The sequence below is a fragment of the Polyangium sp. y55x31 genome (assembly GCF_029946505.1).
Lineage (GTDB): Bacteria > Myxococcota_A > Polyangia > Polyangiales > Polyangiaceae > Polyangium.
In genome coordinates, this window is record NZ_JARZHG010000002.1 from 346,030 (window position 1) to 403,700 (window position 57,671).

General features: G+C 67.9%; 33 protein-coding genes and 1 tRNA gene (2 of these 34 only partly in view). 9 read left to right on the plus strand and 25 right to left on the minus strand.

Translation table 11 applies throughout. The features are described 5' to 3' along the window. From recJ to yajC, 4 genes are all read right to left on the minus strand, one after another. Positions 1-1,379 carry the 5' portion of a single-stranded-DNA-specific exonuclease RecJ gene (recJ, locus tag QHF84_RS04635; protein ID WP_281311939.1) on the minus strand. 436 nt of this gene lie to the left of the window's left edge, so only the first 1,379 of its 1,815 coding nucleotides appear in the window; its start codon is at positions 1,377-1,379; its stop codon lies off the left edge, out of view. Positions 1,380-1,486: 107 nt separating this feature from the next. Further along, positions 1,487-2,743: a protein translocase subunit SecF gene (secF, locus tag QHF84_RS04640; protein ID WP_281311940.1), complete on the minus strand. Its 1,257-nt coding sequence runs from the start codon at positions 2,741-2,743 to the stop codon at positions 1,487-1,489. Positions 2,744-2,753: 10 nt separating this feature from the next. Beyond that, complete coding sequence (gene secD, locus QHF84_RS04645; protein WP_281311941.1) at positions 2,754-4,901, minus strand: protein translocase subunit SecD; 2,148 nt, start codon at positions 4,899-4,901, stop codon at positions 2,754-2,756. A 54-nt stretch (positions 4,902-4,955) separates the two neighbouring features. After that, positions 4,956-5,375: a preprotein translocase subunit YajC gene (yajC, locus tag QHF84_RS04650; protein ID WP_281311942.1), complete on the minus strand. Its 420-nt coding sequence runs from the start codon at positions 5,373-5,375 to the stop codon at positions 4,956-4,958. Positions 5,376-5,656: 281 nt separating this feature from the next. Here yajC and QHF84_RS04655 point away from each other — a divergent pair. From QHF84_RS04655 to QHF84_RS04665, 3 genes are all read left to right on the plus strand, one after another. Then, positions 5,657-5,728, plus strand: a tRNA-Val gene (locus QHF84_RS04655). Between the two features lie 475 nt (positions 5,729-6,203). After that, positions 6,204-6,920, plus strand: coding sequence for a translation initiation factor IF-3 (infC, locus tag QHF84_RS04660; RefSeq protein WP_281312307.1), 717 nt, complete (start codon positions 6,204-6,206; stop codon positions 6,918-6,920). Then, complete coding sequence (locus tag QHF84_RS04665) at positions 6,898-7,662, plus strand: hypothetical protein (protein WP_281311943.1); 765 nt, start codon at positions 6,898-6,900, stop codon at positions 7,660-7,662. Before infC ends, QHF84_RS04665 begins: the two co-directional genes overlap by 23 nt. Here QHF84_RS04665 and QHF84_RS04670 read toward each other — a convergent pair. Beyond that, complete coding sequence (locus tag QHF84_RS04670; protein WP_281311944.1) at positions 7,638-9,497, minus strand: protein kinase; 1,860 nt, start codon at positions 9,495-9,497, stop codon at positions 7,638-7,640. The genes QHF84_RS04665 and QHF84_RS04670 overlap by 25 nt on opposite strands. Positions 9,498-9,654: 157 nt before the next feature. Here QHF84_RS04670 and QHF84_RS04675 point away from each other — a divergent pair, with 157 nt between their 5' ends. Next, positions 9,655-10,290: a hypothetical protein gene (locus QHF84_RS04675; protein WP_281311945.1), complete on the plus strand. Its 636-nt coding sequence runs from the start codon at positions 9,655-9,657 to the stop codon at positions 10,288-10,290. 33 nt (positions 10,291-10,323) lie between these two features. On the opposite strand, the gene QHF84_RS04680 is transcribed toward QHF84_RS04675, so the two are convergent. Then, positions 10,324-11,397, minus strand: coding sequence for a hypothetical protein (locus tag QHF84_RS04680; RefSeq protein ID WP_281311946.1), 1,074 nt, complete (start codon positions 11,395-11,397; stop codon positions 10,324-10,326). Between the two features lie 124 nt (positions 11,398-11,521). On the opposite strand from QHF84_RS04680, the gene QHF84_RS04685 reads away from it, so the two are divergent. After that, a complete protein-coding gene (locus QHF84_RS04685; RefSeq protein WP_281311947.1) occupies positions 11,522-13,936 on the plus strand; it encodes a hypothetical protein in 2,415 nt (804 codons plus the stop codon). A 57-nt stretch (positions 13,937-13,993) separates the two neighbouring features. Here QHF84_RS04685 and QHF84_RS04690 read toward each other — a convergent pair whose 3' ends face one another. The 4 genes from QHF84_RS04690 to QHF84_RS04705 all read right to left on the minus strand — a co-directional run bounded on the left by QHF84_RS04690 (position 13,994) and on the right by QHF84_RS04705 (position 17,042). Then, a complete protein-coding gene (locus QHF84_RS04690; protein WP_281311948.1) occupies positions 13,994-14,308 on the minus strand; it encodes a BPTI/Kunitz domain-containing protein in 315 nt (104 codons plus the stop codon). A gap of 128 nt (positions 14,309-14,436) precedes the next feature. Continuing rightward, entirely contained in the window at positions 14,437-15,534 is a 1,098-nt protein-coding gene (gene ychF / locus QHF84_RS04695; RefSeq protein WP_281311949.1) for a redox-regulated ATPase YchF, read from the minus strand. Between the two features lie 90 nt (positions 15,535-15,624). Beyond that, complete coding sequence (locus QHF84_RS04700) at positions 15,625-16,149, minus strand: hypothetical protein (protein ID WP_281311950.1); 525 nt, start codon at positions 16,147-16,149, stop codon at positions 15,625-15,627. 71 nt (positions 16,150-16,220) lie between these two features. Beyond that, positions 16,221-17,042: a hypothetical protein gene (locus QHF84_RS04705; protein ID WP_281311951.1), complete on the minus strand. Its 822-nt coding sequence runs from the start codon at positions 17,040-17,042 to the stop codon at positions 16,221-16,223. Between the two features lie 136 nt (positions 17,043-17,178). On the opposite strand from QHF84_RS04705, the gene QHF84_RS04710 reads away from it, so the two are divergent. From QHF84_RS04710 to QHF84_RS04720, 3 genes are read left to right on the plus strand one after another with little or no spacing between them, the layout of a single operon-like run. Then, positions 17,179-17,877 carry a hypothetical protein gene (locus tag QHF84_RS04710; protein WP_281311952.1) on the plus strand — a complete coding sequence of 233 codons (699 nt, stop codon included), beginning with the start codon at positions 17,179-17,181 and terminating at the stop codon, positions 17,875-17,877. Continuing rightward, positions 17,874-18,419: a hypothetical protein gene (locus QHF84_RS04715; protein ID WP_281311953.1), complete on the plus strand. Its 546-nt coding sequence runs from the start codon at positions 17,874-17,876 to the stop codon at positions 18,417-18,419. The genes QHF84_RS04710 and QHF84_RS04715 overlap by 4 nt, the downstream gene beginning before the upstream one ends. Then, positions 18,416-19,273: a hypothetical protein gene (locus QHF84_RS04720; protein ID WP_281311954.1), complete on the plus strand. Its 858-nt coding sequence runs from the start codon at positions 18,416-18,418 to the stop codon at positions 19,271-19,273. The genes QHF84_RS04715 and QHF84_RS04720 overlap by 4 nt, the downstream gene beginning before the upstream one ends. A gap of 6 nt (positions 19,274-19,279) precedes the next feature. Here QHF84_RS04720 and QHF84_RS04725 read toward each other — a convergent pair whose 3' ends face one another. The 12 genes from QHF84_RS04725 to QHF84_RS04780 all read right to left on the minus strand — a co-directional run bounded on the left by QHF84_RS04725 (position 19,280) and on the right by QHF84_RS04780 (position 48,505). Beyond that, a complete protein-coding gene (locus tag QHF84_RS04725; RefSeq protein ID WP_281311955.1) occupies positions 19,280-20,257 on the minus strand; it encodes an SUMF1/EgtB/PvdO family nonheme iron enzyme in 978 nt (325 codons plus the stop codon). 31 nt (positions 20,258-20,288) lie between these two features. Continuing rightward, positions 20,289-20,804, minus strand: a complete 516-nt coding sequence (locus tag QHF84_RS04730) for a hypothetical protein (protein ID WP_281311956.1) — start codon at positions 20,802-20,804, stop codon at positions 20,289-20,291. After that, entirely contained in the window at positions 20,801-22,921 is a 2,121-nt protein-coding gene (locus QHF84_RS04735) for a c-type cytochrome (protein WP_281311957.1), read from the minus strand. The genes QHF84_RS04730 and QHF84_RS04735 overlap by 4 nt, the downstream gene beginning before the upstream one ends. 86 nt (positions 22,922-23,007) lie before the next feature. After that, a complete protein-coding gene (locus QHF84_RS04740; protein WP_281311958.1) occupies positions 23,008-24,087 on the minus strand; it encodes a prohibitin family protein in 1,080 nt (359 codons plus the stop codon). A 23-nt stretch (positions 24,088-24,110) separates the two neighbouring features. Continuing rightward, positions 24,111-24,779, minus strand: coding sequence for a DUF697 domain-containing protein (locus QHF84_RS04745; protein ID WP_281311959.1), 669 nt, complete (start codon positions 24,777-24,779; stop codon positions 24,111-24,113). Between the two features lie 37 nt (positions 24,780-24,816). Next, positions 24,817-26,358, minus strand: coding sequence for a substrate-binding domain-containing protein (locus tag QHF84_RS04750; RefSeq protein WP_281311960.1), 1,542 nt, complete (start codon positions 26,356-26,358; stop codon positions 24,817-24,819). Further along, complete coding sequence (locus QHF84_RS04755) at positions 26,355-27,095, minus strand: DUF6875 domain-containing protein (RefSeq protein WP_281311961.1); 741 nt, start codon at positions 27,093-27,095, stop codon at positions 26,355-26,357. The genes QHF84_RS04750 and QHF84_RS04755 overlap by 4 nt, the downstream gene beginning before the upstream one ends. Then, positions 27,092-28,717 (minus strand): cyclic peptide export ABC transporter, encoded by a 1,626-nt coding sequence (locus QHF84_RS04760; protein WP_281311962.1) that lies wholly within the window; start codon positions 28,715-28,717, stop codon positions 27,092-27,094. The genes QHF84_RS04755 and QHF84_RS04760 overlap by 4 nt, the downstream gene beginning before the upstream one ends. After that, a complete protein-coding gene (locus tag QHF84_RS04765; protein ID WP_281311963.1) occupies positions 28,714-30,345 on the minus strand; it encodes a cyclic peptide export ABC transporter in 1,632 nt (543 codons plus the stop codon). Before QHF84_RS04765 ends, QHF84_RS04760 begins: the two co-directional genes overlap by 4 nt. Next, positions 30,333-47,606, minus strand: coding sequence for a non-ribosomal peptide synthase/polyketide synthase (locus tag QHF84_RS04770; protein WP_281311964.1), 17,274 nt, complete (start codon positions 47,604-47,606; stop codon positions 30,333-30,335). Before QHF84_RS04770 ends, QHF84_RS04765 begins: the two co-directional genes overlap by 13 nt. Before the next feature lie 64 nt (positions 47,607-47,670). Further along, positions 47,671-48,162 carry a DUF697 domain-containing protein gene (locus QHF84_RS04775; protein ID WP_281311965.1) on the minus strand — a complete coding sequence of 164 codons (492 nt, stop codon included), beginning with the start codon at positions 48,160-48,162 and terminating at the stop codon, positions 47,671-47,673. A gap of 115 nt (positions 48,163-48,277) precedes the next feature. Beyond that, positions 48,278-48,505: an MbtH family protein gene (locus QHF84_RS04780; RefSeq protein ID WP_281311966.1), complete on the minus strand. Its 228-nt coding sequence runs from the start codon at positions 48,503-48,505 to the stop codon at positions 48,278-48,280. Between the two features lie 582 nt (positions 48,506-49,087). On the opposite strand from QHF84_RS04780, the gene QHF84_RS04785 reads away from it, so the two are divergent. After that, complete coding sequence (locus QHF84_RS04785) at positions 49,088-50,950, plus strand: multicopper oxidase domain-containing protein (protein ID WP_281311967.1); 1,863 nt, start codon at positions 49,088-49,090, stop codon at positions 50,948-50,950. A gap of 11 nt (positions 50,951-50,961) precedes the next feature. On the opposite strand, the gene QHF84_RS04790 is transcribed toward QHF84_RS04785, so the two are convergent. The 3 genes from QHF84_RS04790 to QHF84_RS04800 form a co-directional block, all read right to left on the minus strand. Then, positions 50,962-52,395: a sigma 54-interacting transcriptional regulator gene (locus QHF84_RS04790; RefSeq protein WP_281311968.1), complete on the minus strand. Its 1,434-nt coding sequence runs from the start codon at positions 52,393-52,395 to the stop codon at positions 50,962-50,964. Continuing rightward, a complete protein-coding gene (locus QHF84_RS04795) occupies positions 52,392-57,146 on the minus strand; it encodes a protein kinase (protein WP_281311969.1) in 4,755 nt (1,584 codons plus the stop codon). Before QHF84_RS04795 ends, QHF84_RS04790 begins: the two co-directional genes overlap by 4 nt. A 399-nt stretch (positions 57,147-57,545) precedes the next feature. After that, positions 57,546-57,671: the 3' end of a carboxypeptidase regulatory-like domain-containing protein gene (locus QHF84_RS04800; RefSeq protein WP_281311970.1), read on the minus strand. Its footprint extends 2,670 nt past the window's final position; 126 of the gene's 2,796 nt are visible here — the last part of the coding sequence; its start codon lies off the right edge, out of view; the stop codon is at positions 57,546-57,548.

The following is a 57,671-nucleotide window of genomic DNA, read 5'->3' on the forward strand; positions in this document are numbered from 1 at the left end:
GCCTGATGCCCGCCGAACCCGACGAGCCCGGCGCGCGAGAGCACGAGCGCGTCGTGCAGCGGGAACCCTGCCGGCCCGCGCACCGATCCACGGCCCGATCCGCCGTCGAGCGCCACGACGATCGTGGGCTTGCCGTACTTCGAGGCCACGCGGCCCGCCACGATGCCCACGATCCCCGGATGCCACCCCTCGCGCGCGAGCACGATGGCGGGCTCCTTCGCCCACCCGTTCGACTCGATCTCGCGCAGGGCCTGCCCGATCATCTCCTCCTGGATCGCGCGCCGCTGCGCCGTGAGCTGCTCGATCGTCGCCGCGATCCCGGCCGCGCGCGTGCTGTCCCGTTCGAGCAGGAGCGCGAGCGAGAGATCCGGATCTTCGAGCCTACCCGGCGCGTTGAGGCGCGGCGCGATGCGGAACGCGATGTCGTCCGCGCTCACGCCATGCCCGAGATCCAGCCGCGCGAGCTCGGCCAGCGCTCGCAGGCCCGGCCGCGTGCCCTGGCCGAGCACCGCGAGCCCGGCCCGCACGAGCGCGCGGTTGTCGCCGACGAGCGGCGCCACGTCGGCCACGGTCCCGATCGCCACGAGATCGAGCCATTGCCGCATGTCGAGGTTCGCGCCGAGCGCCCGACGCACCGCCGCGCCGAGCGAGAGCGCGAGCCCACACGAAGCGAGCCCCTTGAACGGGAAGCCGCACTCGGGCCGATGCGGATTCAAGAACGCGATCGCGGGCAAGGGCTCCGCGGGCACGAGGTGATGATCGATCACGAGCGTCTCGATGCCGTGGCCCCGCGCCGTCGCGAGCCGCTCGTGATCACTCGATCCGCAGTCGCACGTGACGAGCAGCGTCGCGCCCGTCTTTCGCACGCGCTCGAGCGCCTTCGCGTTGAAGCCGTAACTGCCGTCCTTGCGCGTCGCGAGCAGCGGCACGACGTCGCCGCCGAGCGCGCGCAGCACCTCGGTCACGATCGCGCACGACGTGATCCCATCGCAGTCGTAATCGCCGAAGACCGCGACCTTTTCACGCGCGCGGATCGCCCGCGCGAGGCGATCTGCGCTGAGCTCGCGATCGGCCATCGCGTCGGGCGGCGTGAGGTGCGCGAGTCGCGGATCGAGGAAAAGGCGCGTCTCGGCGTCGGCTCGGCGACCCGCACGGAACAAGGCGTCGGCGACGGTGATCGAGAGCCCGAGCGCCCGCGAGAGCTCCAGCGCCTCGACAGACGCCTCGCCCGGATCACGGATCGCGCCGTCGCGCTCCGGGGTCGCCGCGGTGGACGGAAGGAGAAGGCTCCGCGCCTCGGGATCCGTCGCCTGTGCCCACGCGGCCTCGCTCAACATCCGTGGGGCCCACGCGTAGCGCAGCCCTCGTCCGGAGTCCATGCCGGTCGGAAAACCGTCCTTCCTGGCGCGTTGGTTCCTGGAAAAACGAAACGCCCCGCGGTGGTGCACACCGCGGGGCGTCGTGGTTTGCGGGGAGGGAGCGAGGTCTAGACCACCGCGTCGGCGCGCTTGACGGCCTTCGTGCGGGCGATCTTCTTCTGGGCCGTCGCCTGGCCGCCGAAGAACCTGCGGTCGATCCACTCGGTGAACGGCGCGGCGACGTAGATCGACGAGTACGTGCCGACCACGATGCCGACGAGCAGGGCGAAGGCGAAATCCTTGATGACGCCCGTGCCCCACACGAGGAAGCACACCATCGAGAGCGCCGTCACGCCGGACGTGATGATCGTGCGTCCGAGCATCTCGGAGATCGACAGGTTGATGATCGACGAGAACGACATGCCCCGGTGTTTCGTCAGGTTCTCGCGGATACGGTCGTACACGACGACCGTGTCCGTGATCGAGTAGCCGACGATCGTGAGCATCGCGGCGACCGTGGAGAGCGTGATCTCGCGGTGCGTGATGATCATGGCCCCGAGCGCGATGCCGACGTCGTGGACGAGGGCGAGGATGCCGCCGGGCGCGAACCGGAGATCGAACCGGAACGCGATGTAGGCCATGATGAACACGATCGCGATCGCGATGCTGCGGATGGCCGCGTCGCGGAGCTGCGCGCCCGCCTTCGGGCCGATCCACTCGACGCGCAGCGCGCGCTCGGGCACGCGGTCGGCGCCGAGCTTGCTGCGCAGGCCGTCGAGGAGCTGATCGCCGCGCGACTTGAGCTGCGCCTCGACCTTGTGGTCACGCGCGCTCACGACGACGGGGTTGTTCTCGCCCGTGCGGAGCTCGACGCCCTGGATGCCCGTGAGCTGCGTCCGAATGGTCGCGAGATCGGGCTCGACCTCGTACCGCATCGTGACCTTGTCGCCGCCGGGGCTGAACTTGATCTCGCTGGCGCGCGCGTTCGCCGGGCAGCGCGCGTCGTACTCCGCGCTCGGCGCCGTGCCCTCGGGCAGGATGCAGAGCTTCTGGCGAATCGCCTCTTTCTGCTCCTCGCCGAGGGCGCTGACCTCTTGCACGCGGATGAGGAAGCGGTGCGTGTCCTCCGCGCCGCTGTCCTTCACGCGGATGACGTCCGGCGCGTTGAAGCCGAGTGACTCGACGGCCGCGCGGATGTCGCCGGCCTCCGTCGGCTTGAGGAAGGCGACCTCGAGCTCCGTGCCGCCCTTGAAGTCGGTGCCGAGGTGGGGCCCCGGCTTGAAGAAGGTGACGATCGACGCGAGCAGGAGCAGCGCGCTGAGGCCCATGAAGAGCCAGCGCTTGCTCATGAAGTCGAACTGTTGCCCAGGCTTGATGAATTCCATGTGCCGCGCCTCAGCCGAGGTAGAGCTTCTTGACCTTGCGGCCCCGCACGGCCCAATCGAACATGAGCCGCGTGCAGACGACGCCGGTGAAAAGGCTGACCGCGATGCCCACGATGAGCGTCACGGCGAAGCCCTTGATGGGACCCGAACCGTACTGCGCGAGGATGAGGCCCGAGATCAGCGTGGTCACGTGCCCGTCGAGGATGGCGCTGAAGGCCTTGTCGTAGCCCACGTCCACCGCCGCCCGCGGACTCTTGCCCTGCCGCAGCTCCTCGCGGATGCGTTCGTTGATGAGCACGTTCGCGTCGACCGCGATGCCGACCGTGAGCACGAGGCCCGCGATCCCGGGCAGCGTCATCGACGCGCCGAACATCGCGAGGATCGCCACCTGCAGCACCATGTTGAAGAGCACGGCGATGTTCGCGATCGCGCCCGCGCGGCTGTAGTAGACCTGCATGAACAGGAGCACGAGGATGACGCCGGCGAGGCCGCCCTTCGCGCCCTGCACGATCGCGTCCTGACCGAGCGACGGACCGATGCGCTGCTCGTTCGAGGGCGAGATCGGCGCGGGCAGCGCGCCCGAGCGCAGCACGAGCTCGAGCTTGCGCGCGTCCGTGACCTGCTGATCCACGTTCGCCGAGCCCATCGTGATCGTCGCGATGCCGCCCGGGATCTTCGTCTGGATGACGGGCGCGCTCTCCACCTTCTGGTCGAGGATGATCGCGAAGCGACGCTTCACGTTCTTCTCGGTGATGTCCTCGAACCGGTCGGCGCCGACGCCCGTGAGCTCCATGCGCACGAGCCAGCCGCCGAGGCCGCGATCGCTCGGATCGGGCATCGCCTGCGCGTCGCGCACCATGTCGCCGGTGATCTCGGCCTTGCTGAAGAGGTAGTAGGTCCTCCAGCCGACGTCCTCGACCGTGCCCTTCTCCTCGTCGTAGGCCTGGTACTTGCCGAACCCGATCTCGTGATCGTCCGGCACCGACAGCGTCGAGGTCCACTCGCGCAGCCGCGCGAGCGCCTGGCGCATGTCCTCGCCCTCCATGTGCTCGAGGACCGCATAGGTGTTGACCTTCTGCTTGCCGGGGCCGATCGAGACCTGCTCCTGCTGGAAGCGCAGGCCCTTCACTTCCTTGTTCTTGGGGTTGCGGAGCTCGGTCTCGAAGAAGTTCACCTCGTCGTCGAGCAGCTTGAACTCGAGGCGCGCCGTCTGGCTGACGATGTCGCGGATCTCGGCGAACGTCTGGTCGTTGTCGCCGGGGATCTCGATGATGATGTCCTCGTCGCGCGTGGTGACGCCGGCCTCCTTGAGGCCGAGGCTGTCGACGCGGCGAAGCACCGTCTCCTTCGCCTGCGCCACGGCCTTCGAGCGGATGTCGGTCTCGACGTCCGTCTTGATGCGCAACGTGACGCGCTTGCGATCCGAGGAGAACTGCCGCTGCATCTCCTGGAACGGACGCATGAACTCGTCGTTCACCTTGTCCGCGTCCGCCGCGTCCTCGAAGTTGATGAAGAGCGTGCCCGCGTGCTCGCGCGACTTCTCGACGCGCGCCTTGCCCACGAGCTTCTTCAGATCGTCGACCGTCGCCTGCTGCTCCGCCCCCACGAACCCGTAGGAGCGCGCGAGCGCCTGGCGAACCTCGTCGTAGTAGCGGTCGCGCTTGTCCTTGATCGCCTCGTCGACGTCGACCGTGTAGACGAGCCGGAGGCCGCCCTTCAGATCGAGGCCGCGCACGAGGCGGAACTCGATGTTCGAGAGCAGCCACTCGCGCACGCCGCGGTTGCCCACGCGCGCGTCCTCTTCGACCTTCGCGCGCTCCTCCGGCCCGAGACCCGATCGATCGATGCGGCCGTACCGCTCGTCCGAGTACGTCGGGTAGATGCAGAGCCACGCTCCGAGCGCGAGGAACAGGACGAACCCCGACTTGACGCGCCACGAAAGATCGAGCGTGGGGAGCGCGCAGAGCAGGGCCCACGGGACGCAAAGGCCGAAGGTCGCCGTCGCCCAGAACACGTGGTAGTGCGCGGCGATCGCGGCACAGAACGAGGCGATCGCCGACATGAGGAAGACGCCGCGCCGAGGCCTCTGCCACGCGCCGAGCCCGAGGGACAGCGCGCCGAGGCCAGCGAATGCGTACTGGAGGATGTTGTAGATCATGGGAGGGTCGACTCGGGGGGCGGTCGCGAGCCCTTCTTAGCCGAAGCGCGCGCGCTACGCTTTCTTTTCCTGCGCCTTGTCCTTCGCCTCGGCGGGCTTCGGCTCGCCGTCCACGCCCTGGATGGCGGCCTTCAGGACCTGCACGTTCACGCCGGGCGCGATCTCCAGCTTGACCGTCCTATCCCCCACCTCGATGAGCTTGCCGATGAGCCCCGCCTGGGTGACGACCTTGTCGCCCGGCTTCAGGGCAGCTTCGAGGTCCTTCTGCTTCTTCGACTGGCTCCGCGTCATCAGGAACACGAAGAGAAGCGGGAGCAGGAAGAAGAGGATCGTCATCCCGCCGAAGGGCTGCCCGCCGCCGCCTCCGCCGTCGGGCGTCTGCGTGGGAGCGCCCTGGGAAGGCTGGGCAGGGGCGGGCGCGGGCGGAGCGCCTTGGCCCGGGGAGACGGTGGTCGGCTGAGACAAAAACAGCATGGTCACGAGGCGGTAACCTCCACGGGGACGAAGCTCGGCTCCCCGAATGCGAGCCCCCGATCACTCGGAAAGCGGCCGTCCATACCCACGATCGAGGTTCCACGCAAGGAACGGCCGGAGACACTGGAACAAATGGTCGGTCCCACCCCGGCCCCCACCTCCCGGCCCCCCGTCCCGAACCCTGCCTTTCGTTTTTTTTCTTGACCAGACCGAAAAGGCTTGGTACCGATGCGCCTCCCTCGACGCACCGCACATCGGCGGGGCGGCGGAGGAAGCGGTACAGGCGCGTAGCTCAGTGGTAGAGCACTACCTTGACACGGTAGGGGTCGCCGGTTCGAACCCGGCCGCGCCTACAAAGTTTCGTCACGAGGACCTTTCTGCAGGTTCCCGCCTCCGTGCGGATGCCGCCTGCCCGTCCTCGTGAGGACCTTTGGGGTCACCCAGAACGGAACCGCGGCGCACGCCGGGCGAGCGGCTCACGTCGTGCACTCGACGTCGAGCGTGCAAAGGCCGCCCGCGCACGCAGGACGCGTCGCCCCCCCGAACCAAGCAGAGAGCGCCGAGCGCGGCACGAACTCCCGTGCCGCCGCGCCTCTGCGCCCCCTGCACATCCCGGCCGACCCGTTCGCCCTCCCCGTGGACCTTCCCCGGTGGAGAACGAGCGCCGGGCGTGACTTCGGGCCCGGAGACAGCTTGCGCCCGTTGATAACGCGGACCATCCGGGCGAGATTGTGGAGGCCCTGCTCCCGTCATCCCGACGGGCGAACGGGGCCGACCGCGGATTGTCAGTAGATCACAAGCAAGGAGACAGCGAGACCACACATGAGCATGCGACGCTTCGACCCTCGACAGGCCCAGCGAGGACCGCAGATCCGAATCAATCAGCGAATCCGGGTTCCGGAAATCCGGGTCATCGGGGAAGAGGGCGAGATGCTCGGCATCATGCCGACCCACGAGGCCCTGCGGCGCGCCCAGGAGCGAGGCCTCGATCTGGTGGAGGTCAATCCCAAGGCCGATCCGCCCGTCTGCAAGATCCTCGACTTCGGCAAGTACAAGTACGACGAGAAGAAGAAGGCTCGCGAGGCGAAGCGCAAGCAGAGCGTGGTCGAGATCAAGGAAATCAAGCTCCGCCCGAAGACGGACGACCACGATCTCCAGTTCAAGACGCGCGCCGCGCTGCGCTTCATCGAGGCCGGCCACAAGGTCAAGTTCACCGTGCGCTTCCGCGGTCGCGAGATCACGCACCCCGAGAAGGCGCAGGAGCAGCTCGACTGGATCGTGCAGCAGTGCGACGAGGTGGCGAACGTCGAGGTGCGTCCCGTCATGGAGCAACGCACGATGACGCTGCTCATGGCGCCGAAGCCGGCCGTCATGCAGAAGGTCGCGCAGGCCCGCGCCGCCGCCGAAAAGGCGCGGCAGAAGGCCCTCCAGGAAGGCCGCGCCGCGCCGGCCGTCAACGAGCAGGACGAGGCGCTTCGCAAGCTCGAGGAGCAGCTCGACGAAGAAGAGGATGATGACGAGGATGACGACGAGGAAGGGAGCTGACGCGCTTCCTTCGTCGAACGTCCGCGGTGAGCGGCGAACGGGCCTCGTTCGCTTGCTCGCCGCGCTCCTGATCCTCGTTCCGCTCGTCACCCTTCCCATCGCGATACGCGCGCTCGTCGACCACGGCGCCTCTTCTCTCGGCGCGCGGCTCGCCGACGTGCTCGCGCGCGCGTTCGCCTGGCGAAACGCCGAGGAGACGGAGGCACCCGCGCGTGGCCCCGCCTCCCTCGATCTCGACCTCGACCTTCCCCACGTGCCCGGGCTCGACGTGCTTCCGGCGCCTACCGAACCGCCGAGCGATACGCTGGGCCCGTCGAGGAAAGGTTCGTCCGTACGAACCCCCGCGCCGCGCGGCGGGGTTCATGTCCGCGCCGACGTCGTGGCGCGTGCGGTGCAGAGCGGCGTCATGCCGTCGGGCGTGCCCGTGCCCGCGCGTGGACCGAGGCCCGCGGGCATCGTGCTCCAGGGCGTGGGCGGCTTCGGCGCGGGCCTGCGCGACGGCGACGTGCTCACGCGTATCGGCGGCGCGCCGGCGACCTCGGTGGGCGTGGTCATCGGCGCGGTCGCGGGTGCGCTCAAGCAAAACGCCAAGGTGATCACGGGTGAGGTTTGGCGCGGCGATCAGCGGCTCAGCGTGGCCGTCGAGGTCCCGCCGATCGGCAGGCAGGGCGCGCCTCCCCGCGCGAGGCCGAAGACGCGCGCCCCGGCCAAGCGCGCTCAGGGACCGAACAACCCGCCGTAGTACGCGCTCGCAGCGAGCAGGAGAACCGCGGCGGCGACGTAGAGCCACATCACGTTGCTGTTCGCCGCGGCGGGGGCCGGCTTGGCGATGGGCGCCTTCTTCGCGACTGCGGCCGTGCTCTCTTTGCTGAGCTTCGCATCGGCGCCCTTCTTCCCCTTCGCGCCCGCCTTCCCCGACTTACCGGTTTTCCCTGCGGCGTCCTTGTCCTTCTTGGGTGACGGCGTCCTCGTCGCGACGGGCGCGCTCTCGATGGCGTTCTCCTCGGCCTTGGCTTGTGGCGTCTCCTTGACCGTCTCGGCCGGCTCGCTGATGACCGCGCCTTCTTCCGCCTTGGCTTGCGGCGTCGCCTTGACCGTCTCGGCTGGCAGGCTCTCCGTGGGCAGGCTCTCGGCCTTCAGGCTCTCGGCCTTCAGGCTCTCGACGGGCGCGCTCTCCTCGGCCTTGGCTTGCGGCGTCGCCTTGATCGTCTCGGCCGGCAGGCTCTCGGCCTTCAGGCTCTCGACCGGCGCGCTCTCCGTAGCCTTGCTCTCAGCCGCCGTGCTCTCGGCTGCCGTGCTCTCGGCCGCCGTGCTCTCGGTTGCCGTGCTCTCGGCGGGCTTGTTCGGCACGGACTTGCTCTCCGGCCCGCGCTCGCTCCTCGCCGAGGCTGGACCGAACCGCGCCGAGCGCGCCTCGCTGCTGAGCGGCGCGAGATCCATTTCCTCGGCCCATTTGCCGATGTCCTCGAAGTGCGACACGCGCCCGCGCGGCCGCTCCTCGGCGGGCGGCGGCGCCGCTGCGGAGATCTCCGGCTTCGACTTCTCCCGCGGCGCGCCGGGCCGCGGCTCGTCTTGCAGCGAGTTGAACTCGAGCAGCGCCGCTTCGATCAGCCTGTGCAGCGTCGTGTCTTCTTTTTCCTGGGCCGTGGTTTTACGCAGCGCCACGGTCCCGCTCACGAGCTCGGCGACGTCGTGCGCGCCGACGGGCTTTCCGAACTTGAACAAAAAGCCGTTCAGGGCGCGGCCGAGCTCGCGCGCGCCCTGGTAGCGCTTCTCCGGATCACGGGCGAGCGCGCGGTTGATGATCTTCTCGAGCTCCGGCGGCACGTCCTTGTTGAGCTGCGCGAGCGGCGGCACCACGGCTTCGCGCACCCGCATCACCGTCTGCAGATCGTTGTCGCCGTGGAAGAGCCGCTTTTGCGCGAGCATCTCCCACAGGATGATCCCCACGGCGAACACGTCCGTGCGCACGTCCACCTCGAGCCCTTGTGTCGCCTCGGGCGAGAGGTAGCCGAACTTTCCTTTCACGATGCCGGGCTCGCTCTTCTCGAGCTGGCTCGTCGCTTTTGCGAGCCCGAAATCGACGATCTTGATCTCGCCGTATTTCGTGATGAGCACGTTCGCGGGCGAGACGTCGCGGTGCACGATGCGCAGCGGCTGGCCCTCGGGGTTTTTCGCCTCGTGCGCGTAGGCGAGGCCGTCGCAGATCTTCTCGGCGATGTAGACGGCGACCTCCACCGGGAAGGGCCGCTTCATCTTGCGGAGGTATTCGATGACGGCTTTCAGGTCCGAGCCATCGACGTACTCCATCACGATGAAGTACGCGTTATCGCCGACGCCGATGTCGAATACCTGGGCGACATTCGAATGCGTGAGGTTCGCCGAGAGGCGCGCCTCGTCGAGGAACATCGCGATGAAGCGCTTCTTCTCCGAGAGGTGGGGCAAGACCTTCTTGATCGCCACCCGCTTCTTGAATCCCTCGATCCCCGCGCTCTCCGCGAGAAACACCTCGGCCATGCCGCCGGACGCGAGGCGATCGAGGACGCGGTACCGCTGCTGCTGATGCCCCTGCTTCATGCCAGACGAGGACTACCCTCTCCTCGGCCGCCGGTCGAGCCCGCGCGCCGGGATCCGGCATCCTACCACGACGGGGCACCGAGACGGATCCAGGAAGGACATCCCTCGCGCACTTCTCCCTTGCCTCGGGCGAGCGCTGGTTCGTACGCTGGCCTTCATGCTTCGACCTCGATCGAATTGGGGAATCCTTCTGGTTTCGGCCTTCCTCGTGACCACGCTCCCCGCGGCCTGCGGGAGCGAGGTCGACGGCGGAAACGGCGGCAGCGCCGGCAACGGTGGCAGCGGCGGCAGCGGTGGCGCGGGCGGCGCTCCGAATTTCGGGGCCTGCACCGGGCCGGGTCAGTGTACCCTCGTCAAGAATACCTGCTGCGGCACGTGCAGCGAGCCCACGCTCGCCGACGTCGAACCCGTGCACGTCGATCGAGTCGACGAATACACCACCTTCGTTTGTCCCGAGCCCTCGGCCTGCCCCGCCTGCGCGGGCGCGCCGAATCCGGGCCTCTTCGCGTATTGCGAGGCCGGAAGCTGCACGGAGGCCGACGTCGCGGAGCACGCATTCAGCGAATGCACGACCGCCGCTGATTGCACGCTCCGGTTCGGCCTGAACTGCTGCGAGCCTTGCGCGGGAGGCGTGCCCGACCTCGTCGCGATCGCGTCGAGCTCGCTCCAGGCCATTTCCGATCTCGTCTGCCCGCCCGCGTTCGGTTGCCCGGAGTGCGCCCCCATTCATCCGCCGGAATGGAAGGCCGATTGCGTGGCGGGCCATTGCGCGGTCGTCCCGGCGATGCCCTGAAACCCTGGCCGAGGCGCACCTCGTCGAATTCGCTCAGCGACGCGCGCGCTCGCCGGGCGTGAGGCCGACGAATTCCTCGCCCGACGCCTTTTCCGCGGGCGCCGCGTCCGCCCTGGCGGCCTTCACCATCGTCACGGGGAAGCTCTTCTTCATTCCCCCGGCCTCCACGACGATCTTCGCATTTCCGGCCGCGAGCGCCTTGACCGACCCGCACGACTCCACCGAGTATTTCACCTCGATCGAGCCCTCGCCCGACATCACCCACCCGGACACGCCCGCCACCACGCGCCCGCCGGAGAGGCTCCGGAAGCATAAACTGCGCTCCGAGCCCACGACGAGCGGCGCGGTGATGTCCACACTGACAGCGCCCTTCACGGCGATGATATCGTCGAGTTTGTCCACGATGGGCATCGTCACTTCGAACGATTTTCCGTCGCCCGTCGCCACGCTCGCGTTCACGGCCCCGCTCGCGCCCACCGTCACGAAGCGCCGATCCCACGCCGACTGCTCCCCATCCTCCTTCGCGTCCCCCGTGATGGTGATGCTCGTGCTCTCGTCGACGAGCCGCAGGCCGTCGGCATCGCGCAGCGCGAGGCCGAGGAACACGCCCGCGTCCTTGAACAGCGCAAGATCGAGGTTTTCCGCCTCCGGATCGAGGAACGACATCCCATCTCCGACGAAGCGCGCCGACGCGATCGGCGCGACCGCGAGCGCGATCCGATCGTGCAGCGCGCCCGTGTCGACGTCGAGAATCCGCAAAAAGCCCGATCCCGCGGCGGCGCCGCGCAGCGTGACGCGCGGCGCGGCGATCTCCTTGATCTCGAGCGGCGTCGTCGCTTCGGCGTCGAAGGGCGCGAACGCCTGGCTGCCGTCCGAATCGCGGTGCACGATGAACGCTTGCGTCCCGCCTTCCGCGGTCGCGTGCACGCCGCCCACGACCACGTCGTCAAACAGCGAGGGGCCCCGGAAGAACAGGCCATTCGGTGTATCGGACGAGCACGTCTCGCCCGCCGGACAGACCGTCTCGCAAGGCGGAGTGAAACACTGATCATTAGAGAGGGCGCGCTCTCCCGGCGCCGAGAACTGGCACCCTGACACGAGGATCATGGTCGAGAAGGCAAGAATGACAGATTGATGGCTCATACGGTCGCGGTTTGGCAAACGCCGTGCCGCACAAACGGACGCGCCTTCGCCCTTGCGACCGTGTTCCCCTCCCTTGTAGCATTGCCTTATGTTGCAACGGTCTCGCCTTGGATTTGTACTCGTATCGGCCCTCGGCACGGCGGTCCTCGCGGCTGCGTGCGGGGGCGGCGGCTCCACGGGGCTACCCGGGGGCACGGCGTCGAGCGGCACGGGCGGCTCGGGTGGCTCGAACAGCGGGGGGAACGGCGGCATCGGCGGGGACGGCGGCGATATCTTCGTCGGCTCCTCGTCGGGCGTGGGGGGAAACGGCGGCAGCCAGACGCAGGGCTTCGATGTCCTGCCGAGCGCGCCGCAGGAGATCACGGTCGTTGCGGGTCAAAATACCCCGACGATCACGTACACCTCGTACCTCGACGGAAACCCCATCAGCGCGGGCTGGAGTGTCGATCGCGGCGAGATCGGAAGCATCACGGCGGGCCCGACCAGCACGGCGACATTCACGCCGAAGGGCACGGCCGGCGGCGTCGTCCGCGTCCGGGCCGGCCTCAACGGGGAGGTCGTCGAGCGTAATGTCCTGGTCAAGCTCACATCGCAGCAGAATGGGGCGGACCCGAACAACCCCGCGCAGCAGGGTCAGATCGCCACGACGATCCCCGAGCTCACGGAGGGCGGCGGCGTCGGCGGCGTCGGCGGCGAGGGCCTCGGCGTCGGCGTCGACAATCCCGTCGTGATCGCCGCGCTCGACGCGCCGACCGGCAATGGGCAGGCCGAGGGGCTGAAATTCCTCTATCCGTACGACCGCACGGTATGGCCGCGCGGCATGACGGCGCCGCTGCTCCAGTGGGATTCGACGCTCGGCGGCGTCGACGCCATCAAGATCGAGCTCTCGACCACGAGCGGCTCGTTCTCGTGGAAGGGCACCTTCGGAAAACCGCAGATCCTCACGCAGACGGGGGCCCCCTTCATTCGCCACCCGATCCCGCAGGACGTCTGGGCCATGGCCACGAATACGGCCGGCGGAAAGACGCTCGACGGATCGCCCGATCAGCTCGTCGTGCGGCTCACGGTGGCGAAGGGCGAGCTCGCGTACGGGCCGATCGAAGAGACGTGGACCGTGGCGCCGGGGCGGCTCTCGGGCGCCATTTATTACATCTCGTATGGCACGAAGCTCGCGAAAAACCTGAGCGGCGCCGTGGGCGGCGACGGCATGTTCGGCGGCGCGGTGCTCTCGATCAAGGTCGGCGACACGGCGCCCAAGCTCACGGCGGGCAAGAGCGGATCGGAGGCGGAGTGCCGCGTCTGCCATTCCGTCGCGGCGGACGGCTCGCGCCTCGTCGCGACGTCGAACGGCGGCGCCATTCCGTGGGCCTACGACATCGCGCCGAACATGGTGACCGAGAAGGCGCTCCCGAATGGCAGCTCGTTCCCAGGCATCACGCCGGACGGCGCGCTCGCGCTCACGACGGCGGGGCAACTCGTCTCGCTCGCCAATGGCACCATCCAGCCGGTTTCGGGGCTGAACGGGGTTTCGACCAACGTCGGCACGCCCTCGTTCTCGCCGGACGGCAAGCGCGTCGTCTTCAATCCGATGGTGAGCGCGTCCATCACGAACCCGAAGCAGAAGCTCGTCTTGATGGATTTCGATCCGGCGACGAACGCCTTCGCGAATTCGGTCGTCGTCGTCGACAACACGGGTCAGCCGGCGGAGACGCGGCCGGGCTGGCCTGCGTTTTTCCCGGACGGCAAGGCCGTCGTGTATCACCAGCAGACCGCGGCGGGCGTCGACGGCAACAACCTCGGTGATCTGCGCACGCGCAAGGGCGCCAAGGCCTACATCGCGATGGCCCGCACGGACGGCGGCGCGCCCGTCCCGCTCGACCAGCTCAATGGCAAGGACGCTGCGGGCAACGTGTACCTGCCGAAGCTCGGCCAGCCCGTGGCGATGACCTGCACGGGCGACGGCGCGCAGGTCGGCGGCATGAATGCGGATCACGGCGACGACGTGAACCTGAACTACGAGCCGACGGTGAACCCGATCGCGTCGGGCGGTTATGCCTGGGTCGTCTTCACGAGCCGCCGCATGTACGGCAACGTCGCGACGATCCCGCCCTTCTGCAGCGATCCGCGCGGCGTCAACCTGTTCACGAACATCACGCCGAAGAAGCTCTGGGTCGCGGCCGTCGATCTCAACTCGCCGGCGGGCGTGGACGGGAGCCACCCGGCGTTTTACCTGCCCGCGCAGGAGCTGCTCGCGGGCAATGCGCGAGGCTTCTGGGTGCAGGAGCCCTGCCGCGCCGACGGCGCCGGCTGCGAGTCGGGCGATCAATGCTGCAATGGCTACTGCTCGCCCGATCCGATGGGCAGCGGCGCCCTCGTCTGCGGCGACACGCCCCCGAACGGCATGTGCTCGAACGAGGGCGACAAGTGCACGACGGCGGCCGATTGCTGCAACCCGGAGCTCATCTGCCTGAACGGGTTCTGCACGCTGGACGGGCCGAAGTAAGCACCACGCGAAGGCGCGGGGGAAAAACAGAACCCCCCGCGCCTTGCTCTGCTCGTCTCACCACCGGAACGGGCGACGGAAGCAGACGCGCTGACAGTCGCGCAGGGACTCGAAGTTGTTCATGTTCCCCCGGCAGCCGCCGTAAATGAACGGCACGCAGCGGCCGACGGCGCTGTTGAAGGCATACCGGCGGAAGGCCGCGCGACACGGGCCGCTCACGATCGGCTGAAAGCAGACCCGCCGCGCCGGTTGCGCATCGATCGGCAGATCCTCCACGGCGTCCGCATTTTCGGCCACGTCCTCCGTCGCCGACGCGGGCAGCACGAACAAAAGCGAAATCGCCGCGAATACACACGCGAGACCCTTCTTCATGGCGCACCTCCCCCTTCGAGCGGGCGCCGTCCCGACGAGCCCGCTCGGTCAAAACATAAAGCGCACGTCCCCGACGTCGCCTGACCGGGACGCGGGGCGTGCGCTTCGGGGAGGTGGGGGCGGGTCTCTCAGACGTTGAAGTGGAAATGCATCACGTCGCCGTCCTTGACGACGTACGCCTTCCCTTCCTTGCGCATCTTGCCGGCCTGCGCCGCGCCGCTCTCGCCGCCGAATTTGACGAAATCGTCGTAGGCGATGGTCTCGGCGCAGATGAAGCCCTTCTCGAAATCCGTGTGGATCTCGCCCGCGGACTGCGGCGCGGTCGCGCCGATCGGGATCGTCCAGGCGCGCGCCTCCTTCGGGCCGACCGTGAAGTACGTCTGGAGCCCGAGAAGCGCGTACGCCTCGCGAATGAGCCGGTTCAGGCCGGGCTCCGCGAGCCCCAAGGTCTCGAGGAACTCCGCGCGCTCGGCGGCGCCGAGCTGGGCGACCTCCGCCTCGATCTGCGCCGAGATCACCACGGATTTCGCGCCGTCCCGTGCCGCGCGATCCGCCACCGACCGGGAGAGCGCATTGCCCGTCGCCGCCGCGGCCTCGTCGACGTTGCACACGTAAAGCGCGGGCTTCGCGGTCAAGAGCTGCAGCATGCGCCAGGCCTTCTGATCGTCGGGCTCGATCTTCGCCGTGTACGCCGGCCGGCCCTCGTGGAGCTGCGCGAGCGCGAGCTTGAGGAGGCGCAGGGTATTCGCGCCCTCCTTGTCGCCGCCCCGGATCCGCTTCTCCAGGTTCGGGATGCGTTTCTCCAGGCTGTCGATGTCCGCCAGCATCAGCTCGGTCTCGATGATGTCCAGATCGGCGAGCGGGTCGACACGTCCCTCGACGTGCGTGACGTCGTCGTTCTGGAAGCACCGGGCCACGAAGGCGATGGCGTCGCAGTCGCGGATGTTGGCCAGGAACTGGTTGCCCAGCCCCTCGCCCTTGGACGCGCCGCGCACGAGGCCCGCCACGTCGACGAAGTTGATCCGGGCCGGGATGATCTCCTTCGAGCTCGCCAGCGCCGCGAGCTTGTCGAGCCGCGGCTCGGGCACGGCCACGTCGCCGACGTTCGGCTCGATGGTGCAGAACGGGTAGTTCGCGGCCTGCGCGGCCGCCGTCTGGGTCAGGGCGTTGAACAGGGTGGACTTGCCGACGTTCGGCAGACCGACGATCGCGACTTTCAGGGCCATGGCGCAGTTCGGGGGGTAAAGAGGGCCGCGCGACCTAGCACGTCCGGGGCAGATGCACCACCCCCCGAGCAACCGATCGGAGCGGTCCTTTCAGGCGGCGTCGCGCCGGTGGAGCCGATGGCTCCAGAAGCCGAAGACGGGCTTGCGCGCGATGCGCCCGTGGTGGGCGAGGCAGATTTGCTCGACCTCGTTGGCCTGGTCCATGTTCTCGACCTCGACCGTGAGGAGCACCTTGCCGGCCTTGACCTCGCGCTCGACGTCCTCGATCACGGGATCGGGCTTGCCGGCGCCGGTGAGCCCGCCGCCGAGCGCGCCGGCCGCGCCGCCGCCGAGCATGCCGAAGAGCGCGGCCGTGAGCGGCCCGGCCGCGATGAAACCGAGCGGCCCGAGCACGAGCCCGCTCAAGAGGCCGCCGGCTGCGGAGCCGACGAGCGCGCCGGTCGTGATGCCCTCGCGTGCGCTCGTCTCGGCGAGCGGCACGTCGTGCCGGTTCACCTTGTCGTGATGCAGGAGCACGGTGCACGCCTCGGAGAGCCCGGGCAACACGCGAACGGCGTGCAGGCACGTCTCGGCGTCCGAATCGTCGTCGAACAAGGCAAAAAGCGCGTGTCGCATGGCATCCTCCTCGGCCGGAGCATCGGTCCGTCGTGCGGAGGAGGCAAGTCGACGGCGGGCGATTGCGTGGTTCAGCCGGGCCGCCCGGACGCGTTCGCGGTCGTCTCGACGATGTCCATCGCGCGGCGGAAGATGCCCCGCGCGAGGGCGGCGCTCTCGTTCGAGAGGCCGACGCGCGGAAATGGATTCAGCTCGATGAAATGGGGGCCGGTCCGATCGATCACGTAATCGATGCCGGCGATCTCGAGCCCGAAGAGCCGGGCCGCTCGGCGCGCGTGTGTCACGATGGCCTCGTCCGGCTCCCAGGCCTCGAACGAAGCGCCGGGCGCGTTCTTGATCCAGGTCCCCTCGTTCCGGATCCGCACGCCGAACGCGCGCTCGCCGAGGATCAACACGCGCACGGATTCTCCCTCGAAAAACGGCTCTGCGGTCGCGATCCCGTCCCACCGCGGGATGTCCCGCGCCGACTGGACGAGAAACTTCCCCTCCCCTCGATGCTCCTCGCCGATCTTGAGCACGTAAGGAAACGGGAGGAGCGGATCGCGCGTGAAGGGGGATTGCACGACGGGGTGATCGACGAGCCCTGCATCGACGCATCGGCCGAGCGCCGCGTGACGCTGGGAAGCGGCACGCAAGGCCGCGGGATCGGGCCAGCAAGGAATGTTGTTTTCCGCGAGGACACGCAGGTTGTGCTGCTCGACGTCCTTGTCGCGGACGTCGGCGAAATACACGACGCCGCGGAAATCATCGGTGGCGCTCCTCCGGCGGTGCAGGCGGCCGGCGCTCACGTCGAAGGTGACCGCGGAGAGCACGGGGGCCCAGATCGGCCGATCTTTCAGGAGCGGGAGCGTGGCGGCGGGCTCGCCGGTGAGGAAGAGGAAACGTGGTTGCATGGTCGGCATTCGAAGCGCGCGTCGCGACCCCACATTTCGTATGCCACGCCCGTGCCCCGCCGCCCAGGGGCTTGACGCCGGCGCCGGCCTGGTCGAATCAACGCGTCCGAGCAACACGCATGAGGAGGCGACTGCCATGAGAGACGACCCGTTGTGGACCGGCGCGCTGCTGCTCTTTCCCCGGCGCATCGCCGAAAACCTCGCGCGCGTCGAGCAATCCGGCCTCGTCCCGCGCGCGCCGAACCTCGTGCAGATCTCGCTCGGCGTGATTCGCATGTGGGTGCGCCTCGCGAAGCGGCCCGAGACCATCGGCACCTGCACGGCGCACCAAGTGCGCCCCACGCTCCGCGCGCGCCTCCTCGCATACCGCCCGCTCCGCTTCCCCTTCCTCCTGCGAGAGCGCGCGGTCGCCCCGCTCGATTTCTCCGGCCTCGCGAGCTCGCGCGAGCGCGTCCTCCGCCACCTGCTCGGCGCGCACCACGACGCGAACCAATTCGCCTACGACCTCGAGATGCTCGCCATCCACCCGGGCGGGCTCGAAGAGCTCGAAGAGCGCGCGCGACGTGTCGTGGAGGGCGAGGATCCGCGCACCGAATGGCTGCGGGATCTCGTGGTGTTCGAGGGATACCACGAGGACCTGCTCGCCGCGGTGGAACATGCGCTCGCGCACGGCGTGCGTCTCGCGCCGCACGAGGCCGACGATCCCGACATCTCGTTCACCGGATACCTGCGCTGGTGCGCGCGTATGCCCGCGACCTGGCGCGAGGCGATCGGAGCGCTCCTGCGCGGAGAAATCGATCTCGGCGCGTACCAATACGAAACGGCGATGGTATGAACACCAAAGACTTCCTCACGCTCTCGCACGCCGAGCTCCGTTCCTTGCTGGAGCAGGGCCACCCGATCGATCCGAGCGCGCTCGACGACAGCGAATACCGCGGCGTCTCGCTTGGGCTCCCCGCGCCGATCGTCGCGATCACGTGGCTCACCTTTCGAAAAACCTTCCATCGTGATCCGAACACGGGCGCGCTGCGCGGATGGAACGTCCGCATGCAGCAGGCGGGGCTCGACGGTCCACGCGAGCCCATGCGCGATGCCAAGGGCAAACCTCGATGTTTCGGGTTTTACGAGGTCGTCGATGGACGCGCGTACGACATGCCCGTGGCCGCGCGGCATGGCCTGGTGATCGATTACAACCGCAGCAGCGAAAATCCTCGGCTCGATCCGATTCGCCTCGGCCGGGATCCGCTGGTCTCGCTCGACGAGGGGCGCGTGGATCGGCTGCTCGGCTGGACGTACCTCGATCTCGGCCTCGCTCGCGTGGGCACGCCGAGTTATTTTCTGCTCGAACGAGAGGGGCCGCTGTCGTACGTGCCATGATGCGCAGGCTCGGCAAACCGTTGCTCGGGCTCGTGATCCTGCTCGGCCTCTCCGCGGCCGCGTTTTTCCTTCTCCGCCGGCCCCCTGCCCCCGCGCCCATCACGTCCGCGCCGACGCCATCCGCGCTGCCGTCTGCAACGCCGCCTCCATCCATTGTATACCCCACGCCCTTTTCCGTACCGACCGCCGCTCTCCCGCCCCGCGAGGCGCTGCCGCCGGGCACGCTCCGCCTGCTCGTCGTCGGCGATTCGGTGGCGAGCTTCCTCGGCATGGCCTTGCGGTATCGGCAGGACGAGGCCGGCGCGTTCGTCGCCGTTCGCGGCGTCGGCAGTTGCTCCATCTTCGAGGCAAAAGTACGCATCGAAAACGGAAAACCCGTGCGGGGCACGAGCTGCTCGGAGCACTGGATCGAGGACGCCGCCGAGCTCCACCCCGACATGACGCTCATCGTCATGGGCGGCGCCTTCTTCAATGAAAAAGCCTGCGAGCCGGCCTGGCAAGACACGTACGAGAAGCGCATCTTCACGCTGGCCGACGGAATGGGCACGAACGCGGGCCGCATCGTGCTGACGCGTGTCCCTTATCCGATCAAGGACTGGCGGTACGGGAACGTCCCGGCCCGCGTCGATTGCCTCAACGAGATGCTCGCGCGCGCCGCCCGAAAGCGTGGATGGCCGGTCCTCGATTTGATGGGGCACGTCTGCCCGACGCCCGCTTGCCGGATCGAGAGCGAAGGCAAGCCCATCCGGCCCGATGGCCTGCATTTCGACGGCGCGGGCGCCGAGGAAACCGCGCGGTGGGTCCTCGGCGAGCTCAAACGTTTTGCGCGTGAAGAGAGAGACGGGGGGTTTTGACGGTCGTCAGGGCGCGGGGGGCGCAGGCATCGCGCAGCGGACGCCGAGGTAGCCGCAGCGGTACGTCGTCTTGAAGACGGCCGTCTTTCCGGCTTTGACCTCGTCCCCGCTGTCGCGCCAGCTCCCGCCGCGTCCGAAGCGGGCCGAGCTCACGACGTCGTTGCCCGTCGTGGTCCACTGGAAGATGTTGCCCGCGAGATCGAGCACCCCTTGCGGGTTCGCGCCGGCCGGGAAGCTCCCGATCGGGCAGGGGCCGTCACGCTTCGTTTTTCCGGACCAACAGAGCTGCTCGGCGGGCGGCTCGTTCCCCCACGGATAGGTCCGACCTTCCGGGCCGCCGCGCGCCGCCCACTCCCATTCCTCGCCGCTCGGCAGGCGCTTGCCCTGCGCTTTGCAGTAGTCGGTCGCCTGCGTGAAATCGATGCAGATCATCGGCAGGTTCCCTTTCCCTTCGGCGCCGTACGTCGAGGGATCGCAGACCTTGACTGCGCCGTCGTTGCACTTCTTCGATTGCACGCACGACGCATATTGATCCGTCGTGGCCAGGTTCACGTCGAGGCAATAGTCCTTCACGGTCACCTGGGTCTTGACCGCGGCGAGCTTGAAGCTGCCGCCCTTGATGCGGACCATCCCGGCCGGGCAGCCGCCCGTATCCGGCACGCTCGCCGGCGCGGGCGTCGTCGCCGCCGGCGCCGCGGTCGTCGCCGGCGCGGCGCTCGCAATGGGGCCCGCCGTGTTCTCCGGCGCAGCGCTCGCAATGGCGGACGCGCTCGGCGCCGGCTCGGCTTGGGCCGAGGGCGTCGAGGCCGGCGCCGCGGATTTGCTTGCGTCCGCCGCGAGGTTCGAGGGCCCCGCGGGCGGCGGATCACTCGTGCCGCCGCAGGCGCTCACGGAGGCCAAGAGGCACGCGGTCACCCACGCGAACGGGGCCATGGCGACCGCGCCCGCGTGCGCCCCGTGGAATGCGTTCGTCCAACGTTTCACCGACATCATTTCGCCTCCCGCTCTCCGTCGTTCACATCGCCGTCACGGTGGGTGCCGCGCGATCTTCCAGCCAATGCTCTTGAATGATGAGCGAGGGTTTCGGCTTGAAAACACCGGCCGCGTCGGCCCCGCCCGTCCAGATTTGCACCACGCGGCGATCACCCCGCCGCATCGGGAATTGCACCTCGCCGCCCTGCCGATCGTCACGATCGATCCAGAACGACACCTCGGCCGCGTCCCCGCCGAGCACCACCATTGCATGTGGCTTCGTCCCGAGGCATCGCACCTTGAGCCATTCGCGCACCCGATACGCCGTGCAAGGCGCCGCGGCCGGGCCCGTGCGCGTCAGCCGGACCTTCGTGGCTTTCGCCCATTCATCGAACGTGGGCGCCTTCGACTTCTCCGTGCCCGGCGGATCCACGTCGAGCGCGACCCCATCGCCGGGCGCCGTCGAAGCGGACGCGGCGGGCGGGGCCTGTGCCGGGGCCGGCGAGGACGCGGTCGCCGCCGCCACGAGCGCGAGGAGGGGGACAGGGATGGCTCTCATAACGTGCGCAAGAACGCGGCGAGCGCGTCTCGCTCTTCCCTCGAGAGTTGATTCGTCTTGCCCATGCGATCGTTGTTCTTCGCGAGAAGCTCGTCCAGCGTCGCCGCGCTCCCGTCGTGCAGGTACGGCGCCCGACCTTCGAGATACAGGAGCGAGGGGACACGCAGCTCGCCCGTCTTCAATTCATCGAAATCGGGCCGCCGCGGAAGCCTCGGCAGCGGATAGACCTGCCGATCCGTGTACTCCGTCTCGGGGACGTGGCAACGCGCGCATTGCACGGCATCCTTCATGAAAACCTCTTTTCCGCGCTGCTCGACCGCATCGAGCGCGCGCTGCTCGCGCGGCGGCGGCCTGAGGCCCGCGCGTACGAACGTGGCGATGCGCAACGCGCGCGCGTCGAGGTTCTGCGGCTCGTGTTTCGGCACGCCTCCCCACCGGTGCAGGCCAAAGCCACCGCGCAGCCGCGCTGCGAGATCGGGGCTCTCGCCAACCCAGCCGTACGGACCGGGCGATTTCACGCGGCCCGCGAGCATCGGCGTCCGGCGCGGCACACCGCGGGTGCGATCGGTCTCGGGCACGTTCTCGGCCGAGCCCACGAAATTCACGTTCGTCCCGTCCTCGGTATTGAATTTCGCCTCGTGCCAAACGTGCCCGTCGTCGCGCCCCTCCGGATGGCAACCGGCGCAGCCGAGGCCCCCGCTCATCAAACGATCCGTCGCATTGTAGAAAAGCCGCCGGCCGATGGCCGCGTCGCCGCCGAGCGGATCGTCCGCGAGACGAACGAGCGTCGGCGCGGGCGCCTTTTCATTGTTCAGAGCGCCGCGCGACGGGTGCGGCGCGAGCGGAATCGCCGCGAGATCGTACGTGGCGCCGCAAAAGACGAACGCCGTCGCCTCGTCCTCCGAAAGCACGATCCCTGCGGGCGCGCCGCCGCGATTCGCGATTCCCAGCGCGGGATCACGCTCGGTGCCCACCTCGTACGCAGCGACGATCGAAAGCGTCGGATCGACCGCGAGCGCATCGACCTCCACGAGCCGATCATCCCCTTCACCCGCGACGAGCAGCGTATCCGTGCTGCGCCGATACACGAGGGCGCGCGGCTGCGTGAAAGGAGCGAGGCTCGTGCCTGGGATTTGCAGCTCGGGCGCGGGCCCCTCCCCCACCGCCCGGATCAGCGTGGTGTGCTCGCGATGGAGCGGCGCGAGGGGTTTGTCCGAGCCTGTCGTCAGCACGTCGACCGTGGCCGCCCCGAACCACGCAATTTCCCCCAATGCGCCGAGCGCGTGCCGCGACGCGAAAAGAAGGCTGTCGTCGGGGGACAACACGAGCGCATACCCGAGCGAAGCATTGAGCGTCTTGCCCACGGGCGTGCGCAGCGGCGAAGGAGGCAGCTCGACGCGCCGGACCGTGGGCGTGCTGCCCCCGAGCTCGTCGATCCGGGTGAGCGGCGCGCCGGTCAGATGCGAAATGTACGCGGATTGCCCGTCCTTCCGGAGCGCGATGCCCCGCGGCTCCCGCCCGACGTCGACCGTCCAGCGGACCTCGTGACTGCGCAGATCGACGGCGCTGACCTTGTGGGTCCACGCGCTCGTCACGATCGCGAGGGATTGATCCGCCGTCACGGCGAGCCCCCAGGCGTCGGCCGGGAGTTTTACGCGAGACGTCTCGGCGAGCGACCCGCCGGGCTCGGCGCGCAGCTCGACGAGCAGCCCCGGATCGCGGATGGTCACGAGCACACGCCCGGGCAAGGTCACGACTTGCGCGGGCGGCCCCGGCATCTCCACGGCCGTCCCGGTCCCCGCCGGCGACAAGGGCAAGGCCACGCGCCGGAGCACGCCGTGATCCTCGTCCGCGACGTAGAGCGCATCCTCGCCCACGCCGCGCGCGAGCGCGCTGCCTTGGCGCGGGCCGATCGACGCGACGTTCGTGGCGGGCGGCGCCGTCGCGGAAGGCGTCGCGGCGACCGAGGCCGACGGCGACGCCGCGCCCGCATCGACGGCGGCCTGGTCCGAGCCCGAACAGGTGCAGCCGCCGCCGAGACCGAGGACGGCGCCGAGCGTCGTACAGGCGAGGGCGAAGCGTGAGCCGAGAGATCCGACGCGGAGCAGGGTAGGCACGGAGATGAGAGCAACATACCCCTGCCCACGTGCTGGGTTCTATGTTTTTCGTACGGTGAGGAAGGCGCGTCAGGATCCAACGTCGGTTACGGCGTGCTCGCCTGTGTCCCCTGCTGGCTCGAAGCCGAAGCAGATGCCACATCGGCAGCGGATGTACTGGCTTCCTGCGTCTTCTTGTCCCCCGTGGTATTTCCGGGCGCTGCCACCGTCGGGGGAGCAGCCGAGGCCCCATCGACGTTCATGAGCATCTGCGTGCCCGGCCCCCCGCCGAGCACGACCACCTTCGTGTTCTCCGATTTCGCGAGCTCCATCTGCGATTTCGCCAGCTCCAGCGCCGCCTCGATGCTGCGCCATTTGAGTAGCTCGGGCGAAACTTTGCTCGCGATGAGGTTGTAATCGCGGACCCCGGCAGCCTCGGTCCGCCTCCGCTCGGCTTCTTTCTCCTCCCTCTCCAGCCTGAAGCGATACTCGAGCATGAGCTGCTCTTGCTTGTACTTGTCCGCGATCGCGCTCTGGACGATCTCGGGCAGCTCGATATCGACGAGCTTGAGCTCGTAGAGCTGCACGTAGGAACGCGCATTCCCGCTCTCATCGATGCGCCCGAGCGCCGATACCTTCCCGACCTCCTGGAGCAGGTCACGCACGCTCGTGTAGATCTCGTGCGCCGTCCGGTTGCCGAAGGTGCGCCGGACGTGGGACTCGACCTCGGGCCGGATCAACCGCTCGAAATAATCGACGCCGATGTCTCGGTGCAGATAACCGAGCATATCCAGGTGCGGCTGGTATCGTACGGAGACCTCTACCGGGAGGTTGAGCCCCTCCTCGCTGAGCACGTCGAATTTCAGCTTTTGCTGCTGCATCCGCGTCTCGTAGACGGTGAGCTCGTCCCAGGGTGGGATCACGTTGAGTCCCTCGCCCCAGATATGATCCGTCACCGTTCCACCGAGGAAAAAACGATACATGACGGCGCTGCTCCCCGCCGGCACGCGGATGAAGATTCGCGGCCAGAGGAAGCCGACCACGAACAGGAGGACGACCAGCGTCGTATAGAGGGTGAATCGGGCCTTCCGGAGCCACTTCGCGAGCCGCTCCCGGAAGGGGAGCTTCTTCGCGTCGTCACTCGAAGATCCGTTTTGCATCTCTTCATCCGCTTTCGGCTTGCTCATGGGCGGCTCTCATCATGCGCGGGTCAGGACGACTTCGTCGCCTTGGAGTCCTCTTTGGACTTCTGCACGTCCGCGACGTACTCCTTGGCGTTCTCGAACTCCTGCTTGAAGTAGCTGCGCACCTTGTGAGGATCGAAATCGAGCAGCGTGCCGCCCGTCTCGAAATGCATGACGAAGACCTTGCCGAGCGCCCGGGTGAACGCGCCCGAGATGACGGGGACCGTGACGAAGCCGAACGCGGTGCCCACGAACGGAATGAGCTTCCCGAGGCTGGCACCGAGCACGGCGCCGGCGCCGACGCCGAGGACGCCCGAGAGGAGCGAGCCGATGAGCTTCTTGGCGATGTCCTCCCGGAAGCTCAAATCGTAAAGCTCCGAGAGCTCGGCGAGCATTTTCACCTGGATGCCCGATACCGTGACCATGTCGACGATGGGCACGGGAACGAGCCCGGCGCCGAGCGCCCACAGCACGTTGCGCCGGATGATGGCATCCGCGCGGCCCACGCGTGAAACGGCCTCGGGGGGCTTCGGCGCGGCGCTGCCCTTGGACGTCTCCCCGGATTTCGGATCGACCTTGGCTTCGGCCTTCGGCGCGCCCCCGGATGCGCTCGTCCCCTCCTCTTGCACCTCGATTCGAGGCTCGTCCGTCTTTTTCTCCGTCGGCTGCTTGGATTGCGCGGTTTCGGTCGTCATGATTCTCCTCCGTTCGCAAGCTGCAACAATGAGCGGGTCAGTGTCTCCCCGTCGCGTCCCGCCAGGCGCGAACGAGCTCGGTCACGAATTTGCTGTCGAGGCGCGGCGCTTCGACGAGCGGCGCGTCGATCTCCACGCCATAACGTCGGAATTTGAAGAAAGGATTCTCGGAGTCCTCGACGCTCCGGAGCTTCAATTCGGGGTTTACCGGCCGAAGACCCCGCTCGACGGCCAGCTTCTGCATCTCCGGGCCACGAAGGAAGCCGATCCACTTCTCGGCAGCCGTGCGCTGCTCGGCGGTGATCTCTCCGTCGTCGAAGATGACGACGGGGTGTTCGTTGACGAGCGTCGGCTGCGGATACACGACGCGCAGCTCTGCCATCACGTCGGCATGTGTGTCGAAGTGCTGCAAAATCGTGAAAACGAGCTGCTCCTGCGTCACCACGGCGTCATATCGGCTCGCGCCGAGGTCGAAGATGGCGTCGGTCAGGAGGGGCGCCGACGGGGAGGGAGGCGGCGCGCCCGCTTCGCATCGCTCGAGCCAGCGTTGGAAACGCTCCCGCCGCTCCTGGAACGCGCGAGCGAAATCCGCCTCGGCGAGGTCGCCACGCACGACCACCCCCTCTTTGGGGGGTTGCCCGAGCGCCTCCTTGATACGCTCCTTGAGCGCGGTCGGCCTCTCGTTCGGAGGCAATGCATAATCGTACGCCATGAGGTAAAGCGCCTCGAGCCCCTCCGCCGAGCGCGTCGGCGACGGGTGCGCGAACTTCGCCCTTCCCCACCGCTTCATTTCATCCGTCGTCGGAAAGGGCGCGATATAGGCTCGTGCGGACTTCTTGCCGACCCGCCGAGGCGCCGGCGCCGGTTCCTGCGGGAGCGCAGTGGGGACGACCGAGCCGTACCAATCGATCCACGTCCCCGGCACCATGTCCTCGAGGGCCATCTCCTCGAGATTCTGCGGGTCCCGCGGGACGCCTGGGCACATCGCGTCCACCCACAGCCCCTCGCCGCTCTTGTTTTTTTCGCGGATGGCTTCGAGGACCTCGAGCCGATCCTCCCATATCAAGATGACGAGCGGGGATCGGGCGAGAGAGACCTGTTTCGTGATGTCGAACGGTGATCGTCCGCGGCTCTCCCGCCAGCGCCCATCGAGGTAACGAAGGACGAGATCGTCCGCGGGCGACCAGATCGTCGGTTTCACCTCACCCTTCAGGATGGAGTCGGCTCCCTCGATGCCGCCCGCCGCCATTGCCTTGATCTGGATTCTCGGGCATATCTTGGCGAATCGCGTCGCCGCCTCGTCGATCCACGCCTGTTTGTCATTGCTGTACAGCATCTCGACGATGACGGGGTGCTCGTCGGGCGGCGCCGGTCCGCACGTCTCGCTCGAGGCCTCGATCACGACCTTCATGTCCACGAGCCGTGAGGGCTTGGGAATGTCGGGCACGAACCTGCCACCGCGCACGAAAAACGCTGCGAAGAGGGCGAGCAGCCCCGAGGAGATCGCAATGTCGCGGAGGGTGAGCCCGAGTGTCGTTTTCTTCGAACGAGGTTCGTCTCGTTTTCGCGTCGGGGTCATGACGTCCTCCATCCATCGACGTTCGCCTCGGATGGAAACGCGGCGTCGACGACCGCCTCCCAGCGCGTCGGCAGCTTGGGGATGTCGGCGGCTGCGACGCGCGCCATGAGCTCGTCGCGGGAGGAGACGCCGAACTTCCGGACGTATGCGCGCAGGCACTCCGGGCGCGAGAACAAGAACATCAGATCGGTGAGCTGCATCGAGCGAATCACCAGCATCGGGTGTGGTGCCTCGAGCGGGCGGTAATCAGGATTGTGCAAGCCGGGCTCGAGGCAGCCGGGGTAGAACTGGCCTATCATCAAGCCCAGGGCGGTGATCTCGGGCTTCAGCGAATATTGCACGGGGTCGATCAGCACCGGCCCACCGTCGTGGGGCAGCTCCGGGAACAGGGTCAGGATGGCGCGGAACTCGCGGCCGACCTCGGTGGCGGGCGGCAGCGTCGGAAAGCGCGCCGCAAGCGCGCGCAGCACCGGCTCCACGGCGGCCGGGCGGAGCTCGCCCTGGTACACGTGAAAACGGATGGACCGAAAGCGGGTCAGGGCAGGCCCGACGAAGGGACACACGTGGCCCTTGCGACCGATCAGCGGATTCGGCTTGGCAATGGAGGTTTCTAGCCAGCTCAACATCTCAAATAGCTGCGCGCGGGCAGCCGCCGGCAGACCGGCGCTCTGCTCGACGAGCTGGCTTGCGCTGATCAATGCCGGCTCACCGGCCGATGTCTCGATTCCCGGGTTCATGTGCGTTCCACAGACCGAATACGGCCGTACTCCATGGTGATCACTCGATCCGCACAGTGGAAGAAGCGGTCGTCGTGGGTGACTGCAATGACCGTCTTCCCTCGTTGCTTCAGTGCCGGCAAAAGCTCTTCGTAAAAGTGCGCGCGGAACTCGGGGTCCTGATCTGCGGCCCATTCGTCGAACACACAGATGGGCCGGTCCTCGAGGAGCGCCACGATCATGGCCAGGCGCTTGCGCTGTCCGGTGGAGAGATTGCGGTTCGTGAAACCCTGGTTCTCGAACGACGTCTTCTGCTGGAGCTCCATCTGCGCGATGAGCCGGTGCACGGCCGCCGGGTCGACGTCGAGCAGCCCATAAAGCTTGGCGAACAGGTGGAAGTCCGAGTAGATGGCCGAGATCTTCTCGCGATATGCAGCCACGTTGCCCGAATCGACACGAATCCCGCCGACCAGGAGCTCACCGCCCGTCGGCGGATACAGCCCCGTGAGCACCTTGAGGGCCGTCGACTTGCCGCTCCCGTTTCCGCCGACGATGAACACGATCTCGCCTTCCGCGATGTCGACGTCGAGGGGGCCGATGCGGAACGCGCCGTCGCCGTCCTCGGAAACATATTCGAACTCGATGCCGCGCCCAAGGATCCCCCCGAATCCACCTTTCCACGGGTCCTCGACGTCCAGCGCGATTCGTGTCTCCTGGATGGCCTTGTCGAGCTTTTCCTCCAGCGTCTGCGCCCTGTCCAGCGCCACATTCGAGCGAATGTATGCGGGCGCCCCCGTGATCAGCACGGTCATGGGTCCCCAAAGGAACAAGATGGCCGCGACGATGCTGACCAGCGCAGAGGAGTCCACGTCGAGGTGCTGCGGAATGACGAGGACGATGACGCCGAGCAGCGCATAGAGATTGCAACTGGCGAAGATGAAATTGTCGCCGTTCATCTCGCCGGACTTCAGGTTGAAGCCCTGCAGCGCCTCCGACGACCGCTCGATGTCGGTGCAGAGGTCACGACCGCGCCGGCGGCTGAGCTTGACCTCCTTGAAGCCCTTCAGCAGATCCGTGAGCCGATCGAAGAACGCGACGCGGGCGTCTCCGAGGCGCTGCAGATAACGCTCGAGCTCCTTGGCCCTGTCTCGGTACGTCGAATAGCCGATGGCGAGCAAGAACGTGATCGCGATGAAGGTCGGCAAGGAGATCCAGGCGACGTACAGCACCGCGAACACCAGGATGAGGGCCGCTTGCAAGAAAGCCGATATCAGCGGCCCGTAGTTCGACACGACGCTCAGGTTTTCCGTGATCCCGTCGTGGATCTCCGCAGTGCCGATGCGCTCGATCCCCTGGATGTCCGCCTTCTCGATCTTGTCGACGATCCTGGTCTTGATCCGGTGCAGCGCCGACTCCACGACGGTGGCCGTCCGGTAGTACACGTATTTTGCGCTGAGATAATGGCCGACGACGACGAGCGCGAAGAGGCCGGCCATAGGCAGCCCCGAGAGCTTCGGCGCGCCGGCGACGACGTTCGCCCCGATGAGCACGAACATGCTCGTGGCGCCCGCCACGCACGCCGCCATGAGAATGCGGCGTCGATCGTCCCCGGCCTCGTCGCGGATGAGATCGACGATCGTCAAGGCGCATCCATTCGGGGGGTCGCCTGGACCTTCCCGTAGCTCAGCTTGATGACGCGGTCCGCGCAATGAAAATAGCGATCATCGTGGGTGACGGCGATGACCGTCTTGCCCCGGCCCTTCAACGCGGGCACGAGCTCCTCGTAGAAGTACCTGCGGAATCCAGGATCCTGATCGGCGGCCCACTCGTCGAATACGTAAACGGGGCGGTCCTCGAGGAGCGTCATGATCGTGGCCAGGCGCCTGCGCTGGCCGGTCGACAGAGCGCGCCTGGTGAATTGTTGCTCCCCGAAAGAGGTCTTCCCCTGGAGGCCCATTTCCGCGATCAGCGCGCGCACGGCCTCCGGCTCCGCGTCGAGCATTCCATAAAGCCTGGAGAAGAGGTGGAAGTCCGAATAGATTGCCGAGATCATCTCGCGGTACGCGGCCACGTTCTCCGGCTGGACGAGGACACCGCCGACGCGCAGCTCTCCGCCGCTCCGCGGGTAGAGCCCCGTGAGCACCTTGAGCAGCGTCGATTTGCCGCTCCCGTTGCCACCGACGAGAAAAACGACCTCGCCCGGCTCGATGTCGAGGCTCAGAGGGCCGACACGGAAGCTCCTGTCTCCGTTGCCTGTGGGATACTCGTACACGATATCACGTGTCGAGAGGGTGCCGATGCGGCCGTTCCACGGATCCTCGGTCTTCTCGACGGCCGCGCGCTGGACGGCCTCATCGAGCTTCCCCTCCAGCGCCCGGATCTGTTCGAATGCGACGCTGGATCGAAACACCGCATTGAGCCCTCCGGCCACGCTGGTGAAGGGTCCCCACACGAACGCGGTGCACGTGACCAGGCTGGCCATGGTCGGGACATCCACGTCGACGAACCTGGGCATGGTGAAGACGACCGCCCCCAGCAGGATGTACAGGACGCAATTGGGCATGACCAGGACGCCGCTGAGCCCCTCGGCCGTCCTCACGGCGCCGGTGTGGAGGGATTCGGCCGTCTTCACGATGTCGTCGTGGATTTCACGCCCGCGCCGGCGGCTGAATTTAGCTTCTTTGAAGCCTTTCAGCAGATCCATGATCATGTCGAAAAGTTCGAGCCGTAGCTGCCCCATCTGGCGCAGCACATCCACGACCTCTTCGAATCTGTATTGAACGATGAAGAACCCGAACACCAGCATGAGCGCGATCAACGCGAAGGCCGGCAGCGAGATCCACGCAATGTAAATGAGCCCGAACGCGAGGACGAAGAGCGCCTGCAGGAAGCTCCCGAGCACCCACCCTTGCTCCGATACGATGGACATGTTTTCCGTGACGCGGTCGAAGATCTCCGCGGTCCCGACGCGCTCGAGCCCCTCGAGCTCCGTTCGCTCGATCTTCTCGACGATCCTCGTCCTGCTGCGGTGGAGCACGGCCTCGACGAGGGACGTCGTGCGGTGATAGGTCGAGCGAGCACCGAGGACGTAGAGGGCCATCGTCACGCCAAACAAGAAAAGCGCCCGCAGATCCGCGTTCTCCGGGGACCCGGCAAGGACATTGGCGCCGACGAGGAGCAGCGCATTCGCGATACCCGCCATCGTCGCGACGGCCAGGATGGAAGCCCGCTGTCCCTTCGCCTCCTCGAGGAGGAGGTCTATGACGTACATTGCGGCCCCGCGCTCAACCGAGCTTCCACGCGCGTAGAGGCGCCCGCCTCGGTCGAGGGGCCCGAAGGCGTCTCCCCGAATGCGTCGCGCGAGGTGCAATGTGCGACGAGGCGTCGCAGCGACGAGAGGACCCTCTCCGCGATCCTCTCCACCGTCGATTTCTCGTACATCGCGGGGCTGTAGCCCCACGTGAGCCGCAGGCGCCCTTGCATGATGATGCCGCTCAATGCGAGCTCATGAAACAACGCCATGTTCGGGCTCTGGCTCGTGCGCTCCGTCCCCGCGAACTCCCAGGTCGAGCCTGCCTCGTGCTGCCCGAGATAGTTGAACAGCACCGGCAATGGCACGGCGAGCGAAGCGCGTACGGCCTCGTCCGGATGCGCATACCGCAGCCAGCCGTATCCCACGCCCCGCCCCGGCACCGATTGGAGCTGCTCCTTCACCTCATTCAGCAGCGCAGCAGGATCTCCGCCCGGAGGCACGCGCAAGGAGAGCGGGAACAGCGACGAGAACCACCCCACGGTGCGGGACACGTCGACGTCCTCCACCACGGGCTCGCGACCATGATGCTGCAATGCCACGCAGACCGTGTCCGTCCCGGAGCACGCGCTCAATCCCTCGGCGAACGCCGACAGCAGGACTGCATGGATCTCCGTTCCACGATCCATTCCCACCTCGTGGAGGAGCGCGCGGGTCTCCGCAGCCGACAGCTCCACCTCCAGGGTACGGCTATCGCCGAAGGTCCCCACCGCGCCATCGTGATCCCGCGCGCCCGGCGTCACGCCGCGGGCGCATTGCGCCTGCCAATACCGGAGCTGCTCCGACAGGCCGCCGCCCCCGACAAACGCGTGCAATCTCTCGGACCACTGGCGAAGGGACGTCGTTTTGGGTCCGAGATCCGGTGCCCGCCCTGCGATCAATGCGTCGCAGGCGCGCTCCACGTCCTCGCACACGATGCGCCATGACACGATGTCCGTGACGAGGTGGTGCATGGCGAGAAGCAGCCGCGCCCCGCCTTCGCCCAGATCGAGCCACGCAGCGCGGAAGATGGGGCCACTCGACAGGTTCATGCCCCGTTGCAGGACCTCCGCCGCCTTCTTCACGGCGGCATCACGGGCCGAGGGCCAGAGCGACGACAGGTCCACCCGCTCGAGCATCAAAGACGCCCCCTCCTCGTGCTCCTGCACCCACCCGGCGTCGGTGCGGCGATATCGGAGCCGCAATGCGTCGTGCTGCTCCGCGAGGATCCGCAGCGCCTCTGCGGCGATCTCCGGCGATAGCGCGGGCGGCGGCGTCCACGACATCGCCGGAGTGAAATGATGGGCGTCCTCGGGATCTCCATCCAAAAACCAATGCTGGATCGGCGTCAGCGGGACCGTCCCGGTCACGGCGCCCTGCTCAGCAAGGATCGCGCTCTCTCTGCGCACCGCCTGCGCGAGCTCGGCCACCGTCTGGTGCGCGAACAGGTCGCGCACGGTCAGGTGGAGGCCGGCTCGTTTGGCGCGACCTATCACCTGGATCGCGAGGAGCGAATCCCCTCCGAGCGCGAAGAAGTTATCGTGAATCCCGACGGACGAAATCTGCAGCACCTGCGACCACAGCTCGGCGAGCGCGCGCTCCGTCCCGGTCCGCGGCGCCACGTACGAGGTCTCCGCCGCGCTGCGCGTCATCTCCGGCGCTGGCAGCGCCTTGCGGTCCACCTTGCCGCTGGGATTCAGCGGCAGCGCCGTCAGCCGCACGAATACCGAGGGGACCATGTACGCGGGCAGCGAGGCCTGGAGGTGCTCGCGCAGCGTGCCCTCCGTACATTCGCTTTCCCCGGCCACCACGTACGCGACCAGCCGTTTGTCGCCGGGCGCGTACTCCCACGCGACCACGGCGCAGGCTCGCACCGCCGAATGGGACGACAGCGCCGCCTCGATTTCGCCGAGCTCGATGCGGAAGCCCCGGATCTTCACCTGGTGATCGATGCGCCCGAGGAACTCCAGCTCTCCATTCGCGTCCCATCGGGCGAGGTCACCCGTGCGGTACATGCGCGCCCCGGGCACATTCGAGAACGGGTCGGGGATGAAGCGCTCCGCGGTCAGGCCGGGGCGCCCGAGATAACCGCGCGCGAGCCCGTCCCCCGCAATGTACAGCTCCCCAGGGACGCCCACCGGGACGGGCATCAGATTGCGGTCGACCACGTGGAGCTGCGTATTGGCGATACCTCGGCCGATCCGGACATGGCCCTGCTCGGCGTCGACGCGAGAATGCGCAGACCAGATCGTGGTCTCCGTCGGCCCGTACACGTTCCTGACCGAGGATGCCCGGAGTGCGAGCTTGGCCGCGAGATCCGGCGTCATTGCTTCCCCGCCGCACAGCACCTGCAGGGGCCTTCCCCCCTTCCAGCCTGCGTCGAGCACCATTCGCCATGTCGCGGGCGTCGCCTGCATCATCGTCGCGCGCTCCAGGGCTCTCACCAGCGCTTCCGCATGGCTCGCGTCTTCCTGCGACGCGAGATGAACCGAGGCTCCGCGGAGCAACGGCATGAACAGCTCCAGCCCGGCGATGTCGAAGGAAAGCGACGTGACGGCCAGCATCACGTCCCGGGGCCCGACCCCCATCATTTCGGCGAAATCGTGCAGCAGGTTCGTCAGCGCGCCGTGCAAAACCTGGACGCCTTTGGGCCTCCCCGTCGAGCCCGACGTGTAGATGACGTACACCACGTTCTCCGGCCCTACCTGGGCGCCGGGAGGCGTGAGCGGCTGCTCCTGCCAAGGGGGCGCGCTCGCGTCGAGGTGCACCGTCACGGCCTCGTGCGCGGGCAGCTTGTCCTGCAAGCGCTCCTGGGTGAGCAGCACCGCGGGCCGCGCGTCCGTCAGCATGTACGCGAGCCGATCCCGCGGATAACCGGGGTCGAGCGGAACGTACGCGCCGCCCGCCTTCAGAATGCCGAGCAGCCCCACCACCATCTCCAGCGAACGCTCGACACATAACCCGACCAGCACCTCCGAGCCCACGCCAAGCGCGCGCAGGTAATGGGCGAGTTGATTCGAGCGCTGGTCGAGCTCCCGGTAGGTGAGCTCTTGCTCGGCGAATACCAATGCCACCGCGTCGGGCGTTCGTGCGACCTGCTCCGCGAAAAGCTCGTGCATGCACTTGCCCTCGGGATACGCGGCCGCCGTATCATTCCAGGCAGCGAGCTGCCCGTGCTCCACCCCGGTCAGGAAGGCGAGCTCGGACAGCGGTTTGTCAGGGTGCGCCACCGCGTCGAGGAGCAAGGTGCGCAGGTGCTCACCCAGCCGCTTCGCCGCGGCATCGTCCACGCGTGTCGTGTCATAGGCCAGGTGGACGCTGGTCCCTTCCTCGTCGCGGACCACGGCGAACACCAGCGCGTTTTTCGCGGTCGTCACACCGGGAGACACCACTTCGAGGAACGGCGACCACCCCGCCGCGATCGGAGCGTGCGGCGCCGATACCTCGAAGAGGAGCACGTCATACAGCGGGTTCTCGTCGCCGTTCCTCGACAAACCCTGGTCCTGCACCACCACGTCGAACGGCAATGCCTGATGCTCGTAGACCTCCACGGACGTGCGCCTCGCGGACGCGAGCAGGTCGACGAACGTCGGGTTCCCCGAAAGGTCGGTCCGGAGCACGACCGTATTCGTGAAGAAGCCGAGGAGGTGAGCCACGCCCGGCACCTCGCGGTTCGCGATCACCGCGCCCAGCCCGAAGTCCTTCTGTCCGCTGTAGCGCGACAGGACCGCCGTAAGGACGGCATACCACGCCATGAACGGCGTGCAGCCGTGATCACGCGCAAGCCCCGAGAGCGCGCTGCTCGCATGCGGCGGAATGCGGAGCATCACGCTCGCTTCGGGGCCTGGGCCGCCCTCCGAGGCGGGACGAACCATGGGCAATTGCAGCCGCGGCACGCCCGCGAGTTTGTCCTTCCAGTACGATCGCGAGGCGTCGAACCCGCCTCCCGTCAGCGCATCCTGCTCCGCCCGTGCATAGTCGGCGAACTGGTATGAAAGCGCCGGCAAACTCGCCGCATCGCCGCGGCAGCACACCTCGTACAGGCGCGAGAGCTCGGAGAGCAGCACGCCGCTGGACCATTCGTCCGTGATGATGTGATGCTGCAGGACGAGCACGACATGGTGCTCGGCCGCCATGCTCACGACGAGCACCCGCGTCAGCGGTCCGGCGCCGAGGTCGAAATGAATTCCGATCTCGGCCTCCAGGAGCGCGCGCAAGGCGGCTTCCCGCGCCGCTTCGGGCAACGCCGAGACGTCCTCCACGCGCACCGGAATCGATACGCTCTTTGCCACCACCCGCCTCGGCACACCGTCGACCTCGGGATACGTCGTGCGCAGGATCTCCTGCCGCTCCGCGAGCAACGTCACGCTCTGGCGCAGCGCCGCCTCCGAGAGCACGCCTCGAAGGACGAACATCTGCGGGACCTGGTACGACAGCGCCTCGGGCGAGAGTTTGTCGACGAACCACATACGCCGCTCGGTCCCCGAGAGGCCGGCGTATGCAGGCTCGGCCGCGCCGCGCGGCGAGGGGGAGACCGCGGCCACGGGCGCCGATTGCTTCTCCGTTCCATCCAGCGACGCCGCCAGGGCCGCCACCGTCGATTGCCGAAACAACGTGGCCACGGTCAGCCCGAGCCCGAGCCGTGCTTTCACCGCGGACACGAGGCGCACGGCCAAAAGCGAGTGGCCGCCGAGCAGGAAGAAGTCGTCGTGCGCGCCGATGGGCCGCACCTCGAGCAGCTCTTCCCAGATGGCCACGAGCGCGCGCTCGGTATCGGTCCGCGGCGCCACGTACGATGTCTCCGCCGCATCACGCGTCGCCTCGGGTGACGGCAGCGCCTTCCGGTCCACCTTGCCGTTCGCGGAAAGCGGCAGTTTGTCGAGAAACACGAACGCCGACGGCGTCATGTACTCCGGCAACCTCGCCTGGATCCACTCCCGCAGATCGCTTGCCGTGCACGCGCCGTCCTTCGCCACCACGTAGGCGACGAGGCGTTTGTCCCCCGGCGCATCTTCACGCGCCACGACGACACACGACCCCACCGCGGCGTGCGACGAGAGCGTCGCCTCGATTTCGCCAGTTTCGACCCGGAACCCTCGAATCTTCACCTGGTGGTCGGCGCGACCCAAAAACTCCAGCTCCCCGTCCTCGTTCCAGCGCGCGAGATCCCCGGTGCAGTACATCCGGGCGCCAGGCTCTTTCGAGAAGGGATCCGGGACGAACCGCTCCGCCGTCATGCCCGGACGATTCAGATAACCACGCGCCAGGCCCACCCCCGCGAGGTGGATCTCCCCGGCCATTCCGATGGGCACGGGCCGCTTGGCGCCGTCGAGCACGTAGATGTGCACGCCGTGAATCGGTCGGCCGATCGAAAAATTCTCCGGCCGCTCCGGATCGAAATAGGCTTGCGCTCCGAAGATGCTGAACTCGGTAGGACCGTAGGAGTTCAGCACCCTCCGACCCTTCGCCCACTGCGCCACGAGCGCGGGCGACGTCGTGTCGCCGGCCAGCGTGATATGACGCAGATGCGGCGCGCGGCAGTTCAGCACCCGCAGCATCGCGGGCGGAATGAACGACACCGTGATCCCACGGTGGTCCAGGCACTCCGCAATGCCCTCCACCGCGCCGTACGCATTGCTCGGCAACACGCACGCGGCGCCGTTGCACAGCGATATCATCCAGTCGATGATCGCACCGTCGAACGCCACCGCCGCGCTCTGCAGCACGCGATCGCTCGGATGGATCACGAAATGCTCGCGCTGGAATGCCACACGCGCCGCCAGCCCCCGGTGCTCGTTGACCACAGGCTTGGGTTTGCCCGTGGAGCCGGAGGTGAACACCACGTAATTCGCATGCTCGGGCCCGACGCCGCTCTCGGGCGGCGTGGTCGGCTGCGACGCCCATTGCGACGCGTCCGCGTCGAGCCGCACCATCGTCACGCCGGGCGCCGTGAACCGGTCCTCGAGGCGTTCGTGCGTGAGCAGCACCGGCGCCTGTGCTTCCGAGAGCAGGAGCGAGAGCCTGTCAGCCGGATACGCTGGATCCAGCGGCACGAATGCCCCGCCGGCCTTCAGGATCCCCACCAGGCCCACCACCATGTCGAACGACCGCTCCACGCACAACGCCACGCGCACCTCGGGCCCGACGCCGAGGCTGCGAAGGTGGTGCGCCAGCCGGTTCGCCTGCGCCTCGAATTCACCATAGCTGAGCTGCCGGCCGTCCTGCTCGAGGGCCACGGCCTCCGGCGCCTTCGCTGCCTGCTCCGCAATGAGCTCGTGAATGCACCGGGCGGCGGGGTCCACGCTGGGCGTGTCGTTCCACGCGGCGAGCTTTTCCGTCTCCTCTTCGGTCAAGAGGTCCAGGTCCGACAAACGTTTGTCCGGGTGCGCCGCAGCATCCGTCGCCAGCATCCTCAAATGGCCGCACAACCGCTCCGCTGCCGTACGCGAGACACGCTTCGTGTCGTACAGGACCTCCACGACCGTCCCCTCAGCCGAGTGCTGCACGGACACGGCGAGCGCGTCCTTTGCCGTCGCCATGCCCTCGTGCACCGCACCAAGGACGGGTGACCAGCCAGCCGCAGCTCCGGTGGCCTTCGACGTCACCTCGAAGAAGGCAACGTCATACAGCGGGTTCTCTCCAGCCTGCCGCGAGAGCCCCTGATCCTGCACCACGATGTCGAATGGCAGCGCCTGGTGCTCGTATACATCCAGCGACGTCCGTCGAGCACGAGAGAGCAGCTCCGCAAACGTCGGGTCTCCCGAGAGGTCGGTCCGGAGCACGACCGTATTCGTGAAGAAGCCGAGGAGATGAGCCGCGCCCGGCACCTCGCGGTTCGCGATCACCGCGCCCAGACCGAAGTCCTTCTGGCCGCTGTAGCGCGACAGGACCGCCGTGAGGACGGCATACCACGCCATGAACGGCGTGCAGCCGTGGTCACGCGCGAGCGCCGAAAGCGCGCGGCTCGCATGTGGTGGAATGCGGAGCATCACGCTCGCTTCGGAGCCTGGGCCGCCCTCCGAGGCGGGGCGAACCATGGGCAATTGGAGCCGCGGCACGCCCGCAAGTTTGTCCTTCCAGTACGCACGCGAGGCGTCGAACCCGCCTCCCGTCAGCGCATCTTGCTCCGCCCGTGCATAGTCGGCGAATTGGTACGAGAGCGCCGACAGATTCGCAGGCTCGCCGCGGCAGCATGCCTCGTACAGGCGCGAGAGTTCGGAGAGCAGCACGCCGCTGGACCATTCGTCCGTGATGATGTGGTGCTGCACGACGAGCACGACATGGTGCTCGGACGCCATGCTCACGACGAGGACCCGCGTCAGCGGTCCGGTTCCGAGGTCGAACCGAATTCCGATCTCGGCCTCCACGAGCGCACGCAAGGCGGCTTCCCGCGCCGCTTCGGGCAGCGCCGAGACGTCCTCCACGCGCACCGGAATCGATATGCTCTGCGCCACCACCCGCCTCGGCACGCCGTCGACCTCGGGATAGGTCGTGCGCAGGATCTCCTGCCGCTCCGCGAGCAACGTCACGCTCTGGCGCAGCGCCGACTCCGAGAGCGCGCCTCGAAGGACGAACATCTGCGGGACCTGGTACGACAGCGCCTCGGGCGAGAGTTTGTCGGCGAACCACGTCCGCCGCTCGGTCCCCGAGAGGTCGGTGTACGCGGGATCGGCTGCGCCGCGCGGCGAGGGCGAGATCGCGGCCAGGGGCGCCTTCTCCATCCCGTCCAGCGACGCCGCGAGGGCCGCCACCGTCGATTGCTGGAACAACGTGGCCACCGTCAGCTCGATCCCGAGCCTCGCCTTCACCGCGGACACGATGCGTATCGCCAGGAGAGAATGGCCGCCGAGCAGGAAGAAATCGTCGTGCGCGCCGACGGGCCGCACCTCGAGCAGCTCTTCCCAGATGGCCACGAGCGCACGCTCCGTTTCGGTCCGCGGCGCCACGTACGATGTCTCCGCGCCGCGCGTCGCCTCGGGCGACGGCAGCGCTTTGCGGTCCACTTTGCCGCTCGGATTCAGCGGCAGCGCATTCAAACGCACGAATGCAGACGGGACCATGTACTCCGGCAGCATGGCCCCCAGGTGCTCCCGCAATACGCCCGGCGCCCATGCCTCCTCGGCAGCCACCACGTACGCCACCAGCCGCTTGTCGCCCGACGCGTCCTCCCGAGCCACGACCACGCACGCGCGCACCGACGGGTGCGTCGCGAGCGCAGCTTCGATCTCGCCTAGCTCGATCCGGAATCCGCGGACCTTCACCTGGTGGTCGATGCGACCCAGGAATTCAAGCTCGCCGTCTTCTCTCCAGCGCGCCAGGTCACCCGTGCGATACATCCTCCCGCCCGCCTCGGGCGAAAACGGGTCTGGAGTGAATCGCTCCGCCGTCAGCTCGGGGCGATTCAGGTAGCCGCGAGCGAGCTGCACGCCCGACAGGTAAAGCTCCCCCACCACACCCACCGGCACCGGGCGCAAAGCGTCATCGAGCACGTACGTGCGCGTGTTGTCGATCGGATGCCCGATCGGCACCGGCCCCTCCTCCTCCGGCCGGCAGGCGTAACTCGTCACATCGATGGCGGCCTCGGTGGGGCCATACAAATTGTGCAGCTCGCCCTTGCTGCCCGCATACCAGGACGCACGCAGGTGCGCCGGCAGCGCCTCGCCGCTCGCGAACACCAACCGCAACGACGTACGCTCCCGGGGCTCCGTCGCCGCCAAAAACACGCCGAACATCGACGGCACGAAATGCGTCACCGTCACGCCACGCTCCGCCATCAGCGCAGCGAGATAACGCGGATCCTTGTGCCCCTCGGGCGCCGCAATCACCATGCGGGCGCCTTCCAGAAGCGGCCACCACAGCTCCCAGCCCGACACGTCGAACGACAGCGGCGTCTTCTGCAACACCGCGTCGCTCGCCTTCAGACCGTAGGCGCGCTGCATCCATCGCAGGCGGTTGTGGAGCCCCCGATGCGTGTTGAGCACACCCTTCGGCCGACCCGTCGAGCCCGACGTGTAAATCACGTAAATCGCATGGTCCGGCCCTACCTGCACGTCGGGCGGCGTGACCGGCTGCTCCTGCCAAGAGGGCGCGCCCACATCGAGATGTACCGTGACAACCTCGTGTGCGGGAAGTTTGCCCTCGAGGCGCTCCTGGGTCAGCAGCACCGCGGGACGCGCGTCCGTCAGCATGTACGCGAGCCGATCCCGCGGATAACCGGGGTCGAGCGGCACGTACGCGCCTCCCGCCTTGAGAATGCCGAGCAGCCCCACCACCATCTCCAGCGAACGCTCGACACACAGCCCGACCCGCACCTCCGGCCCCACGCCAAGCGCGCGCAGGTGGTGGGCTAGCTGATTCGAACGCTCGTCGAGCTCCCGGTAGCTGAGCTCTTGCTCGGCGAACACCAATGCCACCGCGTCCGGCGCCCGCGCCGCCTGTTCCTCGAAGAGCTCGTGAATGCACTTCTCGGGGGGGTCCGCCGCCGTGGCATTCCAGGAAGCGAGCTGCCTGTGCTCCGCCTCGGTGAGGAGGTCGAGCTCGGACAGAGGTTTGTCCGGGTGCGCGATCATGTCGAGGAGCAGGGTGCGCAGGTGCCCTCCGAGCCGCTCGATGTCCTCCTCGCGAAGCGCGGCGGGGTCCCACATCCAGTGCAGGTCGAGCGTTTTGCCCGCCACCACCGCAATGGCGAGCGGATAACTCGTCTGCTCGAAGCTCCGGAAGCTCACGATCGGCAGGGCCTCGGCCTGCTGCGTAGCTTCGTCCACCGGGTAGTTCTCGAAGACGAGGAGCGTGTCGAACAACGCGCGGCCGCCGCCCACCGCGCACGATCGCTGCACCTCGTAGAGCGGGGTCGCCTCGTGGGCGCGCAGCTCGACCTGCTCGGCTTGCAGCCGCTCGAGCCATTCGACCACGCCCTCTGCTCCCGACCAGCGGGCCCGGAGCGGCAGCGTGTTGATGAACAAGCCGACCATTCGCTCGATGCCGGGGATGGGCGCGCTGCGACCGGAGGTCGTCATGCCAAACACGACATCCGTTCGTCCCGCATGACGGCCGAGGAGCTGCGCGAGCGCCCCTTGCACCACCGTATTCACGGTCAGGCCGTGCCGCCGTGCGAACGCCGTGAGCTCCGCGGTCTCGGTGGCCGTCAGCGAGGTATGACGATTGGCGTGCTCCCGTGTCGCCCCGGCGGGCATCGCCGCGGGCGGCGGGAATGGCAGCCGCGTCGGCTCCTCGACGCCGGCCAGGTACGCGGCGAAAAACGCCGACGACGCCTGTTCGTCCCGCGTGGCGAGCCAGGCGATGTAGCGCTCGTACGGCGCCGATTTCGGCAAGACGAGCTTGCTCCCGCTTCGGAGCGCGGCATAAGCGGCCTGTAGCTCTCCGAGCACGACCGGCATCGACCAGCCGTCGGAGAGGATGTGATGCGTGGTCTTCAGCATCCACGTCCGACCTCCGGGCATCCGCACGAGCAGGACCCGCGCCAGCGGAGCGCGCGTGAAATCGAAGCCCGCGGCGCGCTCCTCGCGCTGCAGGGCTTCCCACCGCGCCTCCGCCTCGGCCGCGTCCAGCGAGGACCAATCGTACGTCGGCATTGCGAAGGAGATGCGGTGCCGCACCACCTGCAGCGGCTCCGGAACCCCCTGCCACACGAACGACGTCCGGTAGACCGCATACCGTGTGAACACGGTATTCCACGCGCTCTCGAGGGCCGCGGCGTCCACCTCGCCGCCGAGCTCGAGCGCAAGCTGCACCGTGTAGGTCGGCGATTCCGGCTCATGCAGAGCGTGGAACAAGAGCCCTGCCTGCAGCGGCGAGAGCGGGTAGACGCTCTCCATGCCGCGTAGGGTCCCGAAGAGGCGGTCCAGGGCCTCTTGCCCGAGCCGCGCGAGCGGAAAGTCCGAGGGCGTGTATCCGAATGCCTCGCTCGACGTGCAGTGCGCGATGAGCCGCCGCAGCGAAGCGACGAACCGTGCCGCGAGCCGCTCCACCGTGGACGCGTCGTGCACCACGGGGCTGTACGTCCATTCGAACCGAAGGCGACCCTGCCAAACGCCGCCGTTCACCGCGAGCCTATGCCACAGCCTCATTCGCGGGCTCGTGGACCTCCCCGTCGACTCGCCCGCGCGCCCGAGCAATCCTCGGCCCTGCGCCGCCATGTCGAGCTGCCCGAGGTAATTGAAGACCACAGGCAATTCGACCGAAAGCGAGGCGCGCACCGCCGCGTCCGGGTGCGCATACCGCAGCCATCCGTACCCCACGCCTCGGCGCGGTACCGACCGGAGCTGCTCCTTGATCCCCTTCAGCAGCGCCGCAGGATCGTCATTCCCCGGCACCGTCAGCCAGACCGGGAACATGGCCGTGAACCATCCGACGGTGCGGGACACATCCACGTCCTCGACCACCGCTTCGCGCCCGTGCCCCTCCAGATCGACGCAGATTGTATTCGTCTTGCAAAACGCGCTCAGCGCGGCCGCGAACGCCGAAAGCAAGACGTCATTGATCTCGGTGCGATAGGCCGCGCTCACGTCCTGCAGGAGCGCTTGCGTCTCTTCCGCGGTGAGCTCCACGTCCACCGTGCAGCTCTCACCCACCGTGCTCGGCGCCGCCTCGTGGTCGAGCGGGAGCGGCGGCACGCCACGCGCGCATTGCGCCTGCCAGTAGCCGAGCTCCTCCGACAGGCCACCGCCGGCCACGAATGCGTGCAGCCGCTCCGACCATTGCCGGAACGAGGTCGTCTTGGCGGCGAGCTGCGGCGTTCGTCCGGTCAGCCGGGCGTCACAGGCGCGCTCGAGGTCCTCGTGCAGAATGCGCCACGACACGCCGTCCACGACGAGGTGGTGCACGACGAGCAGGAGCCGCGTCCCTTCCTCGCCAAGATCCAGCCACGCCGCGCGGGCGACCGGGCCCGTGAAGAGCGACAAACCTCCTTGCAAGGTGTCCGCCACGTTCTGCACGGCGGCCTTGCGTGCCGAGGACGGCATTGCCGAGAGGTCCACCCGCTCGAGCGGCAGCGCCGCCTCCTCCGCGTGGCTCTGCACCCACCCGGACTCCGCGCGGTGATATCGCATTCGCAGCACGTCGTGTTGCCTCGACACGACGTGCAATGCCTCGGCAACGATCTCGGGCGACAGCGTGGACGACGGCGTCCACATCATCGCCTGATTGAAATGGTGTATCTCTTCGGGTTCCTTGCTCAGGAACCACTCTTGGCTCGGCGTCAGCGGAACCTTGCCGGTCACCACGCCCTGCTCCGCCAAAGCTGCGCTCGCGCTGCGCGCCGCCAGCGAAAGCTCCGCGACCGTCTGGTGCATGAACATGTCGCGCACCGTCAAGTGCAATCCGGCGCGCTTGGCTCGACCCACCACCTGGATCGCGAGGATCGAATCGCCTCCGAGCGCGAAGAAGTTGTCGTGGATTCCCACGTGCGCGGCGCGCAGCACCTCCGACCAGATCTCCGCGAGCGCTTTCTCTGCTTCCGTGCGCGGCGCGGCGTAGGCCGCCTCCGCGGCCTGTCGCGTGTCTTCCGGCGCAGGCAGCCGCTTGCGGTCCACCTTGCCGTTCGGCGAGAGAGGCAGCGCGTCGAGGAAAACGAAGGCCGACGGGTTCATGTAATCGGGGAGCCTGCTTCGCAGGTGCTCGCGCAGCGCGCTCGCCGCCGGCGCGCCGCCCTTCGCCACCACGTATGCGACGAGGCGTTTGTCCCCCGGCGCATCTTCACGCGCCACGACGACACACGACCCCACCGCGGCGTGCGACGAGAGCGCCGCCTCGATTTCGCCAGTCTCGACCCGGAACCCTCGAATCTTCACCTGGTGATCGGCGCGACCCAAGAACTCCAGCTCCCCGTCCTCGTTCCAGCGCGCGAGATCCCCGGTGCAGTACATCCGGGCGCCAGGCTCTTTCGAGAAGGGATCCGGGACGAACCGCTCCGCCGTCATGCCCGGACGATTCAGATAACCACGCGCCAGGCCCACCCCCGCGAGGTGGATCTCCCCGGCCATTCCGATGGGGACCGGCCTCTTCGCGTCATCGAGCACGTGGATGTGCACGCCGTAAATCGGCCGGCCGATCGAAAAGTTCTCCGGCCGCTCCGGATCGAAATAGGCTTGCGCTCCGAAGATGCTGAACTCTGTAGGACCGTAGGAGTTCAGCACCCTCCGGCCCTTCGCCCACTGCGCCACGAGCGCGGGCGACGTCGTGTCGCCGGCCAGGGTGATATGACGCAGATGCGGCGCGCGGCAGTTCAGCACCCGCAGCATAGCGGGCGGAATGAACGACACCGTGATCCCACGGTGGTCCAGGCACTCCCCAATGCCCTCCACCGCGCCGTACGCATTGCTCGGCAGCACGCACGCGGCGCCGTTGCACAGCGATATCATCCAGTCGATGATCGCCCCGTCGAACGCCACCGCTGCGCTCTGCAGCACGCGATCGCTCGGATGGATCACGAAATGCTCGCGCTGGAATGCCACACGCGCAGCCAGCCCCCGGTGCTCGTTGACCACGGGCTTGGGTTTGCCCGTGGAGCCGGAGGTGAACACCACGTAATTCGCATGCTCGGGCCCGACGCCGCTCTCGGGCGGCGTGGTCGGCTGCGACGCCCATTGCGACGCGTCCGCGTCGAGCCGCACCATCGTCACGCCGGACGCCGTGAGCCGGTCCTCGAGGCGTTCGTGCGTGAGCAGCACCGGCGCCTGCGCTTCGGACAGCAGGAGCGAGAGCCTGTCGGCCGGATACGCCGGATCCAGCGGCACGAATGCGCCGCCGGCCTTCAAGATCCCGACCAGGCCCACCACCATGTCGAACGACCGCTCCACGCACAACGCCACGCGCACCTCGGGCCCGACGCCGAGGCTGCGAAGGTGGTGCGCCAGCCGGTTCGCCTGCGCCTCGAATTCACCATAGCTGAGCTGCCGGCCGTCCTGCTCGAGGGCCACGGCCCCCGGCGCCTTCGCTGCCTGCTCCGCAATGAGCTCGTGAATGCACCGGGCGGCGGGGTCCACGCTGGGCGTGTCATTCCACGCGGCGAGCTTTTCCGTCTCCTCTTCGGTCAAGAGGTCCAGGCCCGACAAACGTTTGTCCGGGTGCGCCGCTGCATCCGTTGCCAGCGTCCTCAAATGGCTGCACAACCGCTCCGCTGCCGTGCGCGAGACACGCTTCGTGTCGTACAGGACCTCCACGACGCTCCCCTCGGCGCCGTGGCGGACGGTCACGGCGAGCGCGTTTTTCGCCGTCGTCACGCCCTCCGGCACCACGCCGAGCAGCGGTGACCAGCCAGCCGCATCCCCGGTGCCAGGCGGCGTCACCTCGAAAAAGGTCACGTCGAACAGCGGGTTCTCTCCAACCTGCCGCGAGAGCCCCTGATCCTGCACCACGACGTCGAATGGCAGCGCCTGGTGCTCGTACGCGTCCAGCGAGGTCCGCCGCGCGCGCGAGAGCAGCTCGCCAAACGTCGGGTCTCCCGAGAGGTCGGTCCGCAGTACGACCGTATTCGTGAAGAACCCGAGCATCGCCTCGGTCCCAGCGACCTGGCGATTCGCAAGGACCGCGCCGAGGCCGAAATCCGTCTGCCGGCTGTACCGAGCCAGCACGGCCACCAGGGCCGCATACCAGGCCATGAAGGGAGTCGCGCCGTTTTCGTGCGAGAGCGCCTGCATTCGGCGGCTCGTCTCCGGCGACAAATGGAGCGAGACGCACCCTTCCGGCCCCGAGCCTGCGCCCGAGGGAGGAGAAACAATCGACAGATCGAGTCGCGGTACGCCGGAGAGAGCGTCTCTCCAATAAGCCCGCGACGCCGCGAGCCCGTCGCCGGCGAGCGCCGACCGCTCCGCGCGCGCGTAATCCGAGTAATGGTAGACGAGAGGAGGCAAAGCGGCCGTCTCCCCGCGGCGCGATGCCTCGTACAGGGACGAGAGCTCCGCGAGCAAGAGCCCCCAGGACCACTCATCCGTGATGATGTGGTGCTGGTGGACGACGACGACATGCCTGTCCGCAGCCGTTTTCACGGCCAGGACCCGGGTCAGCGGACCACGCTCGAGGTCGAAGTGGGTCTCGACCTCGGCGGCGAGCAGCGCCCGCAATGCGGCGTCACGCTCCGCTTCGGGCAGGGACGAGATGTCTTCCACGCGGATCGGAATGGCTACGTCGTCCGACACGCTCCGCCTCGGCGTGCCGTCCACGTCCGGATACGTCGTGCGAAGAATCTCGTGACGCAATGCCAGCGCGCGCACGCTCTCGTGGAGCGCCGGAGCCGAGAGCGCGGACGCCACCTCGAATACGTGCGGGATCTGGTACGACCGCGCCTCGGGTGACAATTTCTCCAAAAACCAGATGCGCCGCTCCGTGCCCGACAGGCCCTCATGAGGCGCCTCGCCCTCCACGCACGGCGAGAGGCGAATTTGCGGCGCAAAGGCCGGGCGCTCCGCCCTCGTGTCCCAGAGCGCCGCAAGCGCCTCGATCGTCGGGTGGCGAAACACCGTCGCCATGTTCAGCACGCCCCCGATCCGCGCCTCGACGGCGGACACGAGGCGAAAGGCCAGGAGCGAATGGCCGCCGATCTGGAAGAAGTGGTCTCTGACCCCGATCGGCCGCACCTCGAGCAGCTCCTCCCAGATGGCCACGAGCGCGCGCTCCGTTTCGGTCCGCGGCGCAACGTACAATGTCTCCGCGCCGCGCGTCGCCTCGGGCGACGGCAGCGCTTTGCGGTCCACTTTGCCGCTCGGATTCAGCGGCAGCGCCGTCAGATGCACGAATGCAGACGGGACCATGTACTCCGGCAGCATTACCCCCAAATGCTCCCGCAATACACCCGGCGCCCATGCCTCCTCGGCTGCCACCACGTACGCCACCAGCCGCTTGTCGCCCGACGCGTCCTCCCGGGCCACGACCACGCACGCGCGCACCGACGGGTGCAGCGCGAGCGCAGCCTCGATCTCGCCTAGCTCGATCCGGAATCCGCGGACCTTCACCTGGTGGTCGATGCGACCCAGGAATTCAAGCTCGCCGTCTTCTCTCCAGCGCGCCAGGTCACCCGTCCGATACATCCGCGCGCCCGCCTCGGGCGAAAACGGGTCTGGAGTGAATCGCTCCGCCGTCAGCTCGGGGCGATTCAGGTAGCCGCGAGCGAGCTGCACGCCCGACAGGTAAAGCTCCCCCGCCACGCCGACGGGCACCGGGCGCAAAGCGTCATCGAGCACGTACGTGCGCGTGTTGTCGATCGGATGCCCGATCGGCACCGGCCCCTCCTCCTCCGGCCGGCAGGCGTAACTCGTCACATCGATGGCGGCCTCGGTGGGGCCATACAAATTGTGCAGCTCGCCCTTGCTGCCCGCATACCAGGACGCACGCAGGTGCGCCGGCAGCGCCTCGCCGCTCGCGAACACCAACCGCAACGACGTACGCTCCCGGGGCTCCGTCGCTGCCAGGAATACGCCGAACATCGACGGCACGAAATGCGTCACCGTCACGCCTCGCTCCGCCATCAGCGCAGCGAGATACCGCGGATCCTTGTGCCCCTCGGGCGCCGCAATCACCATGCGGGCGCCTTCCAGAAGCGGCCACCACAGCTCCCAGCCCGACACGTCGAACGACAGCGGCGTCTTCTGCAACACCGCGTCGCTCGCCTTCAGACCGTAGGCGCGCTGCATCCATCGCAGGCGGTTGTGGAGCCCCCGATGCGTGTTGAGCACACCCTTCGGCCGACCCGTCGAGCCCGACGTGTAAATCACGTAAATCGCATGGTCCGGCCCTACCTGCACGTCGGGCGGCGTGACCGGCTGCTCCTGCCAAGAGGGCGCGCCCACATCGAGATGTACCGTGACAACCTCGTGTGCGGGAAGTTTGCCCTCGAGGCGCTCCTGGGTCAGCAGCACCGCGGGACGCGCGTCCGTCAGCATGTACGCGAGCCGATCCCGCGGATACCCGGGGTCGAGCGGCACGTACGCGCCGCCCGCCTTGAGAATCCCGAGCAGCCCCACCACCATCTCCAGCGAACGCTCGACGCACAACCCGACCCGCACCTCCGGGCCCACGCCCAGCGCGCGCAGGTGGTGGGCTACCTGATTCGAGCGCTGGTCGAGCTCCCGGTACCTGAGCTCTTGCTCGGCGAACACCAATGCCACCGCGTCGGGCGTCCGCGCTGCCTGCTCCTCGAACAGCTCGTGAATGCACTTGCACTCGGGATACGTCACCGCCGTGTCGTTCCACGCCGCCATCTGGCGCAGCTCGTCGCTCTCGTCGTGCATGCTCATCGTATGTCGTGATTGATTCTCTGGGTATCCATCCGAGCTCGAGGACCGACCGGCAGGACTACGGCTCCTGCTGCATCTTGGCGACGGTCTCCTTGGCCTTCTCGAGCTCCGACCAGAAATGCGACCGCATGGCGGACGGATCGAAATCGAGGAACGTACCACCGGTCTCGAAATGCATCATGAAGACCTTGCCGAGCGCGTACGTGGCCGCACCCGCGACGACCGGCGTCGAGATGATCCCGAGAGCCGTGCCGACCCCGGGGACGAGCTTGACGAATCCGTAGCCGAGTGTGGCCCCCACGCCCACGCTCCCAAGGCTGGAGATGAGCGAGCCAACGAGCGTCTTTGCGATGTCACGGGTGAAACTCACTTCATAAAGATCGGCGAGCTCCTTGAGCATCTTGAGCTGAACACCCTTGATTGCGACGACGTCGACGACGGGCACGGGAAGGACGCCCCCCACGAGCGACCAGAGGACGTTCCGCCGGATGATCGTCTCCGCCCGGCCGGCGTGCGGACGCACGTCATTCGATTCGATATTTGATTTCACTTCGGCGGCCGTAGGTAAAGAGGTGCATCGACGCCCGAAAGCCAAAACAGCCGCGCCCGCGGCAATGCCACGGGCTTGGGCCTCCAGAACCACGCGCCCGGGCGGCGACGCAGGCTTACCGCTTGGCCGCGTCCGCAGCCGCGTCCATCTGCTTGCGCAGGCTGAGCGGCCGCATGTCGGTCCAAACCTCCTCGATATATTGGAGGCACTCCGCGCGCTTCCCACGCTTCCCTGCCAGGCGCCAGCCCGCAGGGATCTCCCGGCCGGCAGGCCAGATGGAGTATTGCTCCTCGTGGTTCACGACCACCTCGAAGGTGGCATCTGCGTCGTCGAAGACACTCATCGTGGGTCCTCTCGCGACCCCGGCGTCGAAAGGTCGCCTCCGGATGCGCTCATGGGAATCGATCGCCGGCCCGCGTCGCCGAACAGCGCGGTGACGCTGCCGCTGATGGCGTATGTTTGTCTTGCCACACGATCGGTTGTACGGTACCGTTTGGATGGACCGTACGCCCACGACGTAGCAAGCGAGGTGCCAGCCCATGACACGCCTTGCTTGTGCCGGAGATCGGCCTGGCCGGGTCCGATCTCATATCCCTGTATGGGATGACAGGGCCCGATGGCTGTAACAGGACCTGTAACAGGATCTGATACAGGATCTGTTACAGGTACAGGCGTCGTCGGCCGGCGGAGCTCGGCCGGTAGCCGCCTCCTTCATGCGTGCACGCTCACCGGCAGGATTGTGTTCCCGTTCGGACAGGTGGCCTGAGCGTTGCAAGACGCACGCTCGGAGCAGCCACGACGGATCCTCGAGGTGTCCCGCGGCTCGCCATCTCAGGGTGAACTCGTGACGTCCCAGAACAAACCTTCTTCTGATAAGAATCGGGCTCGTGCCACGCTCACGTTCGATCGGCGCGTTTTTTTGAGGATGGGGGCCACGCTCGGCGCTGGCCTCTTGTTGCCCGATACCATCGGTTGCAGCTCCGATGACAAGACGGAAGCACCGCAGCCGACTCCGAGCAGAGAGCTCTTCAACCCCGCCACGGTCCGCTCCAAGGACGGCCTTCTCGATATCGAGATCACCATCACCGAGACCGAAGTGACGGTGGGTCGATATACGTTCATGACCCGCGCGTACACGGGCCTCGAGGTCAAGACGGGCGTGGCGAATTTCGAGGGAACGTACAAGGGTACGGTCCCCGGCCCGAGCATCGAGCTTCGCCCGGGTGATCGGCTCAAGCTCAAGCTCATCAACGGCCTTCCGGACGACGGCAGCGCCGTCGACCCCGGCGATTGCGGCATGCCGACCAGCGGCGGGCACGGCGGGCACGGCCCGGGCATGCAAAACAACACGACCAATTTCCACACGCACGGTCTGCACGTCGATCCCGGGCCGCCCGGAGATGACGTACTCTTGGAGATTGGTCCTGGCCAAAGCTACGATTTCGTCATCGACATCCCCAAGGACGTCGTCATGCCGGATGGGACGATGGCCGATCATCCGGCCGGGACCTACTGGTATCACCCGCACTTCCACGGAGCGACGGCCATTCAGGTGGCCGGCGGCATGGTCGGGGCCCTCATCATCCGCGACGAGACGAAAGACGATCTCGACAAGATGTTTTCACCCGAGCCCAAGCCAGGGCAGGGCAAGGAACAACTCCTGGTCGTCGGTGAGTTCATGATCCAGACCAAGGATGCATGCACTGGGAAAACCCGCCTCGCGACGTACAAGGAAATGGGCGCGGCCGGCCCATTGCCCGACGGCGTCGAGGATTTCTTCCACGTCAACGGCCAGCTCAACCCGATCCTTCGCATGCGCCCGAGCGAGGTGCAGCGCCTCCGGGTCCTTCACACGGGCTTCCGTGCTCCGCTGGACATCGCCTTCCTCCGCGTACCGGACGATCAGGTCGACGCCGCGACGTCACTGCCCAAGCCCGACTATGATCCGTTCGGCTATTCTTGCGCGAGCAACGGGGGGCCGCCCATGCTCAACCGGGACGCATTGCGGGCGAAGTCGGCCCCGTACTACCAAGTCGCGACGGACGGGATCACCTACGCTGCGCCCCTGAAGATGCCCATGACCAACGCCGTTTCGGAGGTCGAGTACGTCGTCCCGCCGGGGGGCCGCGTGGACCTGCTCACCCAGTTCGAAGCGGGCACCTATCAGATGGTGGCGCTCGGCTACCTCGATTTCGTCTGCTGGGCACCGCAGGTCCTCGCCACCGTGATCGTCTCGGGGGAGCCGGACAAGAGCCTCGAAATCCCGCAAACGCTCACGCCGCCCGCGCTTTACCCTTCGTTCGACGACATGGCGAAGCCCGGCAACCAGATCGACAACACCCGGAAGCTCGACTTCGACGTGGCCCTCGATGATCAGGGAGTTGCACACTTCACCATCGACGGCAGGACGTTTTGCGAGACCCGTATCGACCAGTGCATGGCTTTGGGCGCCGTGGAGGAATGGACGCTCAACAACAAATGGGACATGACGGGAGGAGAGTCGATCCATCCCTTCCACATCCACGTCAACTCGTTCCTCGTGACGTCCATCAACGGGAAGAAGCCGGCACAGCCCATCTGGCGCGATACGATTCTCATCCCCACGAGCGGCATGATGGGCGTCGACGGCACCCTCATCTTCCAGTCGCGCTTCCTGCATTTCGAGGGCAAGTACGTGCTGCACTGCCACATCCTGGAGCACGAGGATGAAGGCATGATGCAGCTCCTCGAGGTGAAGAAGGACGCGGCATGCGAGCCGTCGATGGTCGACACGTGCCCGATGCCGTGAATCGGACGCGATCACGCGCGATACGCGTCGACGCTGATCGAGAACCTCTGTATCCAGCGGTGGATCTGGACCCGCGACTTGCCCATGTCGCGCGCAACTCCGCTCACGTTGCCCCTGTGCTTCTCGAGGAGCGCGATGATGCGCCCGCGCAGCTCGTCCGGCGCCGTGTCCCTCTCCTCGTCGGGCTCGGGCGGCGCGACGGTCTCGTGGCTCCGTTCGAGGGGGTGCGCGCTCTCGAGGCGCGCGCTCTCGAGGTGCGCGCTCTCGAGGTACGGCCCGTCCGCGAGCGCGGCCGCGACCCCGAGGGTCTGCGACAGCTCGCGGATGTTGAGCGGCCACCGCTGCTGCACGAGCAACTTGCCGGCCTCCACGGTGAAGCCGAGCTCGGGCGCGCCCGGCACCTTGGAGCGCCGGAGCAGCTCGCGGACCAGGATGCCCATGTCCTCGATCCGGTCCCGGAGCGGCGTGAGCATGTGCCGATGCCCAGAGAGCCGCGCCATCAAGTCGACCCGGAATTCGCCCCGGATGGCCATCTTGTCGAGCGGCTTGTGTGTCGCCGCGACGACGCGCAGATCCACCTTGAGAGGGCTCGTACCGCCGACGGGCACCACCTCGCTCTCCTCGAGCACGCGCAAGAGCGCGGCTTGCGCAGGCATCGGCAGATCGCCCACCTCGTCGAGGAAAAGCGTGCCGCCGTTCGCCCTGCGCACGTACCCCGGCTCGTCCCGGATCGCCCCCGTGAACGCGCCCTTGACATGCCCAAAGAGCTGGCTCTCGAGCAGCGACGCCGTGAGCGCCCCGCAATTCACGGCGACGAGCGGCCCTGTCCGCCCCGAGAGCGCGTGGACGCCTCCCGCGAGCACCTCCTTGCCCGTGCCCGACTCGCCGAGGAGCAGCACCGGGATGGGCGCTCGCGCAATACGCGTCAGCGTGTCGAGCTCGTCCGCGAGCGGCGGGACGAGCGTGGAGAGCCCCCCGGTCTCCGGGCTCTGGAGGTCGAGATCCGCAGCGGAGACAGGCGACGACTGCAAGCCCGCGCGGTAGCGCAGGATGACGTTGCCGAGCTCGATGAAATCACCGTCCTCGAGCGTGATCTTTCTGACGCGCTTGTCATTGACGAAAGAGCCGTTCCTCGAGCCTGCGTCCTCGAAAACCCAGCCATCGCCGGTCCTGACGAGGCGCGCCTGGGCCTTCGAGATGGCCACGTCGGGCAAGCGCAAATCGAGCCGACGAACGCCCCCCTCGCAGACGCGCGAGGCGACGCGCTCGGGGCCGCGGCCGATGTCGACGACGTCGATCTCCGAGAGGCAATACCGCGCGCCGCCGAACGCCGGCTGGTCACAATGGAGCACGACGAACAGGAAGGGACGCGCGAGGGGCTGCGACCTCCGGTCTTCGCGCACGGGCTCCTGGGTCGTACCGAGCGAGATCGGCTTCCGCGTCATGGATGTGACACCCTATCACGAGACGGCGGGCGGCCTGGGTTTCCCTCGGCGGCGCGCGCCTCGGCGACGCGGCGCTCGCACGCTTGCTGGTCCCTCTGGGCCTCGGCTTCGGTGACCTGGAGCAGTTCTCTCCGAATCGGCACGGGAATACAATTCGAGGCCACTCTCCAAAGTCGGGGGTCATCGGGGCCGCTGAAGGGCTCCACGGCGCGCCATACCCGGGCGACCTTCTCGTCGGAGCCTTGCGCGATGTACTTGCCATCGGGGCTCCATTGGACGAATCCGGCGGTGAATGGAGAGCCGCCGAGCACGAACGGCTGCCCGGACCCGTCCGCATGGAATACGCGTACCTTCGTGTCCGTGGACGCGGTGGCGACGCGTGTGCCGTCGGGGCTCATGCACGCCCAGGAGACCCGATCCCCGTGACCGTGGAGGACCACGGGCGGCCCGGAGCCGTCGGCGCTCCATACGCGCGCGGTCCTGTCGAGGGACGTCGTGATGATCCGCGCGCCGTCGGGCGACCACGTGGCGAAGGAGACGTGCGATTCATGTCCCCGCAGCACGAGGGAAGCCGCAGCGTCGCGCAGATCCCAGATTCGCGCGGTGCCGTCCGCGAACGGGGCGAGCACGCGCGAGCCGTCCGGGCTCCACCGCGCGCTGACGAAGTTGGTGGGCGCGGGCCTCGCGGGCTCCAGGGCCAGCGGGATGGGCTCGCCCGCCTCGCCCGAGTTCCACAGATAGATGTGCCCCATCTCGTACGACGCGAGCACCCGCGCGCCCGCGGGCTCGAACCCCACTTGCACCACGCCCTCGGATTCGATCGGAGCCCTCGTCTCGGCCTTTAGCGTGTAGCCGTCGCTCGACCACACGCGCAGAGCGCCGTCCTTGGAGGCGCTGACGATCCGGTCACCCGAGGCGCTCCAATCGACGCTCCAGACCGCCGTCCGATGGCCGCCGAGGACGACGGGCGAAGAGGGGGCGTCGAGGCGCCATACCCGCGCAGTCCCATCCAGCGCCCCCGTGACGAGCTGCGCGCCGTCGGGACTCCACGTCACACTTTCGAGCCCCTCGGCATGGCCGCGCAAGACGACTGGGCTCCCCTCCCCATCCGTCCGCCACACCCGCGCGGTCCCGTCCCCCGAAGCCGTGACGAGCCGCGCGCCATCGGGGCTCCACGCGATCGCGTTGATGACCTCCGTGTGGCCCTCGAGCAGCCTCGGCGCGACGACCTCGTCGAGATCCCAGTACCGAAGTGTCCTGTCGAGCGACGCCGTGAGGAGGTAGCGGCCATCTCGGCTGAAATCCGCCGTGTAGACCCAGTGCTTGTGGCCACGCAATACGATCGGTTGTCCCGTGCCGTCGGCATTCCAGATGCGTGTGGTCTTGTCCTTCGACGCCGAAGCAATGCGCTTGCCGTCGGGGCTCCACGCGACGCTCATGACCTTGTCCTCGTGGCCGCGCAGCGTGAGGCGCTCGGCGCCCTCGAAGGCACCCCATACGCGCACCGTGGCGTCCCTGCCCGCGGTGGCGATGCGCGCGCCATCCGGGCTCCAGGAAGCCGCGACGACCTCGTCCTCATGCCCGCGGAGGATCAGCGGCGCGCCCTGGCCGTCCGCGCTCCACACGCGCGCGAGCTCATCCGCCGAGGTCGTCACGATGCGCTTTCCATCAGGGCTGAAGCAGGCGCTCGTGACGCCCGCCCCGTGCTCGAGCAGGGCGATTTGCCTCCCGTCCGCCACGCGGAACACCCTCGCGGTCCCATCCCTGGACGCCGTGACGACGTACTGCCCATCCGGGCTCATCAGCGCCGAATTGACCTCGTCCTCGTGGCCCCGCAGCACGAGCGGCTCCCCGGAGCCATCCACGCTCCAGATCCGGGCCGTCTTGTCCGCGGACGCCGTGACGATGCGCGTGCCATCCGGGCTCCACGCGGCGAACCAGAGGTGCGCGTCGTGGCCGCGCAGCGTGGCGAGCTTCCGGCCATCGCCGACCGTCAAGATGTTCGCCGTCTTGTCCTGGGACGCCGTGACGATGCGCGTGCCATCCGGGCTGATCACCGCCGTGTAGATCGGCAGTCCGCCGTGGAGGCCCGAGATCTCGTCCCGCGCGACGCCTGACGAGAGCGCATCGCTCACGATCTCGGCCCACTCCTTGGGGATGTCCTCGGGCTCGACCTCCCGTGCGAATGCGAGCACCAGCGTGGGATCGTCCTTTCGCCTGCGCGACGCGAGCATCCGCGTGGCGTTGCGGCCACGCAGCGCCTGGAGCGCCAGCTCGGCGTTCTGCTCCTTGACACGCGCGGCCTCGGCATCCGCGCGCCGCGCCTGGGTCCGGGCGCGCATGGCCAGGACGAACACGAGGACCGACACGGTGCCGAGAACCACGAACGCCCCGGCGATCGAGCGTTGTCGCCTCCGCCGCGCCTGCTCCTGGAGGTCGATCACGGCGCGGAGGTACCGCTCCTCCGCGCGTCCGAGCGGCAAGCCTCGCTCCGCCTCCGGGTTCGCGCGCCTCCGCTCGTACCACGCCCGCGCCTCCTCGGCGGCGCGATCGCGCCAGAGCAAGCCGGGCGCCTCTTCGCTCGCCTGCCATTGCGACGCGGCGGCGCGCAGCCGGGCCACGAACTGGGCGTCCGCCGTGCTCTCGTCGAGCCACCGCGCGAGCCTCGGCCAGCGATCGATGAGGGATTCGTGGACGATCTCCACCGTGACCGCGCCGGGCGTCCCGCCGACCTCGAGGAGCAAGAGCCGCGCGCCGCAGAGGTGCTGGACCAGCGCCTCCACCACGGCAGGCTCGCCCGCGAGGGAGGCGAGCTCGGGCAGGCTCACGATGGCGCGCGTCCGCTCGGGCGTGACCAGGCGCAAAAAGACGGCCTGGCAGAGGCGCTGATCGGACGGCGAGAGCGCCGCGAAGACCGCATCGGCGTGCGTGGAGAGCGACCCGACCACCCCGCCGAGCCGCTCGTAGCTCGCGCGCGTCAAGGTCTTCGCCTCCCGATCACGCGCCTCCCAGAGCTCCGCGGCCGCGAATTGCAGGAGCGGCAGCGGTGTCTTGGCGCGCGACAGCTCGGCGAGGATGCCGGTGATCATCGCCTCGTCCTCGAAGCGATGCCCGGACGCCTCCACGGGGCGGAGCAAGGCCTCTCGCAGGGCCTCGCGCCCCATGGGCGGCAGGAGGAAGAGCCCCTGGGTGACCTCGGCCAGGAAATGGGGATCCTCGGCGATGCGGTCGAGAAAATCCGAGCGAATGGCCACGATGACCCGCAGCGGCGACGAGGCGTCGTCCGCCACGCCGAGGAGGCATTGAAGGAACGCGGATCGCTCGCCCGGATCGGAGACGAGCGTGTAGAGCTCCTCGAATTGGTCGACGAAAACGAGGGCGCGGCTCCCGGGCCCGCGCGCGCGGCAATGCGCGCGCAGGCGTGCGCCGAGCAGGCCCGGCTCGGCGCGGAGATCGCCCGGGGTCGCGGAGCCGTCCGTCCTGCCTTCGGCGAGCACCTCGGCGAGCGCCTCGCCGATCGACGAAACGGGGGCGCGGCCCGGCCGCAGGACGAGGACGTCCCAGTCCTCGCCGGAGTGCTTCAAGGCCGGGATCACGCCGGCGCGCAGGAACGACGATTTCCCGGCGCCGGAGGGGCCCACCACCGTGACGAGCCGCTGGCGACGGAGCCGCCCCGCGAGGGCCGCGATGTCCCGCTCGCGCCCGAAAAAGCGGCCCGCGTCCGCCTCCTGGAATGCCGAGAGCCCCGCGAACGGCTGCTCTCCCTCGGCGAGCGCGAGGGGCTTTCCCCCTTCACGCAAGGGCATGAGCGCGGCGAGCAGCTCGTCGGCCGACGCGAACCGCTCCTCCTTTCGCTTGCGCAGGCAGCGGTCGACGACGTCCGAGAGCGCCGAAAGCTCGGGCAGGACGTCGCGGAGCCTGGGCATGGGCGCATCGACGTCGGAGACGCTCTCGACTCGCTCCCGCGTGATCGGCTCGAGCGGATGCGCGCCTGCGAGCAGCTCGTACAGGATCACGCCGACCGCCCAGAGATCGGCCCGCGCGTCGATCTTCTCGCCGAGCCATTGCTCGGGCGCCATGTACGCGAGCGTGCCGCCGTCGCTCGGGTGCAGACCATCACCGGGCCTCGCCAGCCCGAAATCCAGCACTTTGACCCCCCCGGCATCGAGGATCATGATGTTCTCGGGCTTGAGGTCGCGATGGACGACGTTGCGCTCGTGCGCAGCGACGAGCGCGCGGAGGACCGACATCACGATGTCGAGCGCGAGGCCCCTCGGGAGCACGCGGCTCGATCCTCGGACGCCCGAGGCCAGGACCTCCCGCAACGTGCGGCCCTCGAGGTATTCGAGGACCATGTACGGATGCCCGTCGATCTCGTCGACGTCGTGGATGACCACGATGTTCTCGTGCCTGCAACGCGCCGTCGCGCGCGCCTCGGCGAGCAGGCGCGACGTCGCCTGTCCGCTGTCCTGGAGGAGCTTGATGGCGACGAGGCGGCCGAGCTTGACGTCCCGCGCGAGCAGCACGATCCCCATGCCGCCTGCGCCGAGCTTGCGGATGATCTCGTAGTGCTCGAGGAAGCCGCCGAACGGAAGGGAGGCCTCGGGGGACGGGTCTCGCTCACCGGTCGCGAAGGAGGGCGAAGCGACCGGCGACGGGGGTCCTGCCCTCTCGGGACGAGCGAAATCCGCGGTGACGCTCGCTCCCGATGGCGGGCCCGTGCCACGCCCTCCCTCCTCAGGAGGCTTCATGTGGCACCGCCTCGGCGAACATGACCACGGATCTCATCGGTCAAGATAGCCGGAACGGTATCGCGCGGAGGCGTCGCTCGCACCCGTCGTCTTCCCGCGGGCCCTCGAAGCAGGCGGGCGCGGGGGTGGAGGAGAGGGCCCGTCGAGCAGGCAGGTAGCGGGGGAAGCTCGGGGCCCCACATTCACGCGTTCGGATGGGTCCTCGCTGGGACAACGGCGGCCCCGAAGGTTCATGTCGGTATGGACGATACCATTCGGTCCCGCCGCAGACGTAGGACTCCCTGACGGGCACGAACCAGGCGTGATCGGGGCTTCCCGCGGAACTGGGAGGGCTCAGCGGTTCTGTCGGTGGGCGGAGGCAGCCGTCCGGCGGAGGCGCAGGAAGCCGGGGGAGTAAGGTCAGGGGCGCAGCTTGGCGACGAACATCGTGGGGGCATCAGCTATCCCGACCGGGCCGAGGCCGAAGTCCGAGATGCCATCAATCCCTCCCGTGAGCAGGACGTTGCCTGCGGCGTCGGTCGCAAT

What these genes read in the sequence shown, in the direction of transcription:
- secF (WP_281311940.1), bottom strand. Translation starts at nt 2,743, where the DNA reads ATGGAATTCATCAAGCCTGGGCAACAGTTCGACTTCATGAGCAAGCGC.
- secD (WP_281311941.1), bottom strand. Translation starts at nt 4,901, where the DNA reads ATGATCTACAACATCCTCCAGTACGCATTCGCTGGCCTCGGCGCGCTG.
- yajC (WP_281311942.1), bottom strand. Translation starts at nt 5,375, where the DNA reads ATGCTGTTTTTGTCTCAGCCGACCACCGTCTCCCCGGGCCAAGGCGCT.
- infC (WP_281312307.1), top strand. Translation starts at nt 6,204, where the DNA reads ATGCGACGCTTCGACCCTCGACAGGCCCAGCGAGGACCGCAGATCCGA.
- QHF84_RS04665 (WP_281311943.1), top strand. Translation starts at nt 6,898, where the DNA reads ATGACGACGAGGAAGGGAGCTGACGCGCTTCCTTCGTCGAACGTCCGC.
- QHF84_RS04670 (WP_281311944.1), bottom strand. Translation starts at nt 9,497, where the DNA reads ATGAAGCAGGGGCATCAGCAGCAGCGGTACCGCGTCCTCGATCGCCTC.
- QHF84_RS04675 (WP_281311945.1), top strand. Translation starts at nt 9,655, where the DNA reads ATGCTTCGACCTCGATCGAATTGGGGAATCCTTCTGGTTTCGGCCTTC.
- QHF84_RS04680 (WP_281311946.1), bottom strand. Translation starts at nt 11,397, where the DNA reads ATGATCCTCGTGTCAGGGTGCCAGTTCTCGGCGCCGGGAGAGCGCGCC.
- QHF84_RS04685 (WP_281311947.1), top strand. Translation starts at nt 11,522, where the DNA reads ATGTTGCAACGGTCTCGCCTTGGATTTGTACTCGTATCGGCCCTCGGC.
- QHF84_RS04690 (WP_281311948.1), bottom strand. Translation starts at nt 14,308, where the DNA reads ATGAAGAAGGGTCTCGCGTGTGTATTCGCGGCGATTTCGCTTTTGTTC.
- ychF (WP_281311949.1), bottom strand. Translation starts at nt 15,534, where the DNA reads ATGGCCCTGAAAGTCGCGATCGTCGGTCTGCCGAACGTCGGCAAGTCC.
- QHF84_RS04700 (WP_281311950.1), bottom strand. Translation starts at nt 16,149, where the DNA reads ATGCGACACGCGCTTTTTGCCTTGTTCGACGACGATTCGGACGCCGAG.
- QHF84_RS04705 (WP_281311951.1), bottom strand. Translation starts at nt 17,042, where the DNA reads ATGCAACCACGTTTCCTCTTCCTCACCGGCGAGCCCGCCGCCACGCTC.
- QHF84_RS04710 (WP_281311952.1), top strand. Translation starts at nt 17,179, where the DNA reads ATGAGAGACGACCCGTTGTGGACCGGCGCGCTGCTGCTCTTTCCCCGG.
- QHF84_RS04715 (WP_281311953.1), top strand. Translation starts at nt 17,874, where the DNA reads ATGAACACCAAAGACTTCCTCACGCTCTCGCACGCCGAGCTCCGTTCC.
- QHF84_RS04720 (WP_281311954.1), top strand. Translation starts at nt 18,416, where the DNA reads ATGATGCGCAGGCTCGGCAAACCGTTGCTCGGGCTCGTGATCCTGCTC.
- QHF84_RS04730 (WP_281311956.1), bottom strand. Translation starts at nt 20,804, where the DNA reads ATGAGAGCCATCCCTGTCCCCCTCCTCGCGCTCGTGGCGGCGGCGACC.
- QHF84_RS04740 (WP_281311958.1), bottom strand. Translation starts at nt 24,087, where the DNA reads ATGAGCAAGCCGAAAGCGGATGAAGAGATGCAAAACGGATCTTCGAGT.
- QHF84_RS04745 (WP_281311959.1), bottom strand. Translation starts at nt 24,779, where the DNA reads ATGACGACCGAAACCGCGCAATCCAAGCAGCCGACGGAGAAAAAGACG.
- QHF84_RS04750 (WP_281311960.1), bottom strand. Translation starts at nt 26,358, where the DNA reads ATGACCCCGACGCGAAAACGAGACGAACCTCGTTCGAAGAAAACGACA.
- QHF84_RS04755 (WP_281311961.1), bottom strand. Translation starts at nt 27,095, where the DNA reads ATGAACCCGGGAATCGAGACATCGGCCGGTGAGCCGGCATTGATCAGC.
- QHF84_RS04765 (WP_281311963.1), bottom strand. Translation starts at nt 30,345, where the DNA reads ATGTACGTCATAGACCTCCTCCTCGAGGAGGCGAAGGGACAGCGGGCT.
- QHF84_RS04770 (WP_281311964.1), bottom strand. Translation starts at nt 47,606, where the DNA reads ATGCACGACGAGAGCGACGAGCTGCGCCAGATGGCGGCGTGGAACGAC.
- QHF84_RS04780 (WP_281311966.1), bottom strand. Translation starts at nt 48,505, where the DNA reads ATGAGTGTCTTCGACGACGCAGATGCCACCTTCGAGGTGGTCGTGAAC.
- QHF84_RS04785 (WP_281311967.1), top strand. Translation starts at nt 49,088, where the DNA reads ATGGGGGCCACGCTCGGCGCTGGCCTCTTGTTGCCCGATACCATCGGT.
- QHF84_RS04790 (WP_281311968.1), bottom strand. Translation starts at nt 52,395, where the DNA reads ATGACGCGGAAGCCGATCTCGCTCGGTACGACCCAGGAGCCCGTGCGC.
- QHF84_RS04795 (WP_281311969.1), bottom strand. Translation starts at nt 57,146, where the DNA reads ATGAAGCCTCCTGAGGAGGGAGGGCGTGGCACGGGCCCGCCATCGGGA.